Below are 55,847 nucleotides of genomic sequence, written 5' to 3' on the forward strand. Positions count from 1 at the left end.
TCGACAGGACCTGCGGCGAAATCATCGAGCGCCTGGCCAAATGGCATATTCCCAAGATGGAGCGCCTGCTCGCCATCAGCGAGGGTTTGATCGAGGACGTTGTCGCCTATCCGGATCATTACGCGTATCCGCTGCCGGTCATCGCCATTTGCCTGATCCGGAACGGCTGCCAGGCTATCGATGCCGCACTGGCGCCATACGCGCGCAACAAGCGCATTACACGCCACCGCAACCTGGACTTTCTGGCGGCACTGAAACAACACCCGCTCCTGGCCCCAAGGACATAGCGAATCAAGGCTTACGCGGCCTTTTGCATGGCAAGCAGATAACCCACGCCCATGAACCGGTGCAGGCGAAAGCGCTGGGTCAGCGCGTTGTAGCCCAAGCCGCGCTGGTCGGCCAGCACCAGGCCGGCGTTGCGCGCCATGCCGGTCAGTTCCGCCGGCTTGATCAGGCGGCTATATTGATGCGTTCCGACCGGCAGGATGCGCAGCACATATTCCACGCCGACGATCGCCATCAGGTAACTGAGCGGGTTGCGGTTGATCGTCGAAAAAAACACCCAGCCACCCGGCTTGACCAGCGCCGCGCAGGCCTCGATCACCGCCGCCGGTTGCGGCACGTGCTCCAGCATTTCCATGCACGTGACCACGTCGTACTGCGCCGCGCGCCCGTCCGCCCATGCCTCGGCGCTGCTGTAGGCGTAGTTCACATCGACCTGCTGACCCTGCGCATGCCAGCGCGCGATCTGCAAAGGCTTCTCGGCCAGGTCGATGCCGGTGACACTGGCGCCGCGGCGCGCCATCGATTCGGCCAGGATGCCGCCGCCGCAGCCGACATCGAGCACCTGCCTGGCTGCCAGGGAGCACAGCGCATCGATCCAGTCCAGCCGGTGCGGGTTGATGCGGTGCAGCGGCTTGAACTCGGACTGCTCGTCCCACCAGCGCGTGGCGAGATTGTTGAAGCGCGCCAGTTCAGCCGGGTCGGCGTTCGGGTGAAGCCCGGAAGTCGGTGTGTGCATGGTCATGCTCCGTAAAGTGATCTTAATAGGGGATTACCAGTTGCCGCGCCAGCGGTTCCAGCGATACAGCAGGCGCGCGAGAACCTTGTACAGCGGCCCTGCCAGCCAGTGCATCGAGCGCACCAGGCGCGCCAGCGGCCGCTGCCCCGGCGTGGCCGCCCACAGCGCGGCAAAGGCCTGGTCGCCGACCAGCATGCGCCCGCTGGCGTCGCGCACATGCAGGCGCTCGCGCAGCGCTTCGATATCGATGCCCAGCTGCGCGGCCAGTTCGGGTTCGGCGTGTACATCGCGCCACTCGACGGCGCAGCCCTGCATGCGTTCACGCTGGCCGCGTATGCCGGCGTCGCACACCGGACAGGCGCTGTTGTAGTAGACGACAGCCTCGGTGGCCGCTGGCTCGGGAGTTTGCATGGCGTTCTCGCAATCGCAAAGTGGGTTGGTGCGGCCATTATGCACCATATTTAGCTAACTAGCTAATTATCTAATTAGGAAAGCATGGTGTATCATGGCGTTTTACCGTCCACCAGGCGCACCGCACATCATGGATCAAATCTTCGCCGCCCTGGCCTCGACCCCGCGCCGCAAAATCCTGGCCTATTTGTCCGAAACGGAGCTGTCGGCGGGCGAGATCGCGACGCGCTTCGAGATGACCAAGCCATCGTTGTCGAAACACCTGCGCATCCTCGAATCGGCGGGCCTGATCGCCAGCGACAAGCGCGGGCAATTCGTGTTCTACCGCCTGCAGGGCGACAACCTGGCCAATACGCTGGCCTCGTTCATGCAGGCGGTGTGCCCGGTCTCGCAAGAGCTCAAGCAGGAAAGCCGCGCGCTGGCGCGCAAGAAGGCGCCCAAGGAGTAAACCTTCCGCGATCAGCCGCTATGCGATTGACGCCGTTGCCATTACAATCACAGCACATCTCCGGATTGGTCCGGCATTTGCCAAGTGGATCTCAATGAGCGACGAACTGGTACGCGCAACGACAAGCCTGTGTTCGACCTGCAAACGCAGTGTGGACGCCACCATCTGGCGCAGCGAGGGCCGCGTGGTCATGCGCAAGCGCTGCCCCCAGCATGGCTCCGAAGAAGTCATCGTATCGTCCAACGCCGCCTGGTACGACGCCATGATGAACGAGGCGCCGGTGCTCACGCCGCCCATGGACGCCGCGCCGGCCAGCCAGGGCTGCCCGTTCGACTGCGGCCCCTGCACCAGCCACGAACAACAGGTCCTGCTGCCGATCGTGCCGATCACCTCGGCCTGCAATCTCGATTGCCCGATCTGCTACACGCATAACCGCAACGAAGGCGCCTTCCATATGTCGCAGGACCAGCTGCGCGCCATTCTCGGGCACATGCGGCGGGCAGACCCGAGCAACCGCATGATCAACCTGACCGGGGGCGAACCGACCCAGCATCCCGACTTCGAGCGGCTGGTGGAGCTGTGCCACGCCGAAGGCATCAACCGCATCACCATCTCCACCCACGGCCTGCGCTTTCTCAAGGATGAATGGCTGCTCGAACGGCTGGCGGCGCTGGACGCGCGCATCGTGCTGTCGTTCGACTCGTTCACGCCGGGGACGAATATCGACATGTTGGGCGGGAATTTCTACCAGGCGAAGATGCGGGTGCTGGCCCTGCTCGAAAAATACAAGGTCGACACCACCCTGCTGCCGGTGCTGGCACGCGGCAGCAACGACCATGAAGTAGGTGCGTTCGTGAAGCTGGCGCTGGAAAAGGACTTCATCCGCAGCGTCGAACTGCACACGATGACCTTCACCGGCCAGGGCGGCTCGCGCTTCGACCGGCGCGGCCGCTACACCACCTACGACGTGCTGGCCGACCTGGAACAGCAGACCGGCGGCGCGCTGCGCATCAGCGACTTCGTGCCGTCGCCATCGAGCCATCCGATGTGCTACCTGATCACCTACATGCTGCGCCTGGACGACGGCCGCTGGCTGCCGTTCACCCGCTTCATGGAACGCGCCGACCTGCGCGCGCTGCTGACCGGCACCCTGTACCTGGAACCGACCCCGCAGGTGGAACTGCGCCTGCAGGACGTCATCACGCGCCTGTGGGCCGGCGAGATGGAAAGCCCCGACAGCGACATGATCCTGGCCACCCTCAAGGGCCTGCTGGCGCGCATGTTCGCGCCCGGCCTGTCGACCGAACAGCGCATGCGCATCGGCGAACAGAGTTCGAAAGCGATCTACGTGCACTCGCACATGGATGAAGAAACCTTCGATACCGACCGCATACGCCAATGCTGCGTGGGCATCCGCGAGCCGGACGGGCGCAACGTGCCTTCCTGCGCCTACAACATCCTGTACCGCGACCGCGACACGCGCTTTTCGGTGGCGCCCGGCGCCCCGGTGGCCACCCTGGGAAGCGGCCGGCTGAGCGTCGCATGAACGACCAGCAGGACATCTTGCGCGCGCTCGACCTGCCGGAAGAAGCCATTCCCCTGTTCCTCGCGCACGTCGCGCAGTTCTGCCAGGATCACGGCGGCCAGCGCCGGTACGGCGAGCTGCTTGCCCTGCTGGCGCGCTACCAGGCGGCAGTGGACAAGTGAGATACAAGTGAGATACAACGGCTTGCAGCTGGTGATCGGCCTGGCCGTGCGCAAGCTGGACGACCCCTGGTTCAACCGCTTCCACGATGCGCTGGTGCTGGGCGCGATCCGCGAAGACGTCACCTGGATGCCGCGCCGCCGAAAAATCCGGGAGCACTGGTCGCTCAGCCACTTTTCTGGCCGCCATCTCGGTGGCGGCTTCATTCCCTTCCTGACGGCGAGCGCCCCGGCCAAGGCGCAGGACTATGTCGACCGCGCAGTGACGGCATGGCGCGCCGGCCAGCACGCGCGCGCCTTCGTGCAACTGGGGATGGCCTCGCACCTGGTGATCGACATGGCCTGCCCGGTCCACGCCAGCCGCGTGGCGCACCTGACCGACGGCTACGAGTGGTACGTCGAAGCCAACGGCGCGCAACTGGCGGCGCTGCCCTTCGACGTGCCGCACCAGTACGCCAGCGCGCATGACGCCGCCGCCGGCCTGGCGGCATTCACGCAGCGCTTCGCGCCCGACCGCACCAACCACCACTGGGGGCGCCTGCTCAAGCGGCTCGGCCTGCGCCGCTCGCTCACGCGCGCCGAATTCGCCGCCCAGGCCGAACACATCATCCCCACCGCCGCCGGCCACCTGGCGGCGGTCTACCTGACCTTCATCGAAGCGACCCGCTCTTGAAAAAAATCCTGTTTGCCGTATTGTTCGCGCTGACCGTCTACCTGACCGTGCGCTTTTTCTCGCATGCCAGCGGCGCCAGCCTCGGTGGCGTGCTGGCCCTGATCGGCACCATTGCCCTGCCCTTGTGGCTCGGCCTTGCCGCCCTGACCTGCCTGTTCTATATGCTGGACTGGATCCGCCTGCGCAGCATGCTCGCGGTGCTCGGCCATCCGCTGCGCTTTGCACAAGGCCTGCGCCTGACCTGCGTGAGCTACTTCGTCACCAGCATCACGCCCAGCGCCGAACTGCACACGCCGGCCATGATGTTCGTGCTCGGGCGCCAGGGCGTGCCGATGCCGCACTCGCTGGCGGCGTCGGTCAGCAAGAGCATTTACATGACCTTGTGGATTTGCCTGGTCTCGTGCGTCACGCTCACCTTCGGCCACGCCATTCCCCTGCCGGCGCCCTTGCAGGTCGGCCTGCCACTGCTGACCGCCCCGCTGCTGGGCATAGCGCTGCTGCTGGCGCTGATGGCGTTTTTCCCGGGGCCGGTGATGCGCTGGACCGAACGGCGCGCCGGCGCCATGAAAGATGGCGGCTTGTGGCAAAAGACCCTGCTCGGTATCGGCCAGAGCGCGCATGCCATTTCCGCCATCGGCAAGTCGATCGATGTGCAGCACCTGGTGTGCCACCTGGCCTCGGTGGTCTTTTTGCTGACCTACGTGGCGATCGGCTGGCTGCTCGCCACCCACTTCGGCTTTACGCTGACCTGGCTGCAAGCGCTGACCATCTTTTCGACCAGCCTGATGATCGCCTACCTGGCGCCGGTGCCGGGCGCGATCGGCGTGGCCGAAGTGGCAACCAGCTACATGCTCGATGCCGCGCTCACGCCGCAGGGCATGGCCGTGGCGGTGACCTTGCGCGTGCTGTGCTGGTACCTGGTGGCGGTTCCCGGCGCGCTGGTGCTGGCGCGCGAGTTCCGCCTGGCGGGCGCGTGGAAGCTGCCCAAGGTGTTCAGCTAACGCTCGCCGGCACGGTGCGGTTCCAGAGCCAGCGCGCCGCATGCAACTGCGCCAGCATCAGCACCAGGTTCAACGCCCGGATCGGCCAGCCCGACGGGAGGAAGCCCGCCAGCGGGTCCCAAGGGCGAAACGCCAGGTTGACGTTCATGCTGTCGGGCGTGAACGCCTGGCTGAGCGCAACGAGCAGTTGGTAGATCGCCAGCGCGACCCATGGAACGACAGCCGGGATGCGCCTGCCGCGCCACGCCAGCGCCCCCAGCGCCGGCGCCGACGCATGCAGCAGGAACGAGGCGAGCGAGGTATGGCCGCCGGCCGCCACATGCAGCACGTAGGCCGGCAAGGCGATGGCCCCCTGGCACAGGAAGCCCGTGACGATCAGCGGCGCGGCATTGGCGAGCAGGCCCAGCGCCAGCATGGTGCTGGTCACGTGGCACATCCACAGCAGTTCGGGCGCCAGCCCGTCCTGCGTCTTCTGCACCGCCAGGATGGCAAGCAACAGCATCATATAGATGCCGCCGGCGCGCTTCATCCCAGTCCGCCCGTGAGCGGGAACTGGGCGCCGTTCAGGTAGGTGTTTTCCAGCGCGAGCCAGCGCAGGCCGCGCGCGGCCTCGACACAGGTGCCGGTGCGCCCGAGCGCCGAATAGCGGCGGTACGATTCGCGCAGTTTCGGGTCGAGCGCCGCCGCAATGCCGCCATCGAGCACGCCCACCACGGCCAGGTTGACCAGGATGCCCTTGGGGCCGAGCTCCTTGGCCAGCGCCAGGGTCAGGCCCCACATGGCCGCCTGGCTGGCCGCGTAATGGGCGGGCGCGGGAACCGGCTGCACGCCGTCGAGGGCGGCGACCAGCACCAGCGCACCGCGCAGGCCGCGCCGCTCCATCTGCTGCGCGCACAGCAGCGCGGCGCGTCCGTGCACCGCATGCACCGCGTCCCACGCCGCCGCCGTCACCGCGCCCAGCGAGGCGATCGGCGCCACGCCGGCGCAGTGGACCACCACGTCGGGCAAGCGGCCGTCGCGCGCGAGCGCATCGAACAGCAGGTCCAGCGCGTCGGCCCGTTCAAAATCGGCCGCGTAGGCCGCGAAACCGAGTTCGTCGGCCATGGCGGCGGCAAGCGCGGCGCGCCGGCAGTACGTAAACACCACATCGGCGCCGCTGCGTTTCAGTTCGCGCAGCAGGGCCGAGCCGAGGGCGCCGCTGCCGCCCAGTACAAGTACGCGTTTCATTGAAGATCCCACAGGAAGTCGAGCGCCTCGCGCAGCGCATGCACGCACGCCAGCAGCTCGTCGTCGGTTATCGTGAACGATGGCTGCACGCGCAGCACCTGCCACGCGTGGCCGCAAATCTGCGAGATGTAGCCGGCCTTGTACAGCCGGTGCACCAGCAGCATGCCGATGGCCGGCTGCGCCGCCAGTTCGGGCACGCCGAGGTAGTCGAACTGGTAGCACGGATGGTCCGGCGCTTCGAGCTCGATGCCCAGCATCAGGCCTTCGCCGCGGATCGCCTTGACCAGTGGCGACGGCATGACGAATTCGTCCAGCGCCTTGCGCAACAAGCGGCCCTTGCGTTCCACATCGGCCAGCATGGCGTCGTCCAGCAGGTCGAGCGCCGCCAGGCCGGCCACGCAGGCGAGCGCGTTGCCGCTGAAGGTGGACGCATGCGCCTCGGCCAGCGCGAACTTGCCGTACACGCCGTCAAAAATCGGGCGCCGCGTGAGCATCACCGACAGCGGCATCAAGCCGCCGCCGAGCGCTTTGCCGAGGGTGACCACGTCGGGCCGGCGCGGCCAGTCCTGGCTGGACAAAAAGCGCCCGGTGCGTCCAAGGCCGGTCTGGATTTCGTCGGCCACCAGCAGCACGCCGCGCTCGCCCGTGCCGTGGCACAGGCGTGCCAGGTAAGCGGCATCGGGCTGGCGCACGCCGGCTTCGACCTGGATCGGTTCGAGCACGATGGCGGCAAGCGACGGATCGGCCAGCGCGTGGTCGAGCGCCTGCATGTCGCCGAACGGCAGCGCGTCGACCATCGGCAGGTGCGGGCCGAAAATGTCGCGGTACGGGCCGGCCTGCATCATCGCCACGCTACCGAAGGTACAGCCGTGGTAGGCGCCATGGATGCAAACGATGCGCGGCCTGCCGCTGGCGCCGCGCACCAGCTTGAGCGCCGCCTCCACCGCCTCGGCGCCGCCGTTGGCGAAAAACGCCGCGTCGTAACCGGTGCGCTGGTGCAATCGGCTGGCCAGCAACCCGGCGTAGGGGCTGATGCCCGATGGGTAGAACGATGGCGCGCGGCCACGCAGGAAGTCCATCAGCGCCGCCTCGATCGCTGGCGGACGATGGCCGAACGCCTGCGTGCCCCAGCCGGCCAGCAGGTCGATGTACGGTTTGCCGCCGGTGTCGATCAGGTGGCCGTGCTCCACGCGTTCGAGCAGGTAAGGTTCGCTGCAAAGGCGCGCGCGCATCGACACCAGCGGGTTCACAAACGCGCGAAAATCGTCGTAGCCCTGATGCAGGAGTGCGTCCATCAAAGGCCTCCGTCGAAGGTCAGGCGCGCGCCGCTCATGAAGCTGTTCTCGTCCGACACCAGCCAGGTGACGAAAGCGGCGGTTTCCTCGAGCGTGGCGGTGCGCCCCAGCGGGCAGTGCGTGGTGTAGTCGTCGAGCCGGTACTGGGGCGCCTGCTGGCCCATGCCCGCTTCCAGCAAGCCGGCCGACAGGTCGTTGACGGCAATCCCGTAGCGCCCCACCTCCTTGGCCAGCGCGCGCGTGAAGCCCTGCAGGCCGGCCTTGGCCGCCGCGTAATGCACGGGCGACTCGACGATCCGCTCGCCGGCAATCGAGCCGATATTGAGGATGCTCCCCTTCTTGGCCCGCAGCATGGGCCGCAGCGCCGCGCGCGAGAAGATGTACGCGCCCTTCAGGCAGGTATCGAGCACCAGGTCCCAGTCGTCTTCTTCCAGCAAGGCGATCGGCAGCACCTGCATTACGCCGGCGTTGTTGACGAGGATGTCGAGCCCCTCCCACTCGGCCACGATGGCGTTGACGGTACTCCTCGCGTGGGCCGCATCAGTAACCGATCCCTTGAACACCAGCGGCTCGGCGCCCAGCTCGCGCAGCATGGCGCGGGTGACTTCGACCTGTTCGTCGTCTTTGATGTAAGTAAATGCCACGCGCGCGCCGGCGGCGGCGAAGGCCAGGCAGATGGCGCGGCCCAGGTTGCGCGAGCCGCCGGTTACCAGGCAGCGCTTTCCCGCCAGCCGCAATGGCGGCGCAGGGGGGTCGGAGTCGATCACAGGGTGTTCCGTTTCATGGTTCATTGGGAGCGCATGCGCGTGGAGAGATCGGCCAGCGAGCGCATGGTCGAGCCCTGCCCCAGCGCCTGGGTAAAGCCTCGGCACAGCGTCCAGCAATCCTGGCAGCGCGCCACTGAGTCGAGCCCCTTCATGCGGCCGACAATCTGCGCCAGCGCTTCATCGCGCACATTGCCGACCACCGAATCGATGCGCTCGATGCAGGGCGAGACGTTACCGAGATGGTCGATATTGAATGACTGCTCGCCGGCGTGGCAGGCCGGCATGGGGCCGCGCTCAACAAAGGCGTCCATGCGTTCGAGGTAGTCGCGGAAGGTGCGCAAGTGCGGGTAGCGCTGCCACAGGTCGAGCATCCTGGCGCTGAGCGAGACGTCCGGCAGTTGGTCCTGGTCGCTCTTGCCGCGCCTGAACCCGTCGGTCGAGAGCAAGGTGACGCAGTGGCCGACGCCGCGCGCCGCGCTCATTTGCAGCAGTTTTTCGACGTCGTCCTGGTTTTCCTTCATCAGGATCGTCATCACATGCACCTGCGCGCCGCCGTGGGGCGCGTGCGCCAGCAAGGTGTCCACGGCGCGCCAGGCCTGGTCGAAAGCGCCGTCGAGCCGGCGTTTCCGGTCGTGCCGCGCGGCGTCGGCAAAGTCGATCGACACGCCCACCTGCGCCACCCCGGCCGCGAACAGCCCTTGCGCTTTGGCGTCATCGACAAACCAGCCGTTGGTGTACAGGACCGGCGCATGGCGCTGCGCAAACGCCCGCACGATCTCGATAATGTCCGGCCGCAGCAGCGGTTCGCCCCCTTCGACCGACACCAGAAAGGTGCCGATCTTCGCCAGTTCGGCCGCCACGCGCTGGTAGTCGGCCACGGTTAGTTCGAGGCGCGGGGCGACGCCATTGGGCCAGAAGCCGCAGAACGAACAGCGCATATTGCAGCGGTTGGTCACCTGCACCAGTACCTGGAACGGATGCTTGCGCAAAATGCCGCCCACGAAGCGCAGGTCGCGGCTGGTGCGGGCCAGGAGGCCCGGGCCTTTCAGAATTGCCATCCGCCCCTCCATTGCGCGCCCGCGCGGCGCGTGACGTCCGCCACGATGGGCACGATTGAGCGATAGTCGTCGAGAATCGCGCCCACCGCATCGACCACCGCATCGATGTCGTCGTCGGCGATGGTCAGCGGCGGTTCGAGCCGCAGCACGTTCCAGCGCGACGACGCGGGTTGCGCCAGGATGCCCGCTTCCAGCAGCCGGACCGCGACCCACTGGCCGAACATGCCTTCCGAGATCTTGTCCACCAGCGCGGGCGCCAGCTTGTCGAGCCAGGAACTGCCGGTCGGGCCGAACTCGATCCCGACCAGCAGTCCGCGCCCGCGCACTTCCTTGACCAGCGGGTGCCCGCGCAAGCGTTGGCGCAGGCCGTCGAGCAGGCGCGCCCCTTGCCGGGCGCTGCGCGCGACCAGGTCTTCTTCGTCGATCAGCTCCAAGGTCCTGAGGGCGGCGGCGCAAGCGAACGCGTTACCCTGGTAGGTGGAGCTGTGCAGGTCGAAGCGCCCGGCGCCGCCGTAGGCCTTGTCGAACAGCGCGCGCGAGGTCACCGCCACCGAAATGGCGGCCAGCCCGCCGGACAATGCCTTGGCGAGGCACAGCACATCGGGCACAAAATCTTCAGCCTCGTGCGCGAACAGCGTGCCGGTGCGCCCAAGGCCAGTCTGGATTTCGTCGAGCACCAGCAGCGTGCCGCGCGACCGGCACAGCTCTTGCGCGGCGCGCAGGTAGCCGGGCGGCGGCAGGACCACGCCGCCTTCGGCCTGCAGCGGCTCGACCAGGAAGGCGGCCGGCTTGTGGGTCTTGAGGGCGCGATCGAGCGCATCGAGGTCGCCGAAGGGCACGCGATGGCAGCCGGCCAGCAGCGGCTCGAAAGGCTGGCGCAGGCGTTCGGCGCCCATCACCGACAACGTGCCCAGCGTGGTGCCGTGAAAGCCGCCGTCGCACGAGATAAAGTCGCTGCGGCCGGTGGCGGCGCGCGCTAGCTTGAGGCCCGCCTCCACCGCCTCGGCCCCGCTGCTGGCGAACAGGCTGATCTCGAGCGGCGCGGCCAGCCGCTTTGCCAGCGCCTCGGCCAGCGCCGCCGCGCCAGCCGCCGGGCCGGTGTGGCAAAAGTGCAGCACCTGCTCGTCGAGCAGCTGGTGCAGGCGCGCGATCAGTGCAGGATGATTGTGGCCCAGGTTGACCGAGCCGAAGCCGGCCAGGCAATCGAGATAGCGCCGCCCCTCGCTGTCCCACAGCCACACGTCGCTGGCGCGCACGAACACGCGCCCGTAGCCTAGCACCCCGAGCAACTGGATGAAGGATGGATTGATGTACTTCGCGTAGGTTTGCGAGACCGGGTGTTCGCTTTGCTTCATGCGGTTCCCAATCCGAGTTCGGCGCGCAGGCGCGCATCCGACGATGGACGCCAGATTTTCTGGTCGAGCCAGAAGTGGTGGCAGAACAGGCCCCAGTACAGCGCCAGGAACACCTGGGCCGACGCCGATCCGGGCGCCGGACCGACCGGCGCCCCGCCACGCGCCACGTTAAGTAGCACGTACAGCAGCGACGCCGCCAGCATGAGGGCATACGCCAGTACCGGCCCCGCCGCCCGCGCCGGCTTGACGCGGCGGCGCTCGGTGGCGATGACGATGCCGATGTACTGCAAGCCGTGCAGCGTGCCGCCGACGATGGTGGCGGCCATGAACACCTGCTCGGTGGTGAGGGGGTTCGCCAGCAGTGGCTCGCGCATGCCGACCGCGAACAGCGAGAACAGGGTCGTGCCCACCGCGACCACGAGGCCGAACACGCCGGGCAGCACCGTGCTGCCGCGACGCCAGCGCCGCACCAGCAGCGCAGCCCACGACAGCATGGCCGCCGCCAGCAGCGCGCCCAACGCGGCAATCGCACCGGCGCCCCAGCTTACGCGCCGCGCCAGGTCCAGGTTGGCCGGATGCGCCAGCGCGAGCAGAGCAAAGGCGACCCACAAGATGCCGTGCAAGAGGCGCGTATCGGCCTTGCGCGCGGCGGCGTCGGCCTCGCCCAGGCGCTGGTACACCGCCAAAATGCCGTGATGCTGGCGCACCCCGTGATGAAAAGACCACAGCGCCACGAAGCCGAGGAACAGCAGGAACGGTTCCGGGCGGCCGCTGATCCATGTCGCCCCAAGCAGGACGGGACCGGGCAGCAGCCATGCGAGGCTGGTCCACAGCAGGCGGCCACGCTCGCGCCTGAAATCGGCATCAAGGTAGGTGCGCTGCCAGGTGGCGCACAGGTGCGGGCCTTCCACCAGCCAGATCCAGGCGAACCACAGGGGCAGCACGGTGCCCGGTGCGGCCAGCATCAGCAGGCCGGCCGCCAGCGCGACAACGCCGCTTCCGAAAAAGAAGCAGGCGTCGAACACCGGGCCGCCGATCCAGCGTGTCATTGTGTCAGGCCACGTTGCTGGTGCGCTGTGCGAGTTTGCCGACGACCAGGTGCACGAAGGTCTGCACCGTGAACAGGCTGAGAATCTGGCCCGGATGCAGGCCGGGCTTGATCTGCTCGGCCACTTCGGGCATCAGCTCGCGCAGGCGCGCCAGGCCGGCGTCCGAAATCACGCCGCCAGGCGCGAATTCGTCGTCGGACATGTCGCCGCGCGCGGCGCGTTCCAGCTCGCCGCGCGTGACCTGGATGCCATAGGTGCGTTCGAGCTTGAACACGATATCGAGAAAATCGAGCGACTCGGCGCCCAGTTCCCCGATCAGGCTGACCGTAGGCGGCACGTCGCCGGCGGGAATGGCCAGCGATTCGCCGACGATGGCGCGCACGGTGTCTTCGATTTCCTGGGGAGTCGTGGTAGTCATCTAATTAGTATCCTCGTCGGTATGTTCATCTTCAAACCAGCGGGCCACGCGGCCCAGCGGTTTGCGCGGTTTTTGTTCGGGTGCGGGACCAAGCGGGTAACCCAGCGCGATCGCGCCGACCATCTGCCACGGCGCGGCGATGCCGAGCAGCGCGCAGATGCGGTCGCGCGCAATCATCGGCCCCGCCATCCAGCATCCGCCAAGGCCGCTGGCGTGGGCCTGCAGCAGGAGGTTCATGACGGCGGCGCTGGTGGAGCAGAGTTCGGCCTGCATGGCGCCAGCCGTGTGGTACGCCGACGGATCGGCCCCGCCCGAGGCGAGCAGGTTGGCGATCAGGTCGGGGAACTCGCGATACTGCGGGATGATGATCACGGCGGCGCTCATCAACGGCTCGTGGAAAAAGTCGCCGTAGCTGCCGAAGTCCTCGGCGTGGTGGCCGCGCGCGATGACCGCCTTCATTTCGTCGGCGCGCTCGCGCACCGCTCGGGCGATGGCCGCGCGCAGGCTGCGCGAGCGCACCACGGCAAACTGCCAGGGCTGGCGGTTGCTGGCCGACGGCGCGCTGGTGGCGGCGAGCAGCAGGCGTTCGATCGTTTCGCGCTCGACCGGGCGATCGGTAAATTCGCGCGTGCTGCGGCGCGAGAGAAACCAGTCCAGGGTGGCCTGTTCGTTCATTCTGCCTTGAATCCTCCATCCACGTTCCACACCTGCGCGGTGACGTAGCTGGCGTCGTCGCTGCACAGGAAGGCGACCACGGCGGCCACTTCATGCGCGCTGCCGACGCGCTTGAGCAGGATGCGCTTGTTCAGTTCTTCCGGCGCCAGGGCGCGGATATCGCGCGTCATGTCGGTCTCGATCACGCCCGGCGCGACCGCATTGACGCGTATGCCGCGCGGCGCCAGTTCGACCGCGAGCGCCCTTGTGAACGCTTCGACCGCGCCTTTGGATGCGGCGTAATTGCTCTGGCCACGACCGGGACGCGTCGCCGCCACCGACGACATGTTGACGATCGCCCCGCGCCGGCGCGACACCATGCGGCGCGACGCCTGGCGGCAGCAATTGACCACGCCCGAGATATTCACCGAAAAGACATCGTCGAAGTCGGCCGGCTCGCTGGCGCCGAGCAGCGTGTCGCGCAGCACGCCGGCGTTGCAGACGAGGACATCGAGCTGGCCATGCCTAGCGTCGATGTCGGCGAACAGCGCATCCACCTGCGCAACGTCGGACACGTCGGCGCGCGCGAGATAGCACACGCCACCGAGCGCCGCGACCTGTCCGGCCACGCTGGCGGCGGCGGCTTCGTCCCTGAGGTAATTGAGGATGACGGTAAAGCCCTTGCGCGCCAGTGCGAGCACGATGGCGGCGCCGATGCCGCGCGAGCCGCCGGTAACGAGTGCGGTTTTCATGGCAGCTCCACGCGGACGATGCCGGCCAGGCCCGGCGCGCTGGCGGCCAGGCCGATGGCCGAACGGTGATTCGATGATTCGGCTCGCAGGAGCGGGCGCAAGGGGCCGGGCGCGGCGGCGCGCAAGAGCGCCACCGGCGGCATGCGCTGGCGTTGCAGCAGCTCTGCCAGCGCGATAACTTGAACAACTGAAGTGGCGGCGCCGATTTGTCCCATGGCGCTCATGATACAACACAGGGGCGCGCCGGCGCCGGTGATCGCGGCAACTAGCTCGCGCTCGGCCGCATCGAAGCCCGGCAGCGCCAGGCCGCAGCCATCGACCGCGTCGCCAGGCCGCGCAAGCATGCGTACAAGGCGCGCCAGCAGCGCCGGTTGGGGCTCGCCCTTTTCGCCGTCGGCGCCATCGAGCGCTTCGATGTAGGCACGCGCGGGTCCGGCTCGCTGCAAGACCAGGGCGGCGGCGGCTTCGCCAGGCACGAAGCCCTGTGCAGCGATGTCGTACGGCGCCGCCAGCACAGTCGATACAGAGGAGCCGCGCGCGGCCAGTTCGACCAGCGTTTCCGGCTCGACCAGGCTGTCGTAGCCAACCACCAGCGCCACGTCGACGGCGCCGGCGGCCAGCGCGCGGATCGCACCGGCAAGCGCCTGCGCGCCCGCATTCGCGCCGCCGTAAGTCGCGCCTTCGCCGCGCGCGCCCAGTTCCTGCGCGGCGATGGCGTGCGCATTGTTCGACAGGTGCTGCAAGATCCAGAACGGGTGCAGCAGCGCCAGGCCGCGCTCCCATGCGGCCGCGCCATCGGCCTGTTGATGCTCGAATGCGGGCATCAGGTCGTCCCAGTGCGCGCGCAGGCCGCCGTAGCCGAAGAACAGCCCCACGCGCTCGCCGCCGCTCACACCGGCGTCCCGCATCGCCTCGGCCGCCACCTCCACCGCGTACAAGCCCATACGGCGCAGGAAGCGGGCCTGGCGCGACGGCGCCGGCGGCGCGGCGATGGTGGCGGCCAAGGTGCAGGCGTAGCTGCGCGCATCGAAACGCGCATTGGGCCGGGCGGCGCGCTCCCCGGCCAGCAGGCGTTCGATGACCTCGTCGATGCCTGAACCGAGCGGGGTGCGCCATGCGCGGCCGGTCAGCGCCGCCTTCATGCGGGCCGCCCAAAGATCAGGGACACGTTCTGGCCGCCGAAGCCGAACGAATTGCTCAGCACCGCGTCGACGCTCGCCGCACGCGGCGCTTTGACGACGTCCACCTCGCATTGCGGGTCCGGGTCGCGATGGTTGGCCGTTCCCGGCAGCAGATTGCGTTCGAATGCGAGCAGGCAGGCGGCCGCTTCGATCGCTCCCGACGCCGCCATCAGGTGCCCGATGGCGCCCTTGACCGAGCTCACTGGCACCGCGAGCGCGCCGAAGACGGCGGCGATGGCGCGCGCTTCGGCCACATCGTTGAGCGGCGTGCCGGTGCCGTGTGCATTGATGTAAGCGATATCGGCGGGCGCCAGTTGCGCGCGCCCGAGCGCCGTTTCCATTGCGCGCCGCGCGGCAGCGCCGTCGGGACGGGGCGCGGTGACGCGGTAGGCATCCTGGGTGCTGCCGTATCCGAGCACGCGCGCGAGCACGCGCGCGCCGCGGCTGGCGGCCCGCTGCTCCGATTCGATCACGAACATGGCGGCGCCCTCCCCGATCACCAGGCCGTCGCGGCGCAGGTCGAACGGGCGGCAGGCGTCGGGCTCGTTGCGCGGCGACGGCGCTCCGAGGCGCGACATGCCGCCCAGGCCGAACGGGTTGACCATCGAATCGGCCCCGCCGCACAAGACAATGGAGGCTGCGCCGCGCTCAATCAACGACGCCGCGTGGGCAATCGCCAGGCCACCGGCGGCGCAGGCCGATGCGTTGACGATGACCTGGCCGTGCAGGCCAAGCACGTCGCCAACCAGGCGCGCGCCCAGGTCGACATCGGAGCGAAAGCGAATGCCATCATGCCCGCCGACGGACCAGTCGATCGCCTGGCCACTGAACATGGGGCCAAAATCGTCGAGAAAAGCCTGTTCCAGTCCGAGCGCCATCACCAGTGACGCTTCGTCCTCGGCCTCGCCGCAGCCGGCCATGCGCCACGCCTCGACGGCGGCCAGCAGCGCGAACATGCATTTGCGGTCGCGCCATGCGCCGGCGCGTTCGTACGTGTCGAGCACCGCTTCGGCGTGGCCAAGGTCGCCGAGGTGCGCACGCAGCCAGTCGCGCCCGATGCCGCCACCGGCCACTTCGCAGGCCACGCGGGTGTCGAAGGCGGAAGCGTCGAAGGAGCGCACCGGCGCGATGCGACTGCGTCCGTCGGCCAGGCCGTCGAACAAGGCAGGCATGCCGACGCCGAATGCGCTGACCGCGCCCACGCCCGTGATGACCGCGCGCCTCATGCCACGCTCCCGAAACGGGCGACGCCAAGACCGCCGTCGATACCGGCGCTAAACACAACGGCGCGACGGCAGCGGCCCTGGCGTATCAGGTCGAGCGCCACGCACCAGGCCAGCGCGGGCGCCGCCGCCAGCGCATCACCAAGACACACGCTGACGTCGAGTGCATTGTCGTGACCAAGCCGCTTGCGCGCCTCGCTACCCCACGGCGCGATGACGACATTGGCATCCTCGCACGCTTCGGTCAAGCCGGGGTGACGCTCCCAGGCGCGCGCGCTGTGGAAACTGACGGCGTCCAGCGTCGCCAGCGCACCGTCGGCGGACGCGGACAAGGCGAGCAGGCCCGCGCCCTCGGCCGGAACGAAGCCGCGCGCGGGATAGCCGGCGGCATCGAGCTGCGTCCAGGTGACCGGATGCAGGGCCGAATCGGCGCCGCCGGCGAGCGCGGTATCGCATTCGCCCGAGGCCACCAGCCAGTGCGCTTCGCTCAGTGCGGCCAGCGTGCCCGTACCGCGCGAATAGAAGGCGCCGTTGGGGCCTTCTGTGCCATTCAGGATCGCGCCGTGGCAAAGCGTGAAGTTGTTCATCAGCTGGAATGCGAACAAGGGATTACAGGCGGCCAGGCCGGCGCCGCCGAAGCGCTCCAGCGAAAACGCATGATCGACGATGCTGGCCGCCAGCATGCGCGTCAGTTCATCCATGGAGCAGCCGGACGCGCCCACGCCCAGGTACAGGGCCGCTTGCTCGCGCTGCGCGCCGGTCCAGCGCGCGTCGGCAAGCGCCAGGCGCAGGGCCACGGCGGCCAGGCGCGCCGGATGCGCCATCAGCTTGCGGGCGCGCGCATCGACATCGATATCGGAGGGAATTGCCGGCACTTCGGCCGACATGACGCTGCCATGGCTTGCCGAAAGCTGGCCGCTGGGAGCAAACCCCTTGAAGCCGGCCAGTGTGCGCCAGTCGAAACCGGATGCGCTGACGGCCGCCGCGCCGGATATGTATACCTGTCTCACGCGCAGTGCCTCGCCACCAGGCTGCAATTGGCGCCGCCGAAGGCGAAAGCGTTGACCAGGGCGGCGGCGACGTTCTTGCGGATTGCGCTAGTCAACACATGCGGAAGCGCGCAGGCCGGATCGGGTTGAACCAGGTTCGCGGTCGGCAGCACGATGCCCTGCTCCAGCGCCGCGTGGGCGCACAGAAAACCCAGCGCACCGGCGCCGGCGATCCAGTGGCCAAGCGCCCCTTTGACCGAGCTGACATGGGCGGCGTCGAGGCTCGCGCCCAGCACGCGCCGCAATGCCAGCGCTTCGACCGCGTCGTTCAGCGGCGTCGAGGTGCCATGCGCCTGGATGTAGTCGACCGCATCGAGGCCGGCAGCGGCGAGCGCGATGCGCATGGCGCGCGTCGCGCCATCGCCCTGCGGGTCGGGTGCGGTCAGGTGATGGGCGTCGAGGCTGCGGCCTTCGCCGGCCAGTTCGACCGTGGCATTGCCGCGTTCAACCGACAGCACCACCATGGCGGCGCCCTCGCCGATCACAAAACCGTCGCGCCGCACGTCGAACGGGCACGAGACGCCGCGCGCGCTCAGTGCGCCAACGCGGCCAAAACCGGCCAGCATCATCGGATCGACATCGGCGCCGACGCCGCCGCACAGGGCCACGTCGCACACGCCGAGGCGGATCGCCCGCGCCGCCTCGGCAATCGCGCTCGCGCCCGAGGCACAGGCCAGCGAAATCGTCACCGCCGGGCCATGGGCGCCGTATTCAAGGGCGAGCGCCGAGGTGACGGCGGCGGGCGAGATAATGGAAGCGTCGAATTCGGCCACCAGCGCCGCCGCCTTGACGCCGAACTGCGCATGGTCGAAGCGCGCGCCGCCGCCGGCGCCACGGGTCAATCCATGCAAGGTGGCGAACGGCGCACGGCCCGATTCCGCGCCGAGGAAGATGCCGAGGCGTTCAGGCGCGACATCGACGCCGGCGCCCTGCCACGCTTCACGCGCGGCGACCCGCACCAGCGCCAGGCGGCGGTCGCCCGTGTGGGTGAAGCCGTCGATCTCCGCGCCGGCCGTGGATGGAAAACCGGTCACGTCAAACCCATGCACCTGCCCGATGGCGCTGCGCCCGGCAGCGAGCGCTTGCAGCGAGGCGGGCCAGTTGGCGCCCAATGCCGTGATGGCGCCGACGCCTCGCACGAACACGCGCCTTGGCGTCATGGCTCCTCGGCCGAGCCGGTGAGCCAGATATTGAGCACCTCGCGGCGGCGCGCCAGCAACTTTGGATTGGTCACGCGGGCGAAAGCGAAGGCCAGTTCGGCCTCGGCCACCAGTTTGCCGTCCACGCGCGCCATGGCGCGCACCTGGCCGCCATCTTCATGCACCACGATGCCGTGGCATTCGAGTTCCATCTTGTCGCCTGCGCGCACCTGGTGGCGGAACTTGGCGCGGTCCACTGTGACCAGCAGCGCGTGCAGGTCGTGGCGGCCTTGTTCGCGCATGCTCGCTTCGACCAGCACCCCACCCAGCTGCGCCATCGATTCGATGATCATCGCGCCGGGCATGATGGGGTGTCCAGGAAAATGGTCGGCAAAAATATCATCCGACAGCGACACGCACTTGACTCCCGACGCCAGTTGCGGCGGCACAAGCGCCGTAATTTTATCGAGAAGTATGTATCGCATCCGCACTGCCCTTTACGTCTATCGATTGCTACCGGCAGCGCCCAACGGCCACTCAAGACATGCAATTCAGGTTAGGATATCCTAAAGTTAACACCTAACACCAGTAGATCATCGTTGAAAGGTTCACATGGAATGTACCAGCTGCGACACGAGCACCGTGCGCAAGGATCGCGAGCACACCTTCTTCATGCACGAGATGGCCATCTGCGGCGGCTGCACCGCGCCGATCGAAGCGCGCGTGGTGCTGCGCGACGATGGCGTGGTGCGCCTGATCCACTGCAAGCAGTGCGGCCCTTCCGAACAGATGGTATCGAGCGACGCCAAGGGATGGATGGCGGGCTTTCTCGCGCGCGGCCAGGTCGAACCGGGCAAGGTTGGCGACCACTATTTCAAGCACACGACATCGACCTGTCCGGGGTGCCTGGCATTGCTGCCGGCCGATGTGGTGATCCGCGACGGCAAAGTCTATTTTGTGAAGAACTGCGAGAAATGCGGCCCGTCCGAGGCGCTGGTGTCGGAAGACGCGGCCTACTACGTGGACGCGTACTCGTACGCGCGCGCCGGCACCGAGCCGCTGGTGTTCGCCACCGAGGTCGACCAAGGCTGCCCGACCGACTGCGGCACCTGCGGCGACCATGAACAGCACACCTGCCTGCCGATTATCGAGATTACCGACTACTGCAACCTGGAATGCCCGGTCTGCATCGTCAACAACACCAATGCGTATCACCTTTCGAACGAGGCGTTCACGCGCATGATCGACACGCTGGTGCGCAACGAGGGCCAGGTGGAGTCGATTGCGCTGTCCGGCGGCGAGCCGACCAGCCACCCGCGCCTGATGGAACTGATCGCGATCGCCACGCGCGAGGAAATCGGCCGCATCGTGATCATCACGAACGGCTTGCGGCTTGGCCGCGACCGCGCCTTTGCCGAGAAAATCAAGGCCAGCGGCGCCTACATCGCGCTGCAGTTCGATGGTTTTACGGCCGATACGCACGAAAAAATCCGCGGGCGCGACCTGTGCGACGAAAAGAGCGCCGCACTCAAGATGCTCAAGGACCTCAATATCCCGACGCAGCTCATTTTCGTGGCCGCGCGCGGCGTCAACGAGCACCAGATCGGCCAGGTGGTGGAGATGTTCCTCTCGGAAGACCACTTCTTGTCGCTGAACTTCCAGCCGGTCGCCTTTACCGGCGCGGGCGGCGGGCAGTTCGCGCACGACCCGATGGACCGGCTGACGATTCCGGGCGTGATCAAGGCGATCGAGGAACAGACCAACGGCAAGCTGAAGGTGAGCGATTTTGCGCCCCTGCCCTGCTCCCACCCGCAGTGCGTCTCGCTCAGCTACCTGCTGCGCATGAACGACGGCAGCCACATTCCGTTCGGGCGCTTTGTCGACTTCCGCACGCACGGCACCTTGCTGCGCTCGTCGGCCACGCTGGGCGCGTCGCCCGAGATTCACGATGCGATGAGCGATGTGGTGCACGACGTGTTCGCGCGCCAGGATGAAATCGAGCGTTCGGCCGACATCCTCGCCGCCCTGCGCCGCACCATCGACGTGATGTTCCCGAACCGGCCGGTCAGCGCCAAGGAAGCGATTCACCTGGGCGAGCAGCAGGCCAAGTCGATCTTTTTGCACCACTATATGGACCGCCACGACTTCGACCTGGAACGGCTGCGCAAGTGCTGCCACCATTATCCGCAGGTGGACGGGCGCATCATGCCGGCCTGCGGCTTCAATATGTTCCACCGGGGCGCGGCCAAGGGGCCGGAAACCGAACTGGCGGCATGGGGCAAGAAGCCCTGGACCACGGACGCGCCGGTGCAGGTCGTGCAGTTCCACCGCACCGACACGCGCCAGGCGCTGACCGGCATCGGGGTCGACGAAACGCCGGCGCGCGCGCCGCATTCGATCGGCCTTGGTGGCGGCAAGCCGGTGGTGCTCAAATAATGGGGATCCTCGACGGACGGACCGCATTGGTCACCGGCGGCTCGCGCGGCCTGGGACGCGCCCTGTGCATGGCGCTGGCGCGCGAAGGCGCGAACGTGGCTTTTAACTATTCGCGTTCGGTGGCCGAAGCCGAGGCCGTGCTGGCCGCGCTCAAGGAACTGGGCGTGAAGGCGTGGGCGTTCCAGGTGTCGGTGCTGGACAAGGCGGGCCTGCAGGGCATGGTGCGCGCGATCGAGCAGGATGCGGGGGCGATCGATATCTTGATCAACAACGCCGGCATCGGCCAGGTGGTGCCGCTCGCGCTGATGGAAGAAGAGGACTGGGACCGCATGATGAACACCAACGTCAAGGGCGCATTTTTGACCACGCAGGCGGTGTTGCGCGGGATGATCCACCAGAAGCGCGGGCGCATTTTGAATATCAGTTCGCTGGCGGGCGTGAAGATGATGCAGGCGCCGGTGCACTACAGCGCGGCCAAGGCGGCGCTCAAGGGCATGACGGAGGCGCTGGCGAAGGAAGTGGGCCGCTACGGCATTACCGTCAACTGCCTGGCGCCGGGCGTGCTCGATGAAGGCGTGAGCGGCAATGTGCCGGCGGCGAAGATGACGGAATACGTGCGCCATTGTGCGCTGGGGCGACTGGGAACGGTGGAGGAAGTGGCGGAAGCGGCGGCGTTTTTTGTGTCGGACAAGAACAGCTATATGAGCGGAGCGACGGTGGTGATCGACGGCGCGGTTTGAGGAGGGCCGGACAACCGCCTGGCCGAGCAAGTGCCCTTGTCGGCCACGGCCGGCGTCGATTACAAGGCGGGCGCGCTGACCAGCGGGGCCTCGTTCGTGTACAGCAGCGGCGGCCACGTGCGCTTGTCGCTGAATGAATTTACCTATGCTTCCGCCCGCCGCGACCTGGAAATGTATGGCTTGTGGAAACTGGACAACAAGCTGCAGTTGAGAGTGAGCATCGCCAATGCGCTGCGGCATGACTGGATCAGCGACCGCGGTTACGCGGGCGCGGCGGGCAGCTCTGGCACCCGCTCCACCCAGCCGGGCAAGACCTGGGTGCGGGCCATGCTGGAGGCGCGCTTCTGACGGCGCGTGGCAGACGGCGCGTGCCCTGGCGCAAGGTCGTTTCGCCTTAAGCTGAATCAAGCGCGCGCCCTGTCCGCACGGGCTTGCCAAAGCCGGGATGTGCTTATCATTTGCTGACACAGGACGCGGCCGCCAACCTGCCGGCCGCGCATGCTGTGTTTCAAGAAAGAGGCCTATCATGACCAGCCCCCTTACCCTGCTCATGCCAGTACTTCCCGGCACCAGCGCGGTGACTGTCGTCGCCACCCTGACCACCCTGCTGCCGACCATCGAGGCCGCGCTCGCGTCGATCGGCACCGTCCATTATGCGCGCCTCGTCTTGCTCGATCGCTCGCAACCGAACCTGCAACCGGACCTGTTCTCGCTGCTGCCATCGGACAACCTCGTCATTGGCATCATCACTTCCTTCGATGGCGATTTCGGCCCCTACATCCATGACTTCACGGTCCAGCTGAGCGCCGAGTTCGACAAGACTTTGTCGCTGGTGGTCGGCGGCGCGGCGTTGACGCCGGTGGTCGATCACGAGGCTGAATTCGAAGCATTTATCGCCGAGAACAATGCCTCGCAACATATTCCGAACACCTATTTCTTCGCCGCTTACCAGCATACCGTGCAAGACATCCTGGCAGCGATCTGATCCGGCGCGCGCACCTGGCCCGCTCCCGGTGCGCTGTTCATACGCGAGGGCGACGGGAGAAGCGAATGAGCGATTCTGCGATTGACCTGGACGACGTGCAAGGCGTCATCCTGCATGGCTACCGCGTCAAGCTGGTGCGGCATTTCGTGCTCACGATCACGGATGCGGGCGCAACCGGCAGGCTGATCGCGGCGCTGGTGCGGGGCGACCATGGCTTGCCCGCGATCACGACGGCCAGGCGCATTGCGCCCAAGCCGGCCCTGTTCATGAACATCTGCTTCAGCGCGTCCGGCCTGGCTGCGCTCGGCATCAGCGCGCAACAGTTGGCCAGCTTCGACGCGGCGTTCCGGCGTGGCGCGACCGATCCGGCCAGTGCGGCGACGGTGGGCGACGTGGGACCGAGCGCGCCGCAGCACTGGATCGGCGGCTTGCACGATGGCGCGCGGGTGCATATTTTGCTCAGCTTGTGGGCGACCGATTCGCACGCGGCGCTCGAGGACGCGTCGGCCCGCTTGCGCGCCGCGTTCACGAACGGCGTGACCGAGCTGTACGTGCAGGACGGTGCGGAATTCCCGGACAGAACCGTCCATTTCGGCTACCGCCACGGCATCGCGCAGCCGACCATCATCGGCGTGCCGCGCAAGCGGGATGCGCCCGATGCCCAGCCGCCGGTGCCGGCCGGCGAATTTTTGCTCGGCCACCGCAATGCTGGAGGGGGCACCTACCGGGTGTTGCCGGATGAATTGTCGAGCAACAGCAGCTATGCCGTGTTCCGGATACTGGAACAGGATGTGGCCGGGTTCGAGGCCATGCTGGCGCGTTTTTCCGCACAGACGGGCATCGATATCGAGATGCTTGCGGCAAAACTTCTCGGGCGCTGGCGCAACGGCAATCCGCTGACCTTGACGCCAACGGCGCAAGGCGCGCCGCTGCCGGATGCGCAGCTGAACAGCTTTGAGTTCGTCGGCAGCGATCCTGCCACGAACGATACGCTGGGCCTGAAATGCCCGATCGGCGCCCACATCCGGCGCAACAATCCGCGCGACGCCGCCGTGATCGGCACCGACAGTACCCATCACCGGCTCATGCGGCGCTCGATGCCGTATGGTCCGCAGTATGATCCGGACCACCCTGACACGCATGCGCGCGGGCTGATCGGCTTCTTTATCAACGCGAGCATCCGCAACCAGTTCGAATTCCTGAGCAGCGAGTGGAACCGGAGGGATGATTTCGTGAAATCGGCGACCGGCCCCGAGGGCGCGGCCGCCGGCAATGCCGTCTACAACATCAGCGGCGAGGATTTTCTTGCCGGCGTGAACGATCCGGCCAGCAGCGCGTTCACCCTGCCCGGCAAGGGTCCGAAAGGCAGCGCCAACCGGACCCTGGACGGCTTTTCACGGCTGGTGACCACGCGCGGCGGGGTGTACTGCTTTTTCCCGAGCATCAAAGGACTGCTGTACCTGGCGCAATTGACAGCCGCCGCCGGGGCCGTGCCTTACCAGCGGTAGCTTGCCGTGACGATGATCTTGCGCGCTTCGCCATAAAAGCAACCGTAGGTGCAACTGCCGATATAGGTCTTGTCCGCCAGATTGGTGACGTTGAGCGCGAGTTTCCACGGCCCGGTGCTGTAGCTGGCCATGGCATCGATCAGCGTGACGGACGGCACGATCACCGGCGTGCCATGCGCCGCGCCATGCGTGCTGCCCACGTAGCGCACGCCCGTGCCTATTCGTAAACCGCGCAAACCGGGCAAGCCGGCCGCGCCGAAGCCCTCATCGCCCCAGATCGAGAACTGGTTGTACGGCACGCTGTCGACACGCCGCCCTTCGCGTTCGGGATACAGGGGGCTCGCCTTGGTGGTGCGGGCGTCGGTGTAGGCGTAAGCGGCGATCAGGTTGGCGGTTTTGCCGATCCGGGTGCGCGCTTCCAGTTCCAGGCCGCGCGAACGCACTTCGCCTGCCTGCATGGCAAAGTTGGCATCCTGCGGGTCTTCCACCTGCACGTTCTGGCGGGTCAGCTGGTACACCGCAGCCGAGAGCAGCATGTCGGCGCCCTTGGGCTGGTAGCGCAGCCCGGCTTCGAACTGCTTGCCTTCGGACGGCTTGAAGCGCGCGCCGGTGCGGTCGACGCCGGTGGTCGGCTCGAACGATTCGCTGTAGCTGGCAAACGGCGCCAGGCCGTTGTCGGCCAGGTACACCAGCCCTGCCCTGCCGGTAAAGGCATGGCTTTTTTCATTGTCGGCCCGCACGCCGCCAAAGAATCCGGCTTCGTTGTAGCGCATCATGTCGTAGCGACCGCCCAGCGAGGCCACCCATTTCTCGCCCACCTTGACCTGGTCCTGCGCGTAGACGCCGATGCGCTTGCCGTCGGCCTTGTAGGCGAAGGTATTCGGCGCGCGCTCGCTACCCACGGCGCTGCCGTACACCGGTGCGAACAGGTCGAGATTGGCCAGCGTGCGCGTGTAGCGTTCGGTTTCTTCGCGTCCGCGCGAGTAGTCGATGCCCGCCAGGATGGTCTGCCTGACGGCGCCCTCGCCCAGCTGGTATTGGAGCGACGTGTCCGACACCAGCGACGAGGACCGGTCGGCGCGCTCGGTGGCCCAGCGCAGGGCCGTTACGCGGGCGCTGGCGTCAACCCCGCCCCACACCTCGGTGTAGTCGAAGGCGTTGCTCGCATGGGCATAACGCAGGCTGTTTTTGAGCTTGAGCCGCTCGGTGAACGCATGCTCGAACAGGTATCCGGCGGAATACCGTTCCAGCGCGAACCGATCAAAGCCCGGCTCGCCCACGAAGCGCTGGCGCGCAATCGGGCCGTTGGCGTTGGGCAGCACCGTCCCTTCGGCGGGCAGGCCGTAGACATTGACTGTGCGGTCTTTTTGATAGTCTCCCAAAAAAGTGAGCGAGGTTGCCGCGTTCGGTTTCCACGTCAGCGCGGGCGCCACGAAACGGCGGTTGTCGGGTACGTGATCGATGAAGGTGTCGCTGTCGCGCCAGAGCGCGGTAAGGCGGTACGACCAGACGCCATCGTCGCTCAGCGGGCCGCCAAGATCGGCCGATACCTGTTTGCGCTTGAATGAGCCTCCTTCCAGATTGATTTCGTGCACCGGTTCCGCCGTGGGACGCTTGCTGACCGTATTGATGATGCCGCCAGGCCCGCCCGCCCCGAACAGGACCGACGCGGCGCCCTTGACTACTTCGACCCGTTCCAGGCCATATAGTTCCTGGCGACCGTCGTAGCGGGTGACGCCGTAGCGGGTGCCGTCGCGGTAGTGGTTGCCAAGGTCCGAGGTGGCCTGGAAGCCGCGCAGGAAAAACTGGTCGGTGGTGCGGTCGGCCGCTTCGTTACGGGCCACGCCGGCCACGTAGGCGAGCACGTCTTGCAAGCTTTGCGACTTAAGGGTATCGATCTCCTCCGCGCCGACCACGCTGACGGACTGCGGCGTTTCAATGATCGGCGTGTCGGTTTTGGTGGCCGTGGCGCTGCGCCGGGCCACGTAGCCGCGGATGGGACCGCTTGCAGTCTCCGGCTCGGCGTTGTCGAGCACGGTGATCGTCGGCAGCACGGCGGCCTCGGGCCGGGCGCCCGGACGGGCGGACGGGCGCTCGGCCAGCTTGACCAGGGTGTAGCTGCCGTTGGCCTGGCGCAGCGCTTGCAGGCCGTGTCTGCGCAAGACCTCGTCGAAGCCGGCCTGCACGCTCGTGGTGGCGTTCAGGCCGGCGCTGGTCTTGCCGTTCAGTAGCGTTGCATCGGCGGACAGCTCGATCCCGGCGGCGCTGGCGAAGCTGGTCAAGGTGCGGTCCAGCGGACCGGGCGCGATCTGGTAGCTGCGCGCCGGGGCGCCTTGGGCCTGGGCCTGCGTGGCCAGGCCAAGGCCGAGGCCAAGGCCAAGCCCGGCCAGCAAGACGGCGCGCACGGCGGCCGCGCCACGGTGGAGCGTCAAGGCCGGTCGACGCGTTGAGGGTGTGAGGGAGGAATGGCGGTACGGATGGGTCATGGTGGGGTCCTGGAGTTCGGAAGAATGCGGGAGTGCTTACTTGTATCCCGAACGAGAACCGGAAACCCTCAAGCCGAAACGACGATTTCCACAAAAAATCTTACACGGCGTTATCAACGGGCGCGCACGGTGACCCAGTAGCGGCTGCGATAGGCCACGGCGACCGGCAGCGCCAGCGCCAGGTTGCGCAGTGCGCGGTCGGTGTCGCGCAGCGAAAACACGCCGGTCACGCGCATGGCGGCAATGGCGGGATCGCAGCGCAGCACACCCGCCCGGTAGCGCGCCAGTTCGGCGACAAAGTCGGCCACGCGCATGTCTTCGGCCACCAGCAAGCCGTCCGACCAGGCGGCGGCGCTGGCTTGCACCGGCCCGGACGGCTCGATGCGGTCCTGCGAAAATGCCGCGCCCTGGCCGGCGTCGATGCGCACGGCAGCGTGAAGATGGTTGTGTGCGCGCAGCTCGACAGCCCCGTCGAGCACGCCGACACGCGTCAGATCCGCATGCTGGCGCACCAGAAAGCGGGTGCCGAGGGCTTGCACCACGCCATCGCGCGTGCGCACCCGGAAAGGGCGTTGCGCGGCCATCGGATCGGGCGCGGTCGTGACCAGGATTTCGCCGGCGCGCACGATCACCAGGCGCTCGGCGCCGCCGAAGCGCAGGTCGATCGCCGTGGCGCTGGCCAGCACCACGTGGCTACCGTCCGGCAAGATGAGCGCGCGCGTGGCGCCGGTGGCGGTACTGTGATCGGAGGCGATGCGGTCCCAGGTTTCGGGGCCGCGCAACGACCAGGCGGCGCCCGCGCTCACGCCCAGGCCCAGCAGTTGCAGCGCACGGCGGCGCGTGACCCAGGCGCTTGCCGCGGGCTCGCGCAAGGCGTGCTGGGCAATCTCGCGCGGAACGCTGACCAGCTTGTCTTCGACGGCTTGCAGGCGGCGCCAGGCGCGTTCGTGGTCCGGATGGGCCGCGCGCCACGCGCCGCACGCAGCCTGGTCGGCCGCGCTGGCCTGGTCCGACCACAGGCGGGCCATCCAGGCGGCGGCCTGGCTGACGGTGGCGGGGTCGAGCGGGGCTGCGCTCATGACGCGATCGCGCCCTGCTGCGCCGGGGCGTGCAGTGCGCTGGCGCACACCTGCAAGGCCGTGGCGATGTACTTTTCCACCGACGAGACCGACACCTGGAGGCGCTCGGCGATGTCGCGGTAACTCATGCCTTCCAGCTTGCACAGCAAGAGCGCCGAGCGGGCCTTGGCCGGCACGCAGTGCAGCAGCGCATCGATCTCGACCAGCGCTTCGAGCGTGATGGCGCGCGCCTCTTCGGACGGAACGTGCGCCGCCGGCAGCAGCGCGATGGCCTCAAGGTAAGCCAGTTCGATCTGGCGCCGCCGGTACAGGTCGACCACGAGGCCGTTGGCGATCCGGCTCAGGTGGCGGCGCGACTGCCCGGGCGGCGGCACGCGGCCGCTGGTGATGATGCGCAGATAGGTGTCATGCGCCAGGTCGGCCGCATCGCAGGCGTTGCCCAGCCGTTTGCGCAGCCAGCCGCGCAACCAGCCGTGATGGTCGGTGTACAGCGTTTCAAGCGCGAGTGGAGGTGGGGAACTGGACATGCAAGCGATCACTTAAGAATGAGAATTATTCTCAATTGTAATGCTTGCTGGGTGAGCGGGCAATTTAATTGCGCGATCCAGGGCCTTGCGCGGTCCAGGGCGCCGGACCGGAATGGCGCAACCGTGGCCTGCGCCGCGCTCTACTCGACCTGCGAAAAGCGCCCTACCCAGCCTTGCTCGCCAGTCTCGCCGGGAACGCTGTCGATCTGCTGGGTCAGCCGCACCAGCTCACCATCGCGCCGGCGCAGCCACACAGCGCCGCGCCAGCTGCCATGCAGGGCGAGCGAGCGCATGATGTCCTGGTCCAGCCCGGGCGCCTGGTCGGCGCCGCGCAGCAGGTCCTGATGCTGGCCGAGCACTTCCTCGGGGGCGTAGCCGGTGAGCGCGCTAAAGGCGCTGTTCACGTCGGAAATGACGCCCTGCTGGTCGCTGATGAACATCGCATCGGGCGCGAGCGTGAAGACCTGCGCCTGGCGCCGCATGCGCCCTTCGGCGGCGCTGCGCGCGCTCACATCGATCACCACCGCGCGGCAGGCTTGGCCATCATTGGACAAGGTGGTGCGCACTTCCACAGTGCGCCGGGCGCCGTCCTTGGCAACGAGCACCACTTCGCACTGCGCATCGGACATCGTCGCAAACAGGGACTTGAGGCAGGCCGCGAGGCGGCCACGGTCGGCTTCGGCGACAAACACGCCGAGGCGCTTGTCGATCACGCGGGCCCGTTCGATACCGAGCAGGCGCGCAGCGGCCAGGTTAAGCTCGGCAATCTTGCCGACGCGGTCGAGCGTAAAATACGGCACGGGCGCGAAATCGAACAGCTCGGTGTAGCTGGCCAGCGCAGCCTCGATCCAGGCGCGCGCCGCTTCCAGCTGCTCGTTCTGCAATTCAAGTTCGACCTGGTGCACCTGCAGTTCGTGCAGCAGGCGCTGCGGATTGTCGAGGTGCCGCGCGCCGCCAGTGAGCGCGCGCCCCTGTTCGGACAGCCGTTCCTGCGCGCGCAGGCGCAGTTCGGCATCGGCTGGCGCCGGTTCATTGCTCATGATGGTTTTCCTGATTGATGCGGCGCTCCAGGATGGCCTGCGCCTCTTGCACGATTTGTTGCAGGTCGGCGCCTGGCGCATCGCCTTGCCGCAACACCGACAGCGCCTGGCCGAGCGTGTGCGCCAGTCGCCTGTGTTCGGTCACATCTTCCTTGACCGAAATGAAGTAGCCGGGCTCGGGGGAATACAGCGCGCAGTTGATCCATTGCGCTCCGCCATTGCAGGAGACATCCAGGCGCTCCGGCTTGCCGCTGGTCGCCACCCGCACGCAGGCGGCGAACAGGTCCGCGTTGAAGGGATAGATCGCGCCGGCCAGTTCCGACTGGCGCTTGCCGACCGCATCCTGCAGCCCGGTCAGTTCCTTGAACTTGGGATTGACTTCAAGAACCAGGAAATCGCGCGGAATACCATTGTCCAAGATCAACTGGTGACAGGCAACCGCGTTCAGCGAATGTTCCAGCAATTGCCGGAAACGCGCTTCGGCCCGCTTTTGCTCCGTGATTTCCCAGGCCATGCCGGAGACGCCGATAATCGCGCCCGCATGGTCGCGCGCCGGCTCGGCAAAAAAATCGTAGTAGTGGACCGCGCCATGCAGGTGCGCACTGGTTTCGGTATGCACGCTGACGCCTTGTTCGAGCGCCTGGCGTTTGAGCGCGCTCAGGCGCGCGGCGTCGTCCGGCGGCAACAACTCGGCGTCGGTCTTGCCGATGGCGTCGCCCGAGCGCAGTTGCGGTTGCAAGTTGTGGACCCAGGTGTAGCGCAGGTCGCGGTCCTGGCTGAACACGGTCAGCGGCGCGTGTTCGATGGCAATCCGGAAGCGCTCGTCGCTGAGCCGCAAGGCGCGTTCCAGCGTTTTCGCGGCGCTGATGTCGATAAACGTGATGACCACGCCGTCGATCCGGTTGTCCTGGGTGCGGTAAGGCATGATGCGCACCGTGAACCAGCGGCCGTCGAGCGCGCTGACCTGCACTTCGCGGAACACCAGCGAGCGCAGCACTTCACGGGCGTCCTCGGCCAGCGAGGGGTAGTCGAGCGTGCTGACCAGGTCGGTGATCGGGCGCCCGGCGTCGCTCGGAATGAGCTTGATGATGGCGGTGATCCGATTGGTGAAGCGCCGCACGCGCATGTCGTCATCGAGGAACAAGGTGGCGATGTCGGTGCTGTTGAGCAGGTTTTTCATGTCGTCGCTGGCTTGCGACAATTCGTCGACCTTGGCCGACAATTCATGATTGACCGTCTGCAACTCCTCATTCATCGACTGCATCTCTTCCTTGGAGGTGGTCAGTTCCTCGTTGGTGCTTTGCAATTCTTCGTTAGTGCTTTGCAATTCCTCATTGGTCGATTTCAACTCTTCCTGCGAGGTCTGCATCTCTTCGCGCGCGTGTTGCAGCTCCTCGCGCGATTGGGCGATTTCTTGCGTCATCGCATCCATGCGCTCGGCCTCGACGCCGCCCGGCTGGCCCTTGCGCGGCGTTCTGGGGCGCGCGGCCGGCTGGTCCGAGAACACGATCAGGACCATGCCGCGCAGCGGCGCCGGTTCCTGCAGGCTGTGCACCTCCACATTGACCAGCAGCGCACCGTCGTGGCCGCCCACGCGCAATCCCCTGAGCACCTGGCTGCCCTGCTCGCGCACGACGCGGGCGAAGACTTCGTTCAAGGCGCCGGCCAGCCCTTCGCGCGCCATGGCGAAGATGTTCAGGTTGGCCTTGCCGGCGGCCGGTTCGAGGTATTTACCGGTCTTGCCGCTGATGTAGATCAGGTCGCCCTTGTCGGTGGTGAGGACGGCCGCCGGCGAAAAGCGTTGTTGCAACAGCGAGTCGATCAGGGTTTGCACGCTGGAACCGCCCGGCTGGACCTGGGCGGTGGTCGGAATCGGTTCGACCAGCCCTTTGCGGGCACGGCCGTAAATCGACGCCGGAAAATCGACCGGCTCGGTGCGCGGACTGCTTTCGCGGCGCTGGTAGATGCGCGTCTTGCCCGGCCAGGCGGTAAACAGGTCGCTGGCCGTGCCCACCGTTTCTGCGCTGCCCAGCACCAGGATACCGCCCGGGCGCAGGCTGTAGTGAAACAGGGGCAGCAGCTTTTTCTGCAGGTCCGCCTCCAGGTAAATCAGCAGGTTGCGGCAGGTCAGCAGGTCGAGCTTGGTAAACGGCGGGTCCATTACCAGGTTCTGCGGTGCGAAGGTGACCATCTCGCGGATTTCCTTGCAGACCCGGTAGCCGCCATCGCGCTCGACGAAATAGCGGCGCAGGCGCGTTTCGCTGACATCGGCCACGATATTGCCGGAAAACTCACCGGCGCGCGCGCGGTCGATCGCGTCGCTGTCGAGATCGGTGGCAAAAATTTGCAGGGTGAAACGCGCTTCCGGCTTGAGGCGATCGACGGTATCGCGAAACGCCATCGCCAGCGAATACGCTTCTTCGCCGGTGGAACAGGCCGGGATCCAGGCGCGCAAGACGGCGCCTTGCGGATGGGCGGCCAGCAGCGCGGGAATGGCCTCGTTCTCGATCTGCTCCCACACGGCGGCGTCGCGGAAGAAACTGGTTACACCGATCAGCAATTCCTTGAACAGCAACTGGGCTTCCTGGGCATTCTCGCGCACGTAGCGCACATAGTCGGCGATGCTGCCCAGCTGGTGCAGGCTCATGCGGCGCTCGATGCGGCGGTAGATGGTGCTTTTCTTGTAGAACGAAAAATCATGCCCGCTTTGGGCGCGCAGGATCACCACGATTTTTTCGAGCGCGCTGCCGTCGGCATCGGAAAAGCTCAGCTCGGGCGGCGTCAGCGGCAACGGCGCGTGGCGATGGTAGGCGAGGATGCGGGCGGCCAGCTCCTCCGCGGGCGCCACCACATCGGCCAGGCCGGCGTCGATGGCGCTGCGCGGCATGCCGTCGAACTTGGCCGACGCCGGATCTTGCACGAACACGGCTCCGGCGCACTCCTTGATCGCCCGCAAACCGAGCGAGCCATCCGCGCCCATGCCCGAGAGAATCACGGCGATGCTGTTGGCTTGCTGGTCGGCGGCGAGCGAGCGCAGGAAAAAATCGACCGGCAGGCGCAGCCCGCGCGGCGCGGCCGGTTCGAGCAGGTGCAGGACGCCGTGCAGGATCGACAGGTCGCAATCGGGCGCGATGATATACAAATGATCCGGCTCGACCCGCAGGCGGTCGGTGATTTCGACGACGGGCATGCTGGTGCTGCGCTGCAAGAGCTCGACCATGATGCTTTTGTGGATGGGATCGAGGTGCTGCACGACCACAAACGCCAGGCCGCTGTCTTCCGGCACGCCCGAGAGGAACAATTCGAGTGCTTCGAGTCCGCCGGCCGAGGCGCCGATGCCGACGATGGCGCGCGGCGTGCCGCCCGGATGGGCTGCGCGTGGTTCGGGCAGGGTAGCGGGCGGGTGCGGTGTCGTGCTGGTTTTTCTCATGGGAAGCTGAAGGTACATCGTGGGAGTTAAACCGCGTCGCTGGCGGCGGCAGGCGTCGGGACGTACTATAACATTCGGACCTGCGGGCCAGTACCCTTGCTTGCCTGGGCATCTTACAATTCGACCGGCTTGGGCACAAACTGGCGCGCCGGGCGCCGCTACTGTTGGTCGAGCAGGTGCGGGTCGGCGCTCAGGGCCGGGTCGATGCTGGCGCCGGCGGCGCTCGAACGCAGCTTGCCTTGGGTCGGGACGGCCGCGCCGGGCAACCATTTACGGGTGGCATCGACCGTGATGGCGGCGCCGGTTGCACTCACGCGCCAATGCAAGCGGATTATCCGACGGAACTCCGATGTTGTCCAATTCCTGGCATACACGGGGACGAAAAGTCTCGGGTTCAACAGGCAAACGTCATGGATATTCCATAAGAAACGCTTTGCGGGTGCTGTCGGGTGGGCAGGCACATTTTTGTACCTACTTCACAGCCGCTGGCATCGCGCCTACGATGGGCGCACTTCGACATTCACCGATCGGCATCCATGAAAAAACTCATTATCGCGACTCATCCGGACATCGACGCGTCCACCGTCAACAAGCGCTGGCTGCGGGAAGCGCAGGAAAGGGACAGCGAATTCACGGTGCACCAGTTGCATCAGGTGTATGGCGCGGGCGACGCGCTCGACGTGGCCATGGAGCAAGCGCGCTTGCTGGAGCACGAGGCGGTGATCTTCCAGTTTCCCTTGTACTGGTTCAGCACCCCACCCCTCTTGAAACGATGGCTCGATGAGGTGCTGCTGCCCGGATTTGCCTACGGCCGTGAAGCGAAGCATCGCAAGCTGGAAGGCAAGCGCATCGGCTTCGCGATTTCGGCTGGCATCCGGCAGGAGGACTATTGCCGCGAGGGCCGTTATCACTTTACGGTGGAGGAATTACTGGCGCCCTTGACGGCGACGTTCTCGTACATTCACGCGAAGAGCGTGCCGCCGTTCGTGTTGTATGGGGCGCAATACGACCCGACCGATCCGGACATTCCCGCTATCGGGCCGGCGCTGGAACGCAGCGTGCAGGGCTATCTGGCGTATCTGCGCAGAGTCTGATCGCGGCGTGGCGGCCGCATGGATCGCCGCCGCGCTAGCGCTATGGCCACGGCGCCGGCATCGGCGGAGTCAGGCCACGCGTTGCCAGGTAATCCTGGCCCCAATTGCACATCGCCTCAATGACCGGCGCAAGCGTGGCACCGACGGGCGTCACCTCATACTCCACCATGGGGACCTTGCCGGGGGTGGACCGCTTTGCAATCAAGCCATCGGCTTCCAGGTCCCTCAGTTGCTCGGTCAGCACTTTCTGCGTGATGCCGAACATCATCCGGCGCAGCTCGCCCGAGCGCGTCGTGCCTTCCATCAGATGGCACAGGATGGCGCATTTCCATTTTCCGCCGATGAGCATGACAGTCGCATCAATCGGGAAGTTGATCGTTCGTTTTGCCATTGTGTTTTTCATAGCCGCGTGACAGAGGCGCGAATGCGCGTTGATGGATTATATCGGCGCGGGCGGGTATCGGCTTGATCGCCGCCGTGTCGGCCGGCGTGACCCTGGCGGGCTTTGTACGCAATGGACAATATGCGGGTTATAGCCTCGCGGATCGGGCGGGATGAGCTGCGATTGCGTCGCACCGCGTCGGGTCCGATGCTCGCGCAGCGTGGCGTGATCTGAACAGACGAACGGCTTTGGCAGGCGTGAAACAGATGTGACGATGAAGACCTGCTCGCCAGGCTGGAGCGCTGGGGGTTGACCGTGTCGATGACTGCGTCACTAGCCGTGCCGGCGTTCCGCCAATATCATTTGACGCGCAATAGCGCCTCCACATCCCGCGCGCCGTGCAAAACGCGGACAAGCTCCACCCCACTTTTAGTGGGCAAATAGAAGACAACGTAGCGCTCGAAAGGAAAACTTCTCACACCGTGGCTCAGATCCTCACGCAATCGACCAAGATCGGGCTGCTGGGCCAACAGCTGTATTGTTGCACTCATCCTGCCGATGAAAGCGTCTGCCTGCGTCACACTGTCCTGCGCGATGAAATCCCATATCTCGTCAAGGTCGATCCGGGCGCGGGGACGGACAGTAACGGCGCCCATTCATGCACCGTTTTCTGCCTTGATGGCGCGCCTTGCGTACCCTGCCCGAGTTATCTCGTCGGCATCCCAATGTACAGCAGGTCCGCTGCTCAATCCTTCCTCGATATCCTGACGTAGTTGAAGATGCTTTGCCACTCGCGTCTGGTCGTGCTCTTGCATGAGACGCAGAGCGTCATGGACCACCTCGCTCGCCGATGCGTACATGCCAGACGCAAGCTTTTCGCGCACCATTTGTTCAAACTGCGGCGCTAACGCTATTTTCATGGTCATTCTGAACTCCCCGGTCACTGATAGGATACGGCATCAATTGTCATTATTTGACATCTGTACGACGAAAAGGTTCACCCCTTGCCTGCCTGTGTCGCCTGAGATCAATGTTCGATATACACCTTGTCGCGGATGAATTGCAGATGCGCCTTGAAGACGGCGTTTTCTTTCAACGACAGCGAGGGATCGAAAACCAGTTCGCCGCCATACGCCATCCCCGGTTCGCCGCCCAACTGCGTCTGTCCGCGCGCGGCGAATTTTTGCGCGCCCTGGCGCATGATCACTTTCAAGGTGCTGGAATCAATCCCGCCGCCGCAAAAATATTTGTAGGGAACGGTGACTTCGGCGATGCCGTTTTGGTCGAGGTCGGTGACAGTAATGTACTTGGGGAAAAAATTGGCCGATGAATCCACGATGGGACAGTCATTCTCATCCTGGATCAGCCATTCGCGGGCCCAGCGGTTGGCTTTGTGCACGTACAGCGAGGCGAACAATTCGTGGAGTTCCTCCTTGTCGCCCGGCGTGGCATTTCCCGCGCTCGACGACCCGGTGCGCAAGCTGACCACCAGAATGTGCTCGCCGGCGGCATCGACGATGCGCGCCGCCTTGACCAGCTTGCCCGGCACGGCGATCCGCTCGGCTTTCAGGAACGCGGACGTGACCGGCGCGTGCTGCACGGCGGCATGCGCCGGCAGCGATGCTGCGAAAAATAACAGCAGGCACAGAGGCAGCACGGAAACGGCGGATTTGATTGGCATGATTGAGGTGATATTCGCGAAACGGTGGGCGATGCGCATTTCACGGAAGTGGAATGGAGGGGCTTACTCTTTTGCTTGTTCGCTGGAACAGGGATACAAGCCGGGAAGATGGTCCGCCTGGAGGGAATCGAACCCCCATGATCGCTTTAGAAGAGCGAGGTCCTATCCGTTGAACGACAGGCGGTGTTGATCGTAGCGATATCTTACCCGAGCTGAGGGCAATTTTCCGCAAGGAAGAACCCCTGCGGAAATGAAAACGGGCTGTCAAATGAATGACAGCCCGTCTTTAACTTGGTCGGAGTACAAGGATTCGAACCTTGGACCCCCTGGTCCCAAACCAGGTGCGCTACCGGACTGCGCCACACTCCGAAGACATTATTATACGTCGGGGCAATCGCAAACGTCAACGGCACATCGTGAAGTTTTCTGTGAAATGTTGAAAACAGGAAAACTAGCTTCAAGCACCACGAATCCGCCTGCCGGCGCGTCCATCGACGGACGCGCCCTCCCCGCCGCTACTGCTCGATTACGCCGGCACCTTGTTGGCAATCCGGCGCGCGGTCGATTCGGCGACCTGCGCGTTCTTCGCTTCGACCATCACGCGGATCAGCGGCTCGGTACCCGATGCGCGGATCAGCACGCGACCCGTATCGCCCAGTTCCGCTTCCACGGCTTCTTTCTCGGCCACCATGTCCGGATGCTTGGTCCAGTCGAAACCGGACGGCACCTTCACGTTAATCAAGGTCTGCGGATACAAGGTCAGTTCCTTGCAGCACTTGTCCAGGCTCTTGCCGCTGCGCTTGAGCGCCGACAGCACTTGCAGCGCGGAGACAATACCGTCGCCGGTGGTGTGCTTGTCGAGCGCCAGCAAGTGACCCGAGCCTTCGCCGCCGAACAGCCAGCCGTTCTCTTTCATCACTTCCAGCACATAGCGGTCGCCGACCTTGGCGCGCGCGAAGCCGACGCCGAGTTCCTTGAACGCCACTTCCAGCGCCATGTTCGTCATCAGGGTCCCGACCGCGCCGGCCACCGGGCCGGTCGTCATGCGGTCGCGCACCATCACATACAGCAGTTCGTCGCCGTTGTAGATGCGGCCGGCGCCGTCGCACATGACCAGGCGGTCGGCGTCGCCGTCGAGTGCGATGCCGAGGTCGGCGCGGTGTTCGAGCACGGCCGCGGCCATGGCTTTCGGCGCGGTCGCGCCGAAGCCGTCGTTGATGTTAAAGCCGTTCGGCTTGTTGCCGATGGCGATGACTTCCGCGCCCAGCTCGTGGAACACGTGCGGTGCGATATGGTAGGCGGCGCCGTGCGCGCAATCGAGCACGATGCGCAGGCCGCGCAGGTCCAGCTCGTTCGGGAAGGTGCTCTTGCAAAATTCGATGTAGCGGCCCTTGGCGTCTTCCAGGCGCTTGGCGCGGCCCAGCTTTTCGGCCGGCACGCATTCCATCGGCAAGTCGATCATGGCTTCGATTTCTTGCTCGACCGCGTCCGGCAGCTTGGTGCCGTGCTCGGAGAAGAACTTGATGCCGTTGTCCTGGAACGGGTTGTGCGAAGCGGAAATGACGACACCGGCGGACAGGCGCAGCGCGCGCGTCAGGTAGGCCACGGCCGGGGTCGGCATCGGGCCGGCCAGCATCACGTCCACGCCGGCGGCGTTGAAGCCCGCTTCCAGGGCCGATTCGAGCATGTAACCCGAGATCCGGGTGTCCTTGCCGATCAGGACCGTCGGACGACCCGAGGCGGCGTTGGTTTTGGCCAGGACTTTACCAGCGGCGTAGCCGAGGCGCATCACGAAATCAGGGGTGATCGGCGCCACGCCCACCAGCCCGCGCACACCGTCCGTACCGAAATATTTACGTGCCATGTTTTCTCTTTTACTCAGTGATTGAATTAGTTAATGAAGAATGCGTGGTGGCGGCTTGCCACACTTTAAGTGCATCGACTGTTTCAGTAACATCATGCACGCGCACGATGCGCGCGCCCTGCGCCACCGCAGCCAGTGCGCCGGCAAGACTGCCGGCCAGGCGCTGCTCGACCGGCTTGCCGGTCACGGCCCCGATCATCGACTTGCGCGACACCCCCGCCAGCACCGGCAAGCCGAGTTCGCGCCCCAGCTTGCCGATGTTGCGCAACAAGGCGTAGTTGTGTTCCACCGTCTTGCCGAAACCAAAACCCGGATCGATGCAGATGCGCTGGCGTTCGATGCCGATGGCCAGCATGGCCTCGATGCGCTCGCGCAAAAAATCCGTCACCTCGCGCACCACGTCGGCGTAGCTTGGGGACTGCTGCATGGTCTGCGGCGAACTTTGCATATGCATCACGCACAGCGCGCAGTCGCTGCCCGCCACCGCTTCCAGGGCGCCGGGCGCCCGGAAGGCGTTGATATCGTTGATCATGTCGACCCCGGCCAGGATCGCCTCGCGCATCACCTCGGGCTTGTAGGTGTCGATCGACAAAGGCTTGCCGAGATCGCGCAGCGCATACAGCACCGGCATCACACGGCGCAATTCTTCATCGAGGGCCAGCGCGGGCGCGCCCGGACGGCTCGATTCGCCGCCGATATCGATCAGGTCGACGCCTTCGCTTACCATTTCTTCGGCGCGCGAGAGGGCAAATTCGAGCGAGCCGAAGCGTCCGCCGTCCGAAAACGAGTCGGGCGTGACGTTGAGAATGCCCATGACCAGGGGTGTGGCCGCCATATCGAAGCCGAAGCGGCCGCATTGAAAATATTGTCGCATTGCGTTTACATCATGATGTTAATCGATCGACCATAAAAAATGCCGCTCAGTCTTGTCTGAACGGCATTATATACAAGCTTGCAAGAATCGGAGAGATTTACGCCGGTGCTGTCGCGTTCGGTGAAACGCCGCCCGGACCGCTGTCGCCCGGAGGCGGCGTGCGCTTGGTCAGGACACCCGACTTCGGCTCGCGTGGCTCGTTGCCGGCCATGATGTCGTTGATCTGGTCGGCGTCGATGGTTTCCCAGTCGAGCAGCGCCTGGGTCATTTTTTCGACCTTGTCGCGGTTCTCTTCCAGCAGGCGGCGCGACAGCGCGTACTGCGTGTCGAGGATCGAACGGATCTCGGCATCGACCTTTTGCTGGGTTGCCTCGGAAATGGTCTTGGTGGCGCCGCCGAAGAAACCTTCGTTTTCGCTATCTTCGTAGACCATCACGCCCATGCTGTCGCTCATGCCGAAACGCGTCACCATCGAGCGCGCCAGTTTGGTGGCACGCGAGAAGTCGTTCGACGCGCCGGTCGACATTTGACCGACAAACAGTTCTTCGGCGATACGACCACCGAACAGGATCGAGATTTCTTCCAGCATCTTGTCCTTGTAGCCGGACAGCACATCATGCTCAGGCAACTGCCAGGTCAGGCCCAGGGCATAACCGCGCGGCATGATCGTGACCTTGTGGACCGGATCGGCCTTCGGCAACAGCTTGGCGATGACGGCGTGGCCGGATTCGTGATACGCGGTGTTGCGGCGCTCTTCTTCACGCATGACCATCGATTTGCGCTCAGGACCCATGTAGATCTTGTCTTTCGCGTCTTCGAAGTCGCTCATTTCCACCAGGCGCTTGCTGCGGCGCGCGGCGAACAGGGCTGCTTCATTGACCAGGTTGGCCAGGTCGGCGCCCGAGAAGCCAGGCGTACCGCGTGCCAGGATGTCGGCCTTGACGTCGGCGCCGATAGGCACCTTGCGCATGTGCACATTGAGAATCTGTTCGCGGCCGCGGATGTCGGGCAAGCCCACCATGACCTGGCGGTCGAAACGGCCCGGACGCAGCAGCGCTTTGTCGAGCACGTCGGCGCGGTTGGTGGCGGCGACGACGATGACGCCGGAGCTGGCTTCAAAACCGTCCATCTCGACCAGCAATTGATTCAAGGTCTGTTCGCGCTCGTCGTTACCGCCGCCCATGCCGGCGCCACGGTGACGGCCGACCGCGTCGATCTCGTCGATGAAAATGATGCAAGGCGAGTGTTTTTTGGCGTTCTCGAACATGTCGCGCACGCGGCTGGCGCCGACGCCGACGAACATTTCGACGAAGTCCGAACCGGAAATCGAGAAGAACGGCACTTTGGCTTCGCCGGCGATGGCGCGCGCCAGCAGGGTTTTACCCGTGCCCGGAGGGCCTACCATCAGCACGCCGCGCGGAATACGGCCGCCCAGCTTCTGGAATTTGGTCGGGTCCTTGAGGAAGTCGACGATTTCGTTGACTTCTTCTTTCGCTTCGTCGCAACCGGCGACGTCGGCGAAGGTAACGGTGTTGTTGGTTTCATCCATCATGCGGGCCTTCGACTTGCCGAAGGAGAAAGCGCCACCCTTGCCGCCGCCCTGCATCTGACGCATGAAGAAAATCCATACGCCGATCAGCAACAGGAACGGGAACCAGGAAATGATCACGGTCTGCAGGAACGAGGTTTCTTCAGGCGGTTTGATATCGAAGCGAATACCGGCGTCGCGCAGGTCGCCGACCAGGCCGCGGTCGAGCAAGGTGGCGGTGGCGCGCACCTTGCTATCGTCGGTGCGGGTGGCGGTGATGTTCGGCCCTTCGATCAGCACTTCCTTGATGCGCCGTGCCTTCACGTCATCGAGCAGTTCGGAATAAGCGATGGACTTGCTGCCGCCGGCAACGTTGTGGTTGTCAAACTGCCGGAACAGCATGAACAACAACAGGGCAACGACTACCCAGATAGCGGATTTTGAAAACATATTATTCACGAAAACTCCTTCGATGCAGGCGCATCTTTTTACCGATTTTAGAACGCCGATTTTACTCGCAATAAGCAGGCGGTGCCACGCACGCCCCGCTGCCGGGCTGAAAAACTACTGAAAAGCCATGAAAATCAGGCAACTCTTACCCAATTTCCATGCCTTTTGCGGCTTTCCTTGGCTGATGTGCGGCTAAACCCATCAAATATCAAGGGGAGATTCGTCTTCCAGTGCGGTATTCTTGTCGGTAGGATTTTTCAGTCCCTTGCCAACAAGGAAAATTTCGGACGATTTATCACGGCTGGCCTTCGGCTTGATCTGCTTGACGACCTTGAACTCGGCACGGAACTTCTCCACGACCTGGCTGAAACCCATGTCTTTAAAACACTTGACGACCAGCGCGCCGGACGGTTTCATGTGGAATTGCGAAAATTCGATGGCGAGGTCGATCAGGTGTTCCATGCGGGCCGAATCGGCCGTGGGGATACCCGACAGGTTGGGCGCCATGTCCGACAGCACCAGGTCGCATTTGCGGCCGGCCAGGATGGTGTCGAGCTGGCGCAAAATGCGCGCCTCGCGGAAGTCGCCAAGGATAAAATGCATGTCGGCGATCGGCTCCATCGGCAGCATGTCGAGGCCGATGATGGTGCCGTTGATGCCGCCGCCATCCTTGCCGGCCAGCTTGCGCCGCACGTACTGGCCCCAGCTGCCCGGGGTGCAGCCGAGGTCGACGATGACCTGGCCCGATTTGATCAGCTTTTCGCTCTCGTCGATTTCCTTGAGCTTGTAAGCGGCGCGTGCACGGTAACCCTCTTTCTGCGCTAACTTCACGTAGGGGTCGTTTATGTGGTCGTGCAACCAGTTTTTGTTTAATTTGTTCTTTGCCATTCGCGTAGAATACTGCTTTTAAAGGATTATCTAAAAATATTATGCAAAAACTTACCCCCGTCGAGCGCAGCGCACTGCGCGCTGAAGCGCATGCGCTCAAGCCAGTCGTCATCATCGGCGAAGCGGGTCTGACGCCTGCCGTGATCAAAGAGATCTCGGCCAGCCTCGACTCGCACGGCCTGATCAAGGTCCGCGTGTTCGGCGACGACCGCGCCATGCGCGCAGAAATCTACGACAACATCTGTACCGAGCTCGATGCGGCTCCGGTGCAACACATCGGCAAACTGCTGGTCATTTACCGTCCCAAAGTGGAAGTGGTGAAAGAACGCAGCAGCAAGTCGGGTAAAGGAATGCGCGAAGTTACCATTGTTAAAGCGAGCGCAAGCGGTACCAAGCGTCCGTCCGTGACCAAGGTCATGATCAAAGGCAATGAGCGTGTGACGGAAGGCGGCACCATCAAGCGCGCCAAGCCGCGCCAGACCAGCCCTAAGAAAGGCGCGCTGGGGAAATAATCCCCGCGTTGCCTAACCGTCATTCCCGCGCAGGCGGGAATCCAAGTCTGTCGAGCCGACGAGTGCCTTGATAACTTGGGTTCCCGCCTCCGCGGGAACGACGAGGATAGCGGCCGAAACGACGTGGCTGTGACGCGACCTGTAGGAATCCAGGTTACTGTCTCGGGTTCTTGAACACCAGCACCGCCGCCAGCACGCTCTGTATCAAATACAACACCATCGACACCCCGTGCAGCATGCCGAACTGCTTGCGCGCGGCCGCTTCCATCACGCCGCCCGGCGCCGCTTCTTTTAACTGAGCCATCATCGGCCCCAGTCCCAGCGTACTGGCCGCCATCAAGGCCAACATCGACCCCACCACCAGCAACAGCATGCGCCGCCGCTTGGCATCGACGCCCTTGTCCAGCGCCAGCAACACCAGCAGCCCCACGCCGCACACCAGCGACACCATCGCTTCGGCCCTGAACATGCTGCCGGCAATGGTCCCCGCCAGCACGCTGTCGGACAGGGTGCGGAACAAGGTCGGGGCTACCAGGTAGCCCACCGTCCACAAACTGCCCGCCCACGCCGTCACCAGCAGCAGGCGGGCGCGCGCCAGCAGCATCAGATGTACTTGACTTCGAGGATTTCGTATTCGCGCGGGCCGGATGGCGCCTGCACTTCCACCACGTCGCCGGCGTACTTGCCGATCAAGGCGCGCGCGATCGGCGAGGTGACCGACACTTTATTGAGCTTCAAGTCCGCTTCGTCCAGGCCGACGATCTGGTAGGTCACCTTGGTGCCGTTATCCAGGTCTTCCAGGTCGACGGTGGAGGCGAACACCACGCGCCCTTCGGCGTCCAGGGTGGTCGGATCGATGATCTGCGCGGCGCCCAATTTGCCTTCCAGCTCCGCGATGCGGCCTTCGACGAATGCCTGGCGCTCCTTGGCGGCGTCGTATTCGGCGTTCTCGGACAAATCGCCATGCGAGCGCGCCTCGGCGATCGCGTCGATCACAATGCGGCGCTCCTTGGTCTTGAGCTGATGCAGCTCGTCCTTGAGCAGTTCGGCGCCGTATTTGGTAAGTGGAACTGATGTGTTCATGTCGTATTCGCGTTTCTACTGAAAAGTGAAAACCACAGGGCGCGCGCCGGATGCTTCCCGTCGCGCGCCCTGTGGTCAGGGGTACTGCGTGCCGCTTAGTTTAAGGTTTTATGCAGGCCTTGTAAATCGTAGACCCGCAACTCGTCGAGATGACGCATGCCTTCGACCGCAGCCTCCGCACCCGCTATTGTAGTGTATGTCGTCACGCGCGCGGCCAAAGCTGAAATCCGGATCTGGCGCGAGTCGACAATCGCACTGCGTTTTTCTTCGACCGTGTTGATCACCAGCGCGATCTCGTGGTTCTTGATCATGTCGACGATGTGCGGACGGCCTTCGATCATCTTGTTGACGGCCTGGCATGGAATGCCCGCCGCGGTGATCACCGCCGCCGTGCCCTTGGTCGCGACGACCTGGAAGCCCATCGACTGCAGGTCGCGCGCCACTTTCACCGCGCGCGGCTTGTCCGAGCCCTTCACCGACAGGAACACCTTGCCCGATTCGGGCAGCTTGACGCCGGCGCCCATCTGCGACTTGACGAACGCTTCGCCGAAGGTCATGCCCACGCCCATGACTTCACCGGTGGACTTCATCTCGGGTCCGAGAATGGTGTCCACGCCAGGGAATTTCACGAACGGGAACACGGCTTCCTTCACGCTGTAGAACGGCGGCACGACTTCGGTGGTGATGCCCTGCGACTCCAAGGTCTGGCCGACCATGCAACGGGCCGCGATCTTGGCCAGTTGCAGGCCGGTCGCTTTCGACACGAACGGCACCGTGCGCGAAGCACGCGGGTTCACTTCCAGCACGAAGACCGTGTCAGTCATCACGCCATCGACTTCCGTCTTCTGGATCGCGAACTGCACGTTCATCAGGCCGATCACGTTCAAGCCCTTGGCCATCAGCGAGGTCTGGCGCTTGAGTTCATCGATGGTCTCTTGCGAGAGCGAATACGGCGGCAGCGAACAGGCCGAGTCGCCCGAGTGCACGCCGGCCTGCTCGATGTGCTCCATCACGCCGCCAATAAAGGTGGTTTCGCCGTCGGAGATGCAGTCGACGTCGACCTCAATGGCGTCGTTCAGGAAGCGGTCCAGCAGCACCGGCGAATCGTGCGATACCTTGACCGCTTCGCGCATGTAGCGTTCCAGGTCGCGCTGTTCGTGCACGATTTCCATGGCCCGCCCGCCCAGCACGTACGATGGACGCACCACCAGCGGATAACCGATTTCCTGCGCCAGCGCCAGTGCTTCAGGCTCGGTGCGCGCGGTGCGGTTAGGCGGCTGGCGCAAGCCCATTTTTTGCAGCATCTGCTGGAAGCGCTCGCGGTCTTCGGCCGCGTCGATCATGTCGGGCGAGGTGCCGATGATCGGCACGCCGTTCGCTTCCAGGTCGAGCGCGAGTTTCAATGGCGTCTGGCCGCCGTACTGCACGATCACGCCGACCGGTTTTTCGATGGCGACGATCTCCAAGACGTCTTCCAGGGTCAGCGACTCGAAATACAGGCGGTCCGAGGTATCGTAGTCGGTCGAGACGGTTTCGGGATTGCAGTTGACCATGATGGTCTCGTAGCCGTCTTCGCGCATCGCCAGCGCCGCGTGCACGCAGCAGTAATCGAATTCGATACCCTGGCCGATGCGGTTCGGGCCACCGCCCAGCACCATGATCTTTTTCTTGTCGCTCGGGTTGGACTCGCACTCTTCGTCATACGTCGAGTACATGTACGCGGTGTCGGTCGAAAATTCGGCCGCGCAGGTATCGACCCGCTTGTACACCGGACGGATGCCCATCGCATGGCGCGTCTCGCGCACCACTTTGTCGCTCGTGTGCAAGAGAAAAGCCAGGCGGCGGTCCGAGAAGCCTTTTTGCTTCAGTTTGTACAGGGTCGGCTTGTCGATCGATTCGAGCTTTTGATTGTCGAGCCACAGTTCGATGTCGACGATTTCCTTGATCTGCACCAGGAACCACGGATCGATGTGGGTCAGCTGATGCACTTCTTCCAGCGTAAAGCCCTGGGCAAAGGCGTCGCCCACGTACCAGATGCGGTCCGGGCCGGGTTCGCCCAGTTCTTCTTCGATCTTTTCGCGGTCGCGCGTTTTCTCGTTCAGGCCATCGACGCCCACTTCCAGGCCGCGCAGGGCCTTCTGGAACGATTCCTGGAAGGTGCGGCCAATCGCCATGACTTCACCGACGGACTTCATCTGGGTGGTCAGGTGATGGTCGGCAGCCGGGAATTTTTCGAACGTGAAGCGCGGGATCTTGACCACGACGTAGTCGATCGACGGTTCGAACGAGGCTGGCGTGGCGCCGCCGGTGATTTCGTTGCGCAGCTCGTCGAGCGTGAAGCCCACCGCCAGCTTGGCCGCGATTTTCGCGATCGGGAAACCGGTCGCTTTCGAGGCCAGCGCGGACGAACGCGACACGCGCGGATTCATTTCGATGACGATCATGCGGCCGTCAGCCGGGTTGATCGCGAACTGCACGTTCGAGCCGCCCGTGTCGACGCCGATCTCGCGCAGCACCGCCAGGGAGGCGTTACGCATGATCTGGTATTCCTTGTCGGTCAGGGTCTGGGCCGGCGCCACGGTGATCGAGTCGCCCGTGTGCACGCCCATGGCGTCCAGGTTTTCGATCGAGCAGATGATGATGCAGTTGTCCGCCTTGTCGCGCACCACTTCCATCTCGTACTCTTTCCAGCCGATCAGGGACTCTTCGATCAGCAGTTCCTTGGTCGGCGACGCTTCCAGGCCGCGCTTGCAGATGGTCTCGAATTCTTCTTCGTTGTAGGCGATGCCGCCGCCTGTGCCGCCCATGGTGAACGAGGGACGGATAATGGTCGGAAAACCCATCTCGCGCTGCACGGCCCACGATTCTTCCATCGAGTGCGCCACGCCGGAACGCGCCGAACCGAGACCGATCTTGGTCATCGCTTGCTTGAACTTGGAGCGGTCTTCGGCCTTGTCGATGGCTTCCGGCGAGGCGCCGATCAGCTCCACGTTGTATTGTTTGAGCACGCCGTTGTTGTGCAGGTCGAGCGCGCAGTTGAGCGCGGTCTGGCCGCCCATGGTCGGCAGGATGGCGTCGGGACGCTCCTTGGCGATGATGCGCTCGACGACCTTCCAGGTGATCGGCTCGATGTAGGTCACGTCCGCCATTTCCGGGTCGGTCATGATGGTCGCCGGGTTGCTGTTGACGAGGATGACTTTATAGCCCTCCTCGCGCAGCGCCTTGCACGCCTGGGCGCCGGAATAATCGAACTCGCAAGCCTGGCCGATGATGATCGGGCCTGCGCCAATAATCAGAATACTTTTAATGTCACTACGCTTTGGCATATTATTTAATCTCCGCGGCTTGCATCATGCTGATGAAGCGGTCAAACAGGTAAGCTACATCGTTCGGGCCCGGCGACGCTTCAGGGTGGCCCTGGAAGCAGAAGGCCGGCTTGTCGGTGCGGGCAAAGCCCTGCAGCGAGCCGTCGAACAGCGATACGTGGGTCACACGGCAGTTGGCCGGCAGGGTTTGCGCGTCGACCGCGAAACCGTGGTTCTGCGAGGTGATCATCACCTTGCGCGAATCGAGATCCTGCACCGGGTGGTTGGCGCCGTGGTGGCCGAACTTCATCTTGAGCGTGCGCGCGCCGGAAGCGAGCGCCATGATCTGGTGACCGAGGCAGATGCCGAAGGTGGGGATGCCACGCTCGATCAACTCGCGGCTGGCCGCGATCGCGTAGTCGCACGGTTCCGGGTCGCCCGGGCCGTTGGCCAGGAAAATTCCGTCCGGATTGAGCGCCAGCGCATCGGCGGCGCTGGCCTGGGCCGGCAGCACGGTCACTTTGCAGCCACGTTCGGTCAGCATGCGCAGGATGTTGCGCTTGACGCCGTAGTCGAAAGCGACGACATGAAACTTGGCATCGGTCAGCTTGCCGTAGCCTTCGCCGAGCTTCCATTCGGTCTCGGTGAACTCGTAGGCGGCGGTGGTCGAGACCACCTTGGCCAGGTCCATGCCGGCAAGACCCGGGAAGGAGCGCGCCAGTTCCAGCGCCTGCACCTGCGAAGGCTCGTTGCCCTGCGTGCCGACCAAAATGGCGCCGCCCTGCGCGCCTTTTTCGCGCAACAGGCGGGTCAGCTTGCGGGTGTCGATGCCGGAGATGGCGACGATGTTTTCGGCCTTGAGGTAGTCCGACAGCGACTGGGTCGAACGGAAGTTCGACGCCAGCAGCGGCAGGTCACGGATGATCAGCCCTGCGGCGTGGACCTTGCTTGCCTCGACGTCTTCCGGATTGACGCCCGTATTGCCGATGTGCGGATAGGTCAGCGTGACAAGCTGGCGCGAATAGCTTGGATCGGTCAGGATTTCCTGGTAACCGGTCATGGCCGTGTTGAACACGACTTCCCCGGTAGTATGGCCGGCGGCGCCAATGGAAATACCTTTAAATATCGTTCCATCGGCGAGAGCCAGGATGGCTGGAACGGCGGGGCCAGAAAAAAATGGCGGCAAGGGCAACTCCTGATAAAGTTACCGTAGCTGCGCCACGTCAGACCGACGACCATGGTTTCCCCGGTGCGCTTAGCGCTGGGGGATGGTGTCATTTTGAATGAGGGATAGTGGGTAGTCGCTACGGTAGGTGTATGAATGGCTAAACCTCCAAATTATAGCGCAACGCGGCCTTTCCGGCAATCGCCGGCGGATGCATTTGCATCGCTTTTCGCGCTTTTACTGGACATTGCCAACCGTCCTCTATACATTTGAGACAGCATCCTCGGGCAAACCATTTATCAGGAAATGTGATTATGTCTACATTTGGAAGAGATACGCCGATGGAGCGCCCCAACCCGGGCGGGCGGGCAGCGGTATTCGTGCCCAAGACTAACGCGGAAGACGCCGTCAAGGAGATGCTGAAAAACGGCTCGGGCATGGTCGGCTTCGGCAACAGCGACGGCTCGGTCACGGTCTACTTCGAAAACAACCGCTTCAACGATTCGAGCCTGCACAAATGGGAAAGCAAGGTGTGGAAGGCCTACGGAAGAATGGTCGAGCTTTCGCCCACTGTTAACAAGCTGGTGTGCGATGCCAGCAACCTGGCGCAGGTGGGATTCGTCCAGGGGCCGGAAATCGAGGTGCGCGACATGGAATTGCTGCTGGGCTGGCTGGAACGCACCAACGCGGTCGACTCGGCGCCTGCCGGGCCGCTGATTCACGCCTGAGGACAAGCCCCCGCCTGGGGCGCATGCCGCGTGCGCGCCCGGCCCGCCATCACTTCGACCGGCCCGAGCTCATGTAAAACACCGCATCGCGCACCTGGTCGCCCGTCAGGGCCGGCATGCCCCCTTTGGGTGGATGCGCCCTGAAGCCATCGATCGCGTGCTTCACCAGCACATCGAAACCTTGCTTGTTACGCAGTTCCCACACCGGCCGGTCGGTCGGGCGCGGGGCGTTGACCAGGCCCTGCGCATGACAGACCTGGCACGATTCCTCATACACCTTGCGTCCCCGCACGAGCGCGCCCGCGTGGCCGGCGGCCTCGAGCTTGCTCACGCGCGCCGGAACCATTAGGTCGAGCTCGTCGCCGGCCATTTGCAAGCCACGCTCCCCGCTTGGCAGTTCAAGTTCAGCCTGGGCATTGACGCTGCCCTGGGCGGCGGCTTTTTCCAGCAAAGCGGTGGCGTCCGCCGCCGACACAAGGTGCTTGCGCAGGCGATAACCGTACAGCGCGTAGGTCGCGTCGCCATGACCTCGATCGGAGAGCGCGGCGAGGTAGGCCAGCCCGCGTTGTTCATCAAGGGGAAACTGCCGGCCAGAGATCAGCGCCAGCCCGAGCATGTACTGGGCGCGCAGGTCGCCCGCCCTGGCGGCCTTGGTCCATGCCCGCTCGGCGGCGACAAATTTCTCCTGGCGAAACAGCTGCTCGCCGGATTCATCGCTCGCTCGCGCCGCGCCGCCGGCACTGCCGAGGATGCAGAACATGGCAAGCGACACCAGCGAGGCCTTGCATATGGTGTTCATAGCGCTCCTTAACATCGTCAGGCGCCGAGGCGGGGCCTGTTTACAAACCCAGCGCGCTCAGCCCCGGATGATCGTCCGGGCGGCGCCCGAGCGGCCAATGGAACTTGCGCTCCTGCTCGCGGATCGGCAGGTCGTTGATGCTGGCGTGGCGCAGCGCCATCAAGCCGTGCTGGTCGAATTCCCAATTCTCGTTGCCGTAGGAGCGGAACCAGTTGCCGGCGTCGTCGCGCCACTCGTAGGCGAAACGCACGGCGATGCGGTTGCCGCCGAAGGCCCACAACTCCTTGATCAAGCGATAGTCGAGTTCGCGCACCCATTTACGCGTCAGCAGGCCGACGATGGCCTCGCGCCCGGTGACGAATTCGGCGCGGTTGCGCCAGCGGCTGGCGGCGGTGTAGGCCAGCGCCACGCGGGCCGGATCGCGCGAGTTCCAGCCATCTTCGGCCAGGCGCACCTTGAGCGTGGCCGATTCGTGGGTAAAGGCAGGCAGGGGCGGACGGTTTTCCGATTCAGTCATGTGGATTCTCCTGGAGGGGGAAGCACAGAATAAGCGATCGCATCCGAACCGGCCCTGCGCAGAGCCGCCCCGAAAACCGGATCAGGGCGGCCGTCGCCCTTCTTTATTGCGCCAGCGCGGCGATACCGGCCTTGGCGATCTGCGCATCCTGGTCCGATTTCACGCCCGAGACGCCGACGGCGCCGATCACGTGACCGTCCACGATCACCGGCACGCCACCTTCGAGCATGCCTTCGATGAACGGCACCGTCAGGAACGCTGTGCGGCCGTTGTTGATGATGTCTTCATAGACCTTGCTCTCGCGCCGGCCCAGCGCCGCCGTCTTGGCCTTGGACGGTGCAATGTGCGACGACAATGGCGCGGCGCCGTCCAGGCGTTGCAAGGACAGCAGATGGCCGCCATCGTCGCAGATGGCGATGGTCACCGCCCAGTTGTTGGCAACGGCTTCGGCTTGCGCGGCGGCGGCGATTTTCTGGACGTCGGCGAAGTTCAGGTACGGTTTCGATGGCATGTTGATATCCCAAGTGATTAATGCGGGCAATTTTACGGCAAGCGCGCGGCCTGCCGATATCGGATTGGCTATAGCCCTTATGACTGCTGGCGCGCCTTGAGCTTGGCTTTGATCTGCGGCATCACCGCCGCGGCGGCCTGCTCGCCGGCCATGATGGCACGGTTGCGGCCGGCAAAGTCGTTGCTGCCCATTTTCGGCAGGTTCGGCGTAATGACCACATCCGCATCCTTGAGCTCGTAGTGATTGAGGCGCTGGCCCATGATGGCGAAGGTCTGCATCAGCACTTCGAGCGAGCTGACAGCCGCCTGCGCATCGGTCTGGCTCGAAATATTGACCGCGATAATGAAATCAGCGCCCATTTCGCGCGCGAAGCGCACTGGCACCGGCGCCACCAGGCCGCCATCGACATACGAGCGGTCACCAATGCGCACCGGCTGGAACACGCTCGGCACGGACGAGGAAGCACGCACCGCCTGCCCTGTGTTGCCGCGCCTGAACAGGATCGGCTGACCGTTGTTGAGGTCGGTCGCAACGGCGCCGAAAGGGATCTTGAGCTTTTCGATCGGCACGTTCTTGACGGCCTTGTTCACGTAATTCTGCAGGGCGTCGCCCTTGAGCACGCCGGACGACTTGCCGAACAGCGGCATGGCCCAGTCAGAAATTTCGGCCTCATCCATTTCCATGGCGGTCTTTTGCAGGGCGAAGCCATCGTTGCCGGCGGCATACATGGCGCCGACCACGCTGCCGGCGCTGGTGCCGACCACGACATCGGCAAAGATGCCCTGCGCTTCGAGCGCCTTGATCACGCCAATGTGGGCGAAGCCGCGCGCGGCGCCGCCACCCAAGGCCAGGCCGATGCGGATTTTCTTGGGCACGGCGGCGGCGGCCGGTTGCAGCACGGCGGCCGGTTTGGTGGCGGGAGGAGTGGTCGTACCGCAGCCGGCGAGCAACACGGCGAGGGCGATCAGGGAACGGCGTTTGGTGAACATAGTGGTCGTCAAAGAAGCGAAGACCACGATTGTACCTGCTCCCGGGAACGCAAGGCTGTCGGCGGGAGAGCATAGTTTATTGGGTCTGCAATAAAAGGGCATAATTGCTTATGCCAAAAAAACAATGCTGGCAATGATCCGTAGGGGCAGCGAGCTCATCCACGTTTAAGTTAGTCGAAGCAGTATCCAACAAACTGAGGCCGTTTTTTACGTTGTGCTGGTGTAGTGCATGAATTCAAAATATGTGTGGGTTTGTTCGGCCCGCGAAGCTTGTAGGTATGACGCAAACAACCGCTCATCGCCTACGGCCTTGGCCAAATTTTTCCAAGGCATTCCGCGCTTTGATCATTCAGCGCCAAACGCGCCCAAGGGGACCGGTGGCGCGCGATTGAGCAAGAAAGCGGTACAGACGTCCTTAAGCGACAACGATGTGCGCGCCTTTCGCAGCGCCTCTGACAACATCGTTTGCGAGGCGATCTGCTCAATCCAGAAGTCAGCAAAGGTCAAACCGGGCGATACAAAGAATCCGACGCTATAAACCACCCCGCCGCCTGCGCCCGCCTGGCGAAGTCATATTGAGCTTCCTAAGCTAATTTATCGTGTCGTTGACGAACCGCCAAGGTGCGCGTCTATTGGAAGGTCTTTCCCATAATCACGTAGCAGCTGACACATTCAAGTAAGGAAATTGAGTCGACACATAGTCAAATATCCGCAGCGGCGCGTCATTTCACTAATTCGTTGAAGTTGATTGCCTCCAAAAAGTTGAAGTTATCATGGAATCCGCCATTCCGGCCAAGCTCCGGGAATCTTGTTGTTGCGGTTTCCAGTCGAGCCTGCAAATCGCGACCGGAAGTAACGCCAATTGCGGTGCGAATACCGGTTCGGGTGTCTTCATCTGCGGCGCGAAGGAACATTTTGAACTTATTTCCGTAGGACGAGTAAATGGTGGTCCGCGCTCTCCAGATCCGTGGCCATTCGCCGGCAGGCGTGGGGGGAAATGACGATGCAACTGAACCCAACATGAGAAAAACGTCAGCCTCCATGATCTCAGGGAAAGAAGCTTTATCTGTCGAGCAACGCTCCTTCAATATATCTGCGACTACGGAGACTCGCTTCAACGTCAATCGTCTGTTCCGATGCTCGTCAAGCGAGACCATCTCCTTATCGAAAGCGACAAAGGTTTCCGCTGCGGTAGCGCTTTGACGAGAACTTTGAATTACGTAGACTGCGCTCATAAGGCGCCGTAGGCACTTCCAACAACTGTGTCGTAGAAGGGCAGCAGCTTGAATTAAGAACGCTTCGTAAGCAAAGAAGTAGTACAGGTCAGCCCAGCCAGGGTAAAAGCTTCCCTGATTTGTAGGTGGACCGAAATGTGCGCCCAATCCCTCCATCAGCTTAAGAAATGGGGCCAAAGAACTTGTGTCGTCCCCCGAAAATGCAGCCACGCCTTCTACATACTCAGCCAGTTGGTCCCGCAGCGATTTAGTAGACGAAATAGCTTGAAACACCCCTTCATCATAATCATCTCCTTCAGGGGTAACATATAGCTTAGTAACTTCCGAGAGCAGGCTTTTGATAAAAAGTGCTTCGAGGCCATGGCGGTTTGGCTTGCCATCTTGAATTGCCCGTAGCGCGGCACCAAGCTCCTTCACATAGCTTGCTCCTGAGCTTGAGACAAAGTATGGTACGCCGCCGAGTTTCGGTTTTTGATGGAACGGCTGCTCGTAAATCAATCGAAGGAGCTCATCCAGTCCAGCGCCATACTGTTCGTCGTTGGATACGTCGATGTAGATCAGTCCTTTCATGAACACAGGAAGGCATGGATGTCCGTCGTCGTCGTATTCACAGACCACAGGGACGAATTTAGTCTGCTTCACTCGGCCATACAGCTCTTGCGAAATGATTTGGGATTCTGTGCCGACGCCGCCCGCCCGTGAGTTGGCCTTCTCTTGGTATTTCCGGTCACAGATTACCAGCACCTTATTGACGCTAGGGTCCACTACCATTGATTCCATGAATACGTATTTGTCGTGTCCCGGCTTAAGGTCCCACTTATCCAGAACTGCGTCAATTCCATGACCGCGCAAAGTTGTCGCAAAGTCAATTACAAATTGCTCATGTTCTGGCGTCGTCCAGCTATAGGAAATAAAAACTTTGGGGTGCTCAGTGGATGCGCTCATATGGACAGTCTATTCAGATCAGAACAGTTAGATCCCCGTACCTCAATCGAGGTCAGTGGGAAATGGGTGCGTAAAGCACTCCTCAGATATTCAGAATTCAAACTTTGTTTAGGCCCCACTTTGCCTGAATAGCTGCGCGATGGCAAGAAGCATGACAGCTTGCACCTAATATCGGGCGCGGTTTCCAGGCCCAGATCGATACCGACAAATGCACGAATGGACTGGCTGTCATAGATCGCATCTTCAATGCCTTCATCAGACAGACCGAAGCACTGCTGTGCCACATACATGTGCAGCATGCGCGCCAGTCCGATTGGCGGACGACCTGCGCCCACCAACTTTGGATAGAACGGTTCAATCAGCTTGTGCAGCTTCTCCCATGGCGATACGCTGTCGATCTCGGCGAGAAAACGGTCGCGCCGTGTCAGCTTCTTCTTGGAAGCGTATTAGAGGTCAGAAAAACTCTTTTGCATGATCGGTGGCGAGGCGGTTGGATACCTCGATATTGTCTCAGGTCGTCGCCCCGCCGGGGGCATGGGTGGCGGAGTAAATCAGCGCCTCCCTGGAGGCCGCCATTGGCATACCTGTCGCCAGAAAACATCAGGAAGTATTCCTCATCACGGAACCGGCAGCCAATACCACCGCCGATCAGGAAGTATTCCTCATCACGGAACCGGCAGCCAATACCACCGCCAAGCTGACCGACTTCATCCAGAACTTCCAGCACGACGGCAAATGGCTTACGCCGCCGGCAGCGACACGATAAAACTGCTGCCCTTGCCCGCTTCCGACTTGATGGTCAGGTTGCCGCCGTGGCGCAGCAGCACGTGCTTAACGATCGCCAGGCCCAGTCCTGTGCCCTGGGTTTCGCGCGAGCGGCTCTTGTCGACCCGGTAAAACCGTTCGGTCAGGCGCGCGATGTGCTTCTGGTCGATGCCGATGCCGGTATCGCTGGCCACGAACTGCGGTCCATTCGGACCCATTTGCCAGGCCAGGTGTACGGTGCCGCCCGGCGGCGTGTAGCGCACCGCGTTCGAGGCCAGGTTGCCGAAGGCGCTGCGCAATTCTTCCGCATTGCCCGAAATGCCCGGCCCATTCACGCTCGACGTGATCTGGTGCTTGCCGCCCGACAGCGCCCTCGCCTCCTGCACCACCTGCTCCATCAGCGCGGCAATATCGACCGATTCGCTGCGCAAGGGGTAATCCATCGATTCCAGGCGCGACAGGGTCAGCATGTCTTCGATCAGGCGCTGCATGCGGTGGCCCTGCTCGGTCATCAGTTTCAGGTGCGACATGCGCGTTTCCGGGTCGAGGTTCATTTCGCTCGACGCGATTTCCAAAAAGCCGACGATCACCGTCAGCGGCGTGCGCAGTTCGTGCGAGGCGTTGGCGATGAAGTCGCGCCGCATTTCCTCGATGCGCTGGGTTTCGGTGGCGTCGTGCGTGACCAGGATCTGGCGGCGGTTTTCGAAAGGGATGATCTGGCAGATCAGCTTGCGGTCGCGAAAACTCAGGGTCAGCGGGTTTTCGTAGCGGCCGAGGATGATGTAGTCGATGAAATCCGGATGGCGGATCAGGTTGGTGACGCGCATGCCCTTGTCGCGTTCCAGGGTCAGGCCCAGGTGGCGTTCGGCGGCCGGGTTGCACCATTCGAGGAACAGCACGTCGTCCATGATGGCCACGCCGTCGGGCAGCAGGTGCATGGCCTGGCGAAAACGGGCCAGCCATTCGGTCAGCTCGGCCTGGTTACGTTCGTCGTCGCGGCGCAGGCGGTACAGGCGCGAGAAGATATTGGTCCAGGAACCCCAGCCGTCGGGCAGCTTGCCGGAATGCGGGTCGTCCAGCCAGTTACCGAGCTGGTGCAGGTAAGAGAGCTGGATGAACAGCAGGACGAAGACGGACAAAAAGGCGACGGCCAGGCCGTAGACCAGCCCGAACAGCCACCAGAAGACGCCCGCGCCAAGCAGGATGAAGCTCATGCGCAACAGCGCGGGGATCCAGAACAGCAGTTTGGGGTTCATGTTGCGGGGGGTGTCCTTTGTTCAAGCTACTACCCCGTCGTTCCCGAGAAGGCGGGAACCCAAGGTTCCATGAGCAGCCACGAGAAGCGCTGCGAACTTGGGTTCCCGCCTTCGCGGGAACGACGGGCGGAAAGCGGCGGATTACGCTACTAAATACGAATACAACATCACTTCTCCGACAGCATATACCCCACGCTGCGCACGGTCTTGATCAGCTTTTCCGATTCCTTGAGCGCCTTGCGCAGCCTGAGCACATGCACGTCGACCGTGCGTTCCTCGATCACCACATGGTCGCCCCACACCTTGTCGAGCAACTGGCTGCGCGAGAACACCCGCTCCGGATGCGCCAGCAAGAATTTCAGCAGCTTGAACTCGGCATGCCCCATGTCGATCTTCTGGCTGTCGATCGACACCGTGCAGCTGACCGGGTCCAGGGTCACCGGTCCGGCGCTCATGACCGCCTGGTCATGCTCCGGGCTCTTGCGGCGCAACAGGGCCTTGGCGCGCGCCAGCAATTCACGCGGCGAAAATGGCTTGGTCACGTAATCGTCGGCGCCATTGTTGAGCCCGGCGATCTTGTCCTCTTCCATGCTCTTGGCGGTCAGCATGATTACCGGAAT

At 64.2% G+C, this 55,847-nt stretch carries 57 protein-coding genes, 2 tRNA genes and 1 pseudogene (2 of these 60 running past the window's edge); 15 read left to right on the top strand and 45 right to left on the bottom strand.

What is annotated here, in order from left to right; genetic code table 11:
- Window positions 1-287 carry the 3' portion of a hypothetical protein gene (locus F0185_RS10820; protein WP_167224253.1) on the top strand. Its footprint begins 352 nt before the window's first position, so 287 of the gene's 639 nt are visible here — the last part of the coding sequence; its start codon lies beyond the left edge, outside the window; its stop codon occupies window positions 285-287.
- 11 nt (window positions 288-298) lie between these two features.
- Here F0185_RS10820 and ubiG read toward each other — a convergent pair whose 3' ends face one another.
- Window positions 299-1,021 (bottom strand): bifunctional 2-polyprenyl-6-hydroxyphenol methylase/3-demethylubiquinol 3-O-methyltransferase UbiG, encoded by a 723-nt coding sequence (ubiG, locus tag F0185_RS10825; RefSeq protein ID WP_167224255.1) that lies wholly within the window; start codon window positions 1,019-1,021, stop codon window positions 299-301.
- Between the two features lie 33 nt (window positions 1,022-1,054).
- Entirely contained in the window at window positions 1,055-1,432 is a 378-nt protein-coding gene (locus F0185_RS10830) for a thiol-disulfide oxidoreductase DCC family protein (protein ID WP_167224257.1), read from the bottom strand.
- Between the two features lie 130 nt (window positions 1,433-1,562).
- On the opposite strand from F0185_RS10830, the gene F0185_RS10835 reads away from it, so the two are divergent.
- The 5 genes from F0185_RS10835 (at window position 1,563) to F0185_RS10855 (ending at window position 5,258) form a co-directional block, all read left to right on the top strand.
- Entirely contained in the window at window positions 1,563-1,880 is a 318-nt protein-coding gene (locus F0185_RS10835; protein WP_166888733.1) for a metalloregulator ArsR/SmtB family transcription factor, read from the top strand.
- A 94-nt stretch (window positions 1,881-1,974) separates the two neighbouring features.
- Window positions 1,975-3,426: a radical SAM protein gene (locus F0185_RS10840; protein WP_167224259.1), complete on the top strand. Its 1,452-nt coding sequence runs from the start codon at window positions 1,975-1,977 to the stop codon at window positions 3,424-3,426.
- A complete protein-coding gene (locus F0185_RS10845; RefSeq protein ID WP_167224262.1) occupies window positions 3,423-3,587 on the top strand; it encodes a hypothetical protein in 165 nt (54 codons plus the stop codon). The genes F0185_RS10840 and F0185_RS10845 overlap by 4 nt, the downstream gene beginning before the upstream one ends.
- A 7-nt stretch (window positions 3,588-3,594) precedes the next feature.
- Complete coding sequence (locus F0185_RS10850) at window positions 3,595-4,257, top strand: zinc dependent phospholipase C family protein (protein ID WP_167224264.1); 663 nt, start codon at window positions 3,595-3,597, stop codon at window positions 4,255-4,257.
- Entirely contained in the window at window positions 4,254-5,258 is a 1,005-nt protein-coding gene (locus tag F0185_RS10855) for a lysylphosphatidylglycerol synthase transmembrane domain-containing protein (protein ID WP_167224266.1), read from the top strand. Before F0185_RS10850 ends, F0185_RS10855 begins: the two co-directional genes overlap by 4 nt.
- On the opposite strand, the gene F0185_RS10860 is transcribed toward F0185_RS10855, so the two are convergent.
- The 15 genes from F0185_RS10860 to F0185_RS10930 are packed head-to-tail and all read right to left on the bottom strand — an operon-like array spanning window position 5,251 to window position 18,910.
- The gene (locus F0185_RS10860; RefSeq protein ID WP_167224268.1) at window positions 5,251-5,763 is read right to left on the bottom strand and encodes a hypothetical protein; all 513 of its coding nucleotides are present in this window, start codon (window positions 5,761-5,763) and stop codon (window positions 5,251-5,253) included. The genes F0185_RS10855 and F0185_RS10860 overlap by 8 nt on opposite strands.
- Window positions 5,764-5,783: 20 nt before the next feature.
- A complete protein-coding gene (locus F0185_RS10865; protein WP_167224270.1) occupies window positions 5,784-6,485 on the bottom strand; it encodes an SDR family NAD(P)-dependent oxidoreductase in 702 nt (233 codons plus the stop codon).
- The gene (locus F0185_RS10870) at window positions 6,482-7,780 is read right to left on the bottom strand and encodes an aspartate aminotransferase family protein (protein WP_167224272.1); all 1,299 of its coding nucleotides are present in this window, start codon (window positions 7,778-7,780) and stop codon (window positions 6,482-6,484) included. The genes F0185_RS10865 and F0185_RS10870 overlap by 4 nt, the downstream gene beginning before the upstream one ends.
- Window positions 7,780-8,547 (bottom strand): SDR family NAD(P)-dependent oxidoreductase, encoded by a 768-nt coding sequence (locus F0185_RS10875; RefSeq protein WP_167224274.1) that lies wholly within the window; start codon window positions 8,545-8,547, stop codon window positions 7,780-7,782. The genes F0185_RS10870 and F0185_RS10875 overlap by 1 nt, the downstream gene beginning before the upstream one ends.
- Before the next feature lie 20 nt (window positions 8,548-8,567).
- Window positions 8,568-9,605, bottom strand: coding sequence for a radical SAM/SPASM domain-containing protein (locus tag F0185_RS10880; RefSeq protein ID WP_167224276.1), 1,038 nt, complete (start codon window positions 9,603-9,605; stop codon window positions 8,568-8,570).
- A complete protein-coding gene (locus F0185_RS10885) occupies window positions 9,593-10,960 on the bottom strand; it encodes an aspartate aminotransferase family protein (protein ID WP_167224278.1) in 1,368 nt (455 codons plus the stop codon). The genes F0185_RS10880 and F0185_RS10885 overlap by 13 nt, the downstream gene beginning before the upstream one ends.
- On the bottom strand, window positions 10,957-12,009 hold the full coding sequence (locus F0185_RS10890) for a hypothetical protein (protein WP_167224280.1): 1,053 nt from the start codon (window positions 12,007-12,009) through the stop codon (window positions 10,957-10,959). The genes F0185_RS10885 and F0185_RS10890 overlap by 4 nt, the downstream gene beginning before the upstream one ends.
- A gap of 4 nt (window positions 12,010-12,013) precedes the next feature.
- The gene (locus tag F0185_RS10895; RefSeq protein WP_166888698.1) at window positions 12,014-12,427 is read right to left on the bottom strand and encodes an acyl carrier protein; all 414 of its coding nucleotides are present in this window, start codon (window positions 12,425-12,427) and stop codon (window positions 12,014-12,016) included.
- Complete coding sequence (locus F0185_RS10900; RefSeq protein WP_167224282.1) at window positions 12,428-13,102, bottom strand: nitroreductase family protein; 675 nt, start codon at window positions 13,100-13,102, stop codon at window positions 12,428-12,430. It abuts the gene before it with no gap.
- Complete coding sequence (locus F0185_RS10905; RefSeq protein WP_167224284.1) at window positions 13,099-13,833, bottom strand: SDR family oxidoreductase; 735 nt, start codon at window positions 13,831-13,833, stop codon at window positions 13,099-13,101. The genes F0185_RS10900 and F0185_RS10905 overlap by 4 nt, the downstream gene beginning before the upstream one ends.
- Window positions 13,830-14,975, bottom strand: a complete 1,146-nt coding sequence (locus F0185_RS10910) for a beta-ketoacyl synthase N-terminal-like domain-containing protein (RefSeq protein ID WP_167224286.1) — start codon at window positions 14,973-14,975, stop codon at window positions 13,830-13,832. Before F0185_RS10910 ends, F0185_RS10905 begins: the two co-directional genes overlap by 4 nt.
- Window positions 14,972-16,240, bottom strand: coding sequence for a beta-ketoacyl-[acyl-carrier-protein] synthase family protein (locus F0185_RS10915; RefSeq protein WP_167224288.1), 1,269 nt, complete (start codon window positions 16,238-16,240; stop codon window positions 14,972-14,974). Before F0185_RS10915 ends, F0185_RS10910 begins: the two co-directional genes overlap by 4 nt.
- Window positions 16,237-17,247, bottom strand: a complete 1,011-nt coding sequence (locus F0185_RS10920) for a beta-ketoacyl synthase N-terminal-like domain-containing protein (RefSeq protein WP_167224290.1) — start codon at window positions 17,245-17,247, stop codon at window positions 16,237-16,239. The genes F0185_RS10915 and F0185_RS10920 overlap by 4 nt, the downstream gene beginning before the upstream one ends.
- Window positions 17,244-18,446 carry a beta-ketoacyl-[acyl-carrier-protein] synthase family protein gene (locus F0185_RS10925; protein ID WP_167224292.1) on the bottom strand — a complete coding sequence of 401 codons (1,203 nt, stop codon included), beginning with the start codon at window positions 18,444-18,446 and terminating at the stop codon, window positions 17,244-17,246. Before F0185_RS10925 ends, F0185_RS10920 begins: the two co-directional genes overlap by 4 nt.
- Complete coding sequence (locus F0185_RS10930) at window positions 18,443-18,910, bottom strand: 3-hydroxyacyl-ACP dehydratase FabZ family protein (RefSeq protein WP_166870061.1); 468 nt, start codon at window positions 18,908-18,910, stop codon at window positions 18,443-18,445. Before F0185_RS10930 ends, F0185_RS10925 begins: the two co-directional genes overlap by 4 nt.
- A 127-nt stretch (window positions 18,911-19,037) precedes the next feature.
- Here F0185_RS10930 and F0185_RS10935 point away from each other — a divergent pair, with 127 nt between their 5' ends.
- The 5 genes from F0185_RS10935 to F0185_RS10955 all read left to right on the top strand — a co-directional run bounded on the left by F0185_RS10935 (window position 19,038) and on the right by F0185_RS10955 (window position 24,094).
- Window positions 19,038-20,861: a radical SAM protein gene (locus F0185_RS10935; protein WP_167224294.1), complete on the top strand. Its 1,824-nt coding sequence runs from the start codon at window positions 19,038-19,040 to the stop codon at window positions 20,859-20,861.
- Window positions 20,861-21,601, top strand: coding sequence for an SDR family NAD(P)-dependent oxidoreductase (locus F0185_RS10940; RefSeq protein WP_166888673.1), 741 nt, complete (start codon window positions 20,861-20,863; stop codon window positions 21,599-21,601). The genes F0185_RS10935 and F0185_RS10940 overlap by 1 nt, the downstream gene beginning before the upstream one ends.
- Window positions 21,602-21,637: 36 nt before the next feature.
- The gene (locus tag F0185_RS10945; protein ID WP_167224296.1) at window positions 21,638-21,949 is read left to right on the top strand and encodes a hypothetical protein; all 312 of its coding nucleotides are present in this window, start codon (window positions 21,638-21,640) and stop codon (window positions 21,947-21,949) included.
- A gap of 178 nt (window positions 21,950-22,127) precedes the next feature.
- Window positions 22,128-22,586 carry a hypothetical protein gene (locus tag F0185_RS10950; RefSeq protein WP_167224298.1) on the top strand — a complete coding sequence of 153 codons (459 nt, stop codon included), beginning with the start codon at window positions 22,128-22,130 and terminating at the stop codon, window positions 22,584-22,586.
- 65 nt (window positions 22,587-22,651) lie between these two features.
- Window positions 22,652-24,094: a Dyp-type peroxidase gene (locus tag F0185_RS10955; protein ID WP_167224300.1), complete on the top strand. Its 1,443-nt coding sequence runs from the start codon at window positions 22,652-22,654 to the stop codon at window positions 24,092-24,094.
- Here F0185_RS10955 and F0185_RS10960 read toward each other — a convergent pair.
- The 6 genes from F0185_RS10960 to F0185_RS10985 all read right to left on the bottom strand — a co-directional run bounded on the left by F0185_RS10960 (window position 24,082) and on the right by F0185_RS10985 (window position 32,970).
- Window positions 24,082-26,526, bottom strand: a complete 2,445-nt coding sequence (locus tag F0185_RS10960; protein ID WP_370664000.1) for a TonB-dependent siderophore receptor — start codon at window positions 26,524-26,526, stop codon at window positions 24,082-24,084. The two genes, F0185_RS10955 and F0185_RS10960, sit on opposite strands and share 13 nt — an antisense overlap.
- Before the next feature lie 167 nt (window positions 26,527-26,693).
- The gene (locus tag F0185_RS10965; RefSeq protein WP_229476906.1) at window positions 26,694-27,659 is read right to left on the bottom strand and encodes a FecR domain-containing protein; all 966 of its coding nucleotides are present in this window, start codon (window positions 27,657-27,659) and stop codon (window positions 26,694-26,696) included.
- Window positions 27,656-28,186: a sigma-70 family RNA polymerase sigma factor gene (locus tag F0185_RS10970; protein ID WP_167224304.1), complete on the bottom strand. Its 531-nt coding sequence runs from the start codon at window positions 28,184-28,186 to the stop codon at window positions 27,656-27,658. Before F0185_RS10970 ends, F0185_RS10965 begins: the two co-directional genes overlap by 4 nt.
- 140 nt (window positions 28,187-28,326) lie before the next feature.
- Window positions 28,327-29,226, bottom strand: a complete 900-nt coding sequence (locus F0185_RS10975; RefSeq protein WP_167224306.1) for a PAS domain-containing protein — start codon at window positions 29,224-29,226, stop codon at window positions 28,327-28,329.
- The gene (locus F0185_RS10980) at window positions 29,216-32,656 is read right to left on the bottom strand and encodes a chemotaxis protein CheB (RefSeq protein WP_167224308.1); all 3,441 of its coding nucleotides are present in this window, start codon (window positions 32,654-32,656) and stop codon (window positions 29,216-29,218) included. The genes F0185_RS10975 and F0185_RS10980 overlap by 11 nt, the downstream gene beginning before the upstream one ends.
- Before the next feature lie 158 nt (window positions 32,657-32,814).
- A complete protein-coding gene (locus F0185_RS10985) occupies window positions 32,815-32,970 on the bottom strand; it encodes a hypothetical protein (RefSeq protein WP_167224310.1) in 156 nt (51 codons plus the stop codon).
- A 222-nt stretch (window positions 32,971-33,192) separates the two neighbouring features.
- Here F0185_RS10985 and F0185_RS10990 point away from each other — a divergent pair, with 222 nt between their 5' ends.
- On the top strand, window positions 33,193-33,750 hold the full coding sequence (locus F0185_RS10990; protein WP_167224312.1) for an NAD(P)H-dependent oxidoreductase: 558 nt from the start codon (window positions 33,193-33,195) through the stop codon (window positions 33,748-33,750).
- 40 nt (window positions 33,751-33,790) lie between these two features.
- Here F0185_RS10990 and F0185_RS10995 read toward each other — a convergent pair whose 3' ends face one another.
- From F0185_RS10995 to F0185_RS11040, 10 genes are all read right to left on the bottom strand, one after another.
- On the bottom strand, window positions 33,791-34,141 hold the full coding sequence (locus F0185_RS10995; protein WP_167224314.1) for a winged helix-turn-helix transcriptional regulator: 351 nt from the start codon (window positions 34,139-34,141) through the stop codon (window positions 33,791-33,793).
- Window positions 34,142-34,491: 350 nt separating this feature from the next.
- Window positions 34,492-34,788, bottom strand: a complete 297-nt coding sequence (locus F0185_RS11000) for a type II toxin-antitoxin system RelE/ParE family toxin (RefSeq protein ID WP_167224316.1) — start codon at window positions 34,786-34,788, stop codon at window positions 34,492-34,494.
- The gene (locus tag F0185_RS11005) at window positions 34,789-35,058 is read right to left on the bottom strand and encodes a type II toxin-antitoxin system ParD family antitoxin (RefSeq protein ID WP_167224318.1); all 270 of its coding nucleotides are present in this window, start codon (window positions 35,056-35,058) and stop codon (window positions 34,789-34,791) included.
- 101 nt (window positions 35,059-35,159) lie between these two features.
- Window positions 35,160-35,813 (bottom strand): M949_RS01915 family surface polysaccharide biosynthesis protein, encoded by a 654-nt coding sequence (locus F0185_RS11010; protein ID WP_167224320.1) that lies wholly within the window; start codon window positions 35,811-35,813, stop codon window positions 35,160-35,162.
- A 109-nt stretch (window positions 35,814-35,922) separates the two neighbouring features.
- A tRNA-Arg gene (locus tag F0185_RS11015) sits at window positions 35,923-35,997 on the bottom strand.
- Between the two features lie 108 nt (window positions 35,998-36,105).
- Window positions 36,106-36,182: transfer RNA gene (locus F0185_RS11020), tRNA-Pro, on the bottom strand.
- Between the two features lie 157 nt (window positions 36,183-36,339).
- Window positions 36,340-37,677: a phosphoglucosamine mutase gene (glmM, locus tag F0185_RS11025; RefSeq protein WP_167224323.1), complete on the bottom strand. Its 1,338-nt coding sequence runs from the start codon at window positions 37,675-37,677 to the stop codon at window positions 36,340-36,342.
- Window positions 37,678-37,687: 10 nt separating this feature from the next.
- On the bottom strand, window positions 37,688-38,551 hold the full coding sequence (gene folP / locus F0185_RS11030; RefSeq protein ID WP_167224325.1) for a dihydropteroate synthase: 864 nt from the start codon (window positions 38,549-38,551) through the stop codon (window positions 37,688-37,690).
- 97 nt (window positions 38,552-38,648) lie between these two features.
- A complete protein-coding gene (gene ftsH / locus F0185_RS11035; protein ID WP_167224327.1) occupies window positions 38,649-40,538 on the bottom strand; it encodes an ATP-dependent zinc metalloprotease FtsH in 1,890 nt (629 codons plus the stop codon).
- A gap of 192 nt (window positions 40,539-40,730) precedes the next feature.
- Complete coding sequence (locus F0185_RS11040) at window positions 40,731-41,417, bottom strand: RlmE family RNA methyltransferase (RefSeq protein ID WP_166888625.1); 687 nt, start codon at window positions 41,415-41,417, stop codon at window positions 40,731-40,733.
- Between the two features lie 41 nt (window positions 41,418-41,458).
- Here F0185_RS11040 and F0185_RS11045 point away from each other — a divergent pair, with 41 nt between their 5' ends.
- Window positions 41,459-41,929, top strand: coding sequence for a YhbY family RNA-binding protein (locus F0185_RS11045; RefSeq protein ID WP_166888622.1), 471 nt, complete (start codon window positions 41,459-41,461; stop codon window positions 41,927-41,929).
- Window positions 41,930-42,083: 154 nt separating this feature from the next.
- Here the strand turns inward: F0185_RS11045 and F0185_RS11050 are convergent, their stop codons facing one another.
- The 4 genes from F0185_RS11050 to carA form a co-directional block, all read right to left on the bottom strand.
- Complete coding sequence (locus tag F0185_RS11050; protein WP_167224329.1) at window positions 42,084-42,533, bottom strand: DUF4149 domain-containing protein; 450 nt, start codon at window positions 42,531-42,533, stop codon at window positions 42,084-42,086.
- The gene (gene greA, locus F0185_RS11055) at window positions 42,533-43,012 is read right to left on the bottom strand and encodes a transcription elongation factor GreA (protein ID WP_167224332.1); all 480 of its coding nucleotides are present in this window, start codon (window positions 43,010-43,012) and stop codon (window positions 42,533-42,535) included. The genes F0185_RS11050 and greA overlap by 1 nt, the downstream gene beginning before the upstream one ends.
- Window positions 43,013-43,107: 95 nt before the next feature.
- Window positions 43,108-46,338, bottom strand: a complete 3,231-nt coding sequence (carB, locus tag F0185_RS11060) for a carbamoyl-phosphate synthase large subunit (protein ID WP_167224334.1) — start codon at window positions 46,336-46,338, stop codon at window positions 43,108-43,110.
- Window position 46,339: 1 nt separating this feature from the next.
- Window positions 46,340-47,503, bottom strand: a complete 1,164-nt coding sequence (gene carA / locus F0185_RS11065) for a glutamine-hydrolyzing carbamoyl-phosphate synthase small subunit (RefSeq protein WP_167224336.1) — start codon at window positions 47,501-47,503, stop codon at window positions 46,340-46,342.
- Between the two features lie 293 nt (window positions 47,504-47,796).
- Here carA and F0185_RS11070 point away from each other — a divergent pair, with 293 nt between their 5' ends.
- Window positions 47,797-48,210: a hypothetical protein gene (locus F0185_RS11070; protein ID WP_167224338.1), complete on the top strand. Its 414-nt coding sequence runs from the start codon at window positions 47,797-47,799 to the stop codon at window positions 48,208-48,210.
- 49 nt (window positions 48,211-48,259) lie between these two features.
- Here the strand turns inward: F0185_RS11070 and F0185_RS11075 are convergent, their stop codons facing one another.
- From F0185_RS11075 to F0185_RS11090, 4 genes are all read right to left on the bottom strand, one after another.
- Window positions 48,260-49,009, bottom strand: coding sequence for a c-type cytochrome (locus F0185_RS11075; RefSeq protein WP_167224340.1), 750 nt, complete (start codon window positions 49,007-49,009; stop codon window positions 48,260-48,262).
- Between the two features lie 40 nt (window positions 49,010-49,049).
- Window positions 49,050-49,526, bottom strand: coding sequence for a nuclear transport factor 2 family protein (locus tag F0185_RS11080; RefSeq protein WP_167224342.1), 477 nt, complete (start codon window positions 49,524-49,526; stop codon window positions 49,050-49,052).
- 103 nt (window positions 49,527-49,629) lie between these two features.
- Window positions 49,630-50,037, bottom strand: coding sequence for a GlcG/HbpS family heme-binding protein (locus tag F0185_RS11085; RefSeq protein WP_167224344.1), 408 nt, complete (start codon window positions 50,035-50,037; stop codon window positions 49,630-49,632).
- 77 nt (window positions 50,038-50,114) lie between these two features.
- The gene (locus F0185_RS11090; RefSeq protein ID WP_167224346.1) at window positions 50,115-51,026 is read right to left on the bottom strand and encodes a patatin-like phospholipase family protein; all 912 of its coding nucleotides are present in this window, start codon (window positions 51,024-51,026) and stop codon (window positions 50,115-50,117) included.
- 229 nt (window positions 51,027-51,255) lie between these two features.
- Between F0185_RS11090 and F0185_RS11095 the strand changes: the two genes are divergently transcribed.
- Window positions 51,256-51,564: a hypothetical protein gene (locus tag F0185_RS11095; RefSeq protein WP_167224348.1), complete on the top strand. Its 309-nt coding sequence runs from the start codon at window positions 51,256-51,258 to the stop codon at window positions 51,562-51,564.
- Window positions 51,565-51,748: 184 nt separating this feature from the next.
- On the opposite strand, the gene F0185_RS11100 is transcribed toward F0185_RS11095, so the two are convergent.
- The 4 genes and pseudogenes from F0185_RS11100 to F0185_RS11115 all read right to left on the bottom strand — a co-directional run.
- Window positions 51,749-53,206 carry a toll/interleukin-1 receptor domain-containing protein gene (locus F0185_RS11100; RefSeq protein WP_167224350.1) on the bottom strand — a complete coding sequence of 486 codons (1,458 nt, stop codon included), beginning with the start codon at window positions 53,204-53,206 and terminating at the stop codon, window positions 51,749-51,751.
- Between the two features lie 170 nt (window positions 53,207-53,376).
- Window positions 53,377-53,634, bottom strand: a pseudogene (locus F0185_RS11105) (transposase); the annotation flags it as partial.
- Between the two features lie 312 nt (window positions 53,635-53,946).
- Window positions 53,947-55,227, bottom strand: coding sequence for a phosphate regulon sensor histidine kinase PhoR (gene phoR / locus F0185_RS11110; protein WP_167224352.1), 1,281 nt, complete (start codon window positions 55,225-55,227; stop codon window positions 53,947-53,949).
- Between the two features lie 167 nt (window positions 55,228-55,394).
- A protein-coding gene (locus F0185_RS11115; protein WP_166888586.1) for a response regulator crosses the window boundary here: on the bottom strand, window positions 55,395-55,847 show its 3' portion. Its footprint extends 237 nt past the window's final position; 453 of the gene's 690 nt are visible here — the last part of the coding sequence; its start codon lies beyond the right edge, outside the window; the stop codon is at window positions 55,395-55,397.

It is taken from the genome of Massilia rubra (assembly GCF_011682065.1).
In the GTDB taxonomy this organism is placed as follows: Bacteria; Pseudomonadota; Gammaproteobacteria; order Burkholderiales; family Burkholderiaceae_D; genus Telluria_A; species Telluria_A rubra.

Coding starts and splice junctions, on each gene's coding strand:
- ubiG (WP_167224255.1), bottom strand. CDS start 1,021: ATGCACACACCGACTTCCGGGCTTCACCCGAACGCCGACCCGGCTGAA.
- F0185_RS10830 (WP_167224257.1), bottom strand. CDS start 1,432: ATGCAAACTCCCGAGCCAGCGGCCACCGAGGCTGTCGTCTACTACAAC.
- F0185_RS10835 (WP_166888733.1), top strand. CDS start 1,563: ATGGATCAAATCTTCGCCGCCCTGGCCTCGACCCCGCGCCGCAAAATC.
- F0185_RS10840 (WP_167224259.1), top strand. CDS start 1,975: ATGAGCGACGAACTGGTACGCGCAACGACAAGCCTGTGTTCGACCTGC.
- F0185_RS10845 (WP_167224262.1), top strand. CDS start 3,423: ATGAACGACCAGCAGGACATCTTGCGCGCGCTCGACCTGCCGGAAGAA.
- F0185_RS10860 (WP_167224268.1), bottom strand. CDS start 5,763: ATGATGCTGTTGCTTGCCATCCTGGCGGTGCAGAAGACGCAGGACGGG.
- F0185_RS10865 (WP_167224270.1), bottom strand. CDS start 6,485: ATGAAACGCGTACTTGTACTGGGCGGCAGCGGCGCCCTCGGCTCGGCC.
- F0185_RS10870 (WP_167224272.1), bottom strand. CDS start 7,780: ATGGACGCACTCCTGCATCAGGGCTACGACGATTTTCGCGCGTTTGTG.
- F0185_RS10880 (WP_167224276.1), bottom strand. CDS start 9,605: ATGGCAATTCTGAAAGGCCCGGGCCTCCTGGCCCGCACCAGCCGCGAC.
- F0185_RS10885 (WP_167224278.1), bottom strand. CDS start 10,960: ATGAAGCAAAGCGAACACCCGGTCTCGCAAACCTACGCGAAGTACATC.
- F0185_RS10890 (WP_167224280.1), bottom strand. CDS start 12,009: ATGACACGCTGGATCGGCGGCCCGGTGTTCGACGCCTGCTTCTTTTTC.
- F0185_RS10895 (WP_166888698.1), bottom strand. CDS start 12,427: ATGACTACCACGACTCCCCAGGAAATCGAAGACACCGTGCGCGCCATC.
- F0185_RS10900 (WP_167224282.1), bottom strand. CDS start 13,102: ATGAACGAACAGGCCACCCTGGACTGGTTTCTCTCGCGCCGCAGCACG.
- F0185_RS10905 (WP_167224284.1), bottom strand. CDS start 13,833: ATGAAAACCGCACTCGTTACCGGCGGCTCGCGCGGCATCGGCGCCGCC.
- F0185_RS10910 (WP_167224286.1), bottom strand. CDS start 14,975: ATGAAGGCGGCGCTGACCGGCCGCGCATGGCGCACCCCGCTCGGTTCA.
- F0185_RS10915 (WP_167224288.1), bottom strand. CDS start 16,240: ATGAGGCGCGCGGTCATCACGGGCGTGGGCGCGGTCAGCGCATTCGGC.
- F0185_RS10925 (WP_167224292.1), bottom strand. CDS start 18,446: ATGACGCCAAGGCGCGTGTTCGTGCGAGGCGTCGGCGCCATCACGGCA.
- F0185_RS10930 (WP_166870061.1), bottom strand. CDS start 18,910: ATGCGATACATACTTCTCGATAAAATTACGGCGCTTGTGCCGCCGCAA.
- F0185_RS10935 (WP_167224294.1), top strand. CDS start 19,038: ATGGAATGTACCAGCTGCGACACGAGCACCGTGCGCAAGGATCGCGAG.
- F0185_RS10940 (WP_166888673.1), top strand. CDS start 20,861: ATGGGGATCCTCGACGGACGGACCGCATTGGTCACCGGCGGCTCGCGC.
- F0185_RS10950 (WP_167224298.1), top strand. CDS start 22,128: ATGACCAGCCCCCTTACCCTGCTCATGCCAGTACTTCCCGGCACCAGC.
- F0185_RS10955 (WP_167224300.1), top strand. CDS start 22,652: ATGAGCGATTCTGCGATTGACCTGGACGACGTGCAAGGCGTCATCCTG.
- F0185_RS10965 (WP_229476906.1), bottom strand. CDS start 27,659: ATGAGCGCAGCCCCGCTCGACCCCGCCACCGTCAGCCAGGCCGCCGCC.
- F0185_RS10970 (WP_167224304.1), bottom strand. CDS start 28,186: ATGTCCAGTTCCCCACCTCCACTCGCGCTTGAAACGCTGTACACCGAC.
- F0185_RS10975 (WP_167224306.1), bottom strand. CDS start 29,226: ATGAGCAATGAACCGGCGCCAGCCGATGCCGAACTGCGCCTGCGCGCG.
- F0185_RS10980 (WP_167224308.1), bottom strand. CDS start 32,656: ATGAGAAAAACCAGCACGACACCGCACCCGCCCGCTACCCTGCCCGAA.
- F0185_RS10990 (WP_167224312.1), top strand. CDS start 33,193: ATGAAAAAACTCATTATCGCGACTCATCCGGACATCGACGCGTCCACC.
- F0185_RS10995 (WP_167224314.1), bottom strand. CDS start 34,141: ATGGCAAAACGAACGATCAACTTCCCGATTGATGCGACTGTCATGCTC.
- F0185_RS11000 (WP_167224316.1), bottom strand. CDS start 34,788: ATGGGCGCCGTTACTGTCCGTCCCCGCGCCCGGATCGACCTTGACGAG.
- F0185_RS11005 (WP_167224318.1), bottom strand. CDS start 35,058: ATGACCATGAAAATAGCGTTAGCGCCGCAGTTTGAACAAATGGTGCGC.
- F0185_RS11010 (WP_167224320.1), bottom strand. CDS start 35,813: ATGCCAATCAAATCCGCCGTTTCCGTGCTGCCTCTGTGCCTGCTGTTA.
- glmM (WP_167224323.1), bottom strand. CDS start 37,677: ATGGCACGTAAATATTTCGGTACGGACGGTGTGCGCGGGCTGGTGGGC.
- folP (WP_167224325.1), bottom strand. CDS start 38,551: ATGCGACAATATTTTCAATGCGGCCGCTTCGGCTTCGATATGGCGGCC.
- F0185_RS11040 (WP_166888625.1), bottom strand. CDS start 41,417: ATGGCAAAGAACAAATTAAACAAAAACTGGTTGCACGACCACATAAAC.
- F0185_RS11045 (WP_166888622.1), top strand. CDS start 41,459: ATGCAAAAACTTACCCCCGTCGAGCGCAGCGCACTGCGCGCTGAAGCG.
- F0185_RS11050 (WP_167224329.1), bottom strand. CDS start 42,533: ATGCTGCTGGCGCGCGCCCGCCTGCTGCTGGTGACGGCGTGGGCGGGC.
- greA (WP_167224332.1), bottom strand. CDS start 43,012: ATGAACACATCAGTTCCACTTACCAAATACGGCGCCGAACTGCTCAAG.
- carB (WP_167224334.1), bottom strand. CDS start 46,338: ATGCCAAAGCGTAGTGACATTAAAAGTATTCTGATTATTGGCGCAGGC.
- F0185_RS11070 (WP_167224338.1), top strand. CDS start 47,797: ATGTCTACATTTGGAAGAGATACGCCGATGGAGCGCCCCAACCCGGGC.
- F0185_RS11075 (WP_167224340.1), bottom strand. CDS start 49,009: ATGAACACCATATGCAAGGCCTCGCTGGTGTCGCTTGCCATGTTCTGC.
- F0185_RS11080 (WP_167224342.1), bottom strand. CDS start 49,526: ATGACTGAATCGGAAAACCGTCCGCCCCTGCCTGCCTTTACCCACGAA.
- F0185_RS11085 (WP_167224344.1), bottom strand. CDS start 50,037: ATGCCATCGAAACCGTACCTGAACTTCGCCGACGTCCAGAAAATCGCC.
- F0185_RS11090 (WP_167224346.1), bottom strand. CDS start 51,026: ATGTTCACCAAACGCCGTTCCCTGATCGCCCTCGCCGTGTTGCTCGCC.
- F0185_RS11095 (WP_167224348.1), top strand. CDS start 51,256: ATGAATTCAAAATATGTGTGGGTTTGTTCGGCCCGCGAAGCTTGTAGG.
- F0185_RS11100 (WP_167224350.1), bottom strand. CDS start 53,206: ATGAGCGCATCCACTGAGCACCCCAAAGTTTTTATTTCCTATAGCTGG.
- phoR (WP_167224352.1), bottom strand. CDS start 55,227: ATGAACCCCAAACTGCTGTTCTGGATCCCCGCGCTGTTGCGCATGAGC.